The 57,671-nt window shown below is 67.8% G+C and carries 54 protein-coding genes and 1 pseudogene (1 of these 55 running past the window's edge); 14 read left to right on the plus strand and 41 right to left on the minus strand.

From position 1 onward, the window contains the following. The 7 genes from AU194_RS10525 to AU194_RS31750 form a co-directional block, all read right to left on the minus strand. Window positions 1-1,464: hypothetical protein (locus AU194_RS10525; protein WP_197417587.1), on the minus strand; the 1,464-nt coding region annotated here is incomplete at its 3' end. Continuing rightward, complete coding sequence (locus AU194_RS10530; protein WP_059089190.1) at window positions 1,464-4,010, minus strand: ATP-binding protein; 2,547 nt, start codon at window positions 4,008-4,010, stop codon at window positions 1,464-1,466. The genes AU194_RS10525 and AU194_RS10530, both read right to left, overlap by 1 nt. Before the next feature lie 2 nt (window positions 4,011-4,012). Further along, complete coding sequence (locus tag AU194_RS10535) at window positions 4,013-4,357, minus strand: hypothetical protein (protein WP_059089191.1); 345 nt, start codon at window positions 4,355-4,357, stop codon at window positions 4,013-4,015. A gap of 1 nt (window position 4,358) precedes the next feature. Then, entirely contained in the window at window positions 4,359-4,664 is a 306-nt protein-coding gene (locus AU194_RS10540; protein WP_059089278.1) for a hypothetical protein, read from the minus strand. Window positions 4,665-4,682: 18 nt separating this feature from the next. Then, window positions 4,683-5,591: a conjugal transfer protein gene (locus tag AU194_RS10545; protein ID WP_197417595.1), complete on the minus strand. Its 909-nt coding sequence runs from the start codon at window positions 5,589-5,591 to the stop codon at window positions 4,683-4,685. Between the two features lie 15 nt (window positions 5,592-5,606). Continuing rightward, entirely contained in the window at window positions 5,607-6,578 is a 972-nt protein-coding gene (locus AU194_RS10550; protein WP_059089193.1) for a hypothetical protein, read from the minus strand. Then, window positions 6,562-6,933 carry a hypothetical protein gene (locus AU194_RS31750; RefSeq protein ID WP_157575994.1) on the minus strand — a complete coding sequence of 124 codons (372 nt, stop codon included), beginning with the start codon at window positions 6,931-6,933 and terminating at the stop codon, window positions 6,562-6,564. Before AU194_RS31750 ends, AU194_RS10550 begins: the two co-directional genes overlap by 17 nt. 86 nt (window positions 6,934-7,019) lie before the next feature. Here AU194_RS31750 and AU194_RS10560 point away from each other — a divergent pair, with 86 nt between their 5' ends. Continuing rightward, window positions 7,020-7,499 (plus strand): hypothetical protein, encoded by a 480-nt coding sequence (locus tag AU194_RS10560; protein ID WP_059089195.1) that lies wholly within the window; start codon window positions 7,020-7,022, stop codon window positions 7,497-7,499. A gap of 14 nt (window positions 7,500-7,513) precedes the next feature. On the opposite strand, the gene AU194_RS10565 is transcribed toward AU194_RS10560, so the two are convergent. Then, the gene (locus tag AU194_RS10565) at window positions 7,514-8,170 is read right to left on the minus strand and encodes a hypothetical protein (RefSeq protein WP_059089196.1); all 657 of its coding nucleotides are present in this window, start codon (window positions 8,168-8,170) and stop codon (window positions 7,514-7,516) included. Between the two features lie 87 nt (window positions 8,171-8,257). On the opposite strand from AU194_RS10565, the gene AU194_RS10570 reads away from it, so the two are divergent. Both AU194_RS10570 and AU194_RS31115 read left to right on the plus strand, forming a co-directional pair. Further along, window positions 8,258-8,674, plus strand: coding sequence for a hypothetical protein (locus tag AU194_RS10570; RefSeq protein WP_059089197.1), 417 nt, complete (start codon window positions 8,258-8,260; stop codon window positions 8,672-8,674). A 145-nt stretch (window positions 8,675-8,819) separates the two neighbouring features. Further along, on the plus strand, window positions 8,820-10,487 hold the full coding sequence (locus tag AU194_RS31115) for a serine/threonine-protein kinase (protein WP_082698573.1): 1,668 nt from the start codon (window positions 8,820-8,822) through the stop codon (window positions 10,485-10,487). Between the two features lie 38 nt (window positions 10,488-10,525). Here the strand turns inward: AU194_RS31115 and AU194_RS10580 are convergent, their stop codons facing one another. Together AU194_RS10580 and AU194_RS31755 are read right to left on the minus strand one after the other, a co-directional pair. Next, window positions 10,526-11,893: a type IV secretory system conjugative DNA transfer family protein gene (locus tag AU194_RS10580; RefSeq protein WP_231743281.1), complete on the minus strand. Its 1,368-nt coding sequence runs from the start codon at window positions 11,891-11,893 to the stop codon at window positions 10,526-10,528. A 29-nt stretch (window positions 11,894-11,922) separates the two neighbouring features. Further along, window positions 11,923-12,138 (minus strand): hypothetical protein, encoded by a 216-nt coding sequence (locus AU194_RS31755; protein ID WP_157575995.1) that lies wholly within the window; start codon window positions 12,136-12,138, stop codon window positions 11,923-11,925. A 56-nt stretch (window positions 12,139-12,194) separates the two neighbouring features. Here AU194_RS31755 and AU194_RS10585 point away from each other — a divergent pair, with 56 nt between their 5' ends. The 3 genes from AU194_RS10585 (at window position 12,195) to AU194_RS10595 (ending at window position 13,790) form a co-directional block, all read left to right on the plus strand. Then, a complete protein-coding gene (locus AU194_RS10585) occupies window positions 12,195-12,596 on the plus strand; it encodes a Gp19/Gp15/Gp42 family protein (RefSeq protein WP_059089199.1) in 402 nt (133 codons plus the stop codon). Window position 12,597: 1 nt separating this feature from the next. Next, the gene (locus AU194_RS10590) at window positions 12,598-12,936 is read left to right on the plus strand and encodes a hypothetical protein (RefSeq protein ID WP_059089200.1); all 339 of its coding nucleotides are present in this window, start codon (window positions 12,598-12,600) and stop codon (window positions 12,934-12,936) included. A gap of 539 nt (window positions 12,937-13,475) precedes the next feature. Then, window positions 13,476-13,790 carry a hypothetical protein gene (locus AU194_RS10595; protein WP_059089201.1) on the plus strand — a complete coding sequence of 105 codons (315 nt, stop codon included), beginning with the start codon at window positions 13,476-13,478 and terminating at the stop codon, window positions 13,788-13,790. Window positions 13,791-14,164: 374 nt separating this feature from the next. Here AU194_RS10595 and AU194_RS10600 read toward each other — a convergent pair whose 3' ends face one another. Beyond that, window positions 14,165-14,509: a hypothetical protein gene (locus AU194_RS10600; RefSeq protein WP_059089279.1), complete on the minus strand. Its 345-nt coding sequence runs from the start codon at window positions 14,507-14,509 to the stop codon at window positions 14,165-14,167. 181 nt (window positions 14,510-14,690) lie between these two features. Between AU194_RS10600 and AU194_RS10605 the strand changes: the two genes are divergently transcribed. From AU194_RS10605 to AU194_RS32985, 6 genes are all read left to right on the plus strand, one after another. Next, window positions 14,691-15,005: a DUF2563 family protein gene (locus tag AU194_RS10605; protein WP_059089202.1), complete on the plus strand. Its 315-nt coding sequence runs from the start codon at window positions 14,691-14,693 to the stop codon at window positions 15,003-15,005. A gap of 3 nt (window positions 15,006-15,008) precedes the next feature. Further along, the gene (locus tag AU194_RS10610; protein ID WP_059089203.1) at window positions 15,009-16,538 is read left to right on the plus strand and encodes a hypothetical protein; all 1,530 of its coding nucleotides are present in this window, start codon (window positions 15,009-15,011) and stop codon (window positions 16,536-16,538) included. A gap of 53 nt (window positions 16,539-16,591) precedes the next feature. Next, a complete protein-coding gene (locus AU194_RS10615) occupies window positions 16,592-17,569 on the plus strand; it encodes an ATP-binding cassette domain-containing protein (RefSeq protein ID WP_197417588.1) in 978 nt (325 codons plus the stop codon). After that, complete coding sequence (locus tag AU194_RS32200; RefSeq protein ID WP_369804083.1) at window positions 17,542-17,901, plus strand: ATP-binding cassette domain-containing protein; 360 nt, start codon at window positions 17,542-17,544, stop codon at window positions 17,899-17,901. The genes AU194_RS10615 and AU194_RS32200 overlap by 28 nt, the downstream gene beginning before the upstream one ends. Window positions 17,902-18,215: 314 nt before the next feature. Further along, complete coding sequence (locus AU194_RS10625; RefSeq protein WP_059089206.1) at window positions 18,216-18,515, plus strand: hypothetical protein; 300 nt, start codon at window positions 18,216-18,218, stop codon at window positions 18,513-18,515. Between the two features lie 75 nt (window positions 18,516-18,590). Continuing rightward, window positions 18,591-18,905, plus strand: coding sequence for a helix-turn-helix domain-containing protein (locus AU194_RS32985; protein WP_369804084.1), 315 nt, complete (start codon window positions 18,591-18,593; stop codon window positions 18,903-18,905). Here the strand turns inward: AU194_RS32985 and AU194_RS10630 are convergent. Genes AU194_RS10630 through AU194_RS10640 form a run of 3 tightly spaced genes read right to left on the minus strand, consistent with a single transcriptional unit; the run spans window position 18,877 to window position 22,509 of the window. Next, a complete protein-coding gene (locus AU194_RS10630) occupies window positions 18,877-20,628 on the minus strand; it encodes a hypothetical protein (protein ID WP_059089207.1) in 1,752 nt (583 codons plus the stop codon). The two genes, AU194_RS32985 and AU194_RS10630, sit on opposite strands and share 29 nt — an antisense overlap. Before the next feature lie 2 nt (window positions 20,629-20,630). After that, a complete protein-coding gene (locus AU194_RS10635) occupies window positions 20,631-21,422 on the minus strand; it encodes a CbbQ/NirQ/NorQ/GpvN family protein (RefSeq protein ID WP_231743284.1) in 792 nt (263 codons plus the stop codon). A 43-nt stretch (window positions 21,423-21,465) separates the two neighbouring features. Then, the gene (locus tag AU194_RS10640) at window positions 21,466-22,509 is read right to left on the minus strand and encodes a spirocyclase AveC family protein (protein ID WP_059089209.1); all 1,044 of its coding nucleotides are present in this window, start codon (window positions 22,507-22,509) and stop codon (window positions 21,466-21,468) included. Between the two features lie 87 nt (window positions 22,510-22,596). On the opposite strand from AU194_RS10640, the gene AU194_RS10645 reads away from it, so the two are divergent. Beyond that, window positions 22,597-23,157 (plus strand): TetR/AcrR family transcriptional regulator, encoded by a 561-nt coding sequence (locus AU194_RS10645; RefSeq protein WP_082698575.1) that lies wholly within the window; start codon window positions 22,597-22,599, stop codon window positions 23,155-23,157. Window positions 23,158-23,196: 39 nt separating this feature from the next. Here AU194_RS10645 and AU194_RS31125 read toward each other — a convergent pair whose 3' ends face one another. The 3 genes from AU194_RS31125 to AU194_RS32990 all read right to left on the minus strand — a co-directional run bounded on the left by AU194_RS31125 (window position 23,197) and on the right by AU194_RS32990 (window position 24,243). Further along, window positions 23,197-23,451, minus strand: coding sequence for a helix-turn-helix domain-containing protein (locus tag AU194_RS31125; RefSeq protein WP_082698576.1), 255 nt, complete (start codon window positions 23,449-23,451; stop codon window positions 23,197-23,199). Then, window positions 23,375-23,929: a cyclic nucleotide-binding domain-containing protein gene (locus tag AU194_RS10650; RefSeq protein ID WP_059089211.1), complete on the minus strand. Its 555-nt coding sequence runs from the start codon at window positions 23,927-23,929 to the stop codon at window positions 23,375-23,377. Before AU194_RS10650 ends, AU194_RS31125 begins: the two co-directional genes overlap by 77 nt. Window positions 23,930-24,018: 89 nt before the next feature. Next, window positions 24,019-24,243, minus strand: a complete 225-nt coding sequence (locus tag AU194_RS32990; RefSeq protein WP_369804075.1) for an SDR family oxidoreductase — start codon at window positions 24,241-24,243, stop codon at window positions 24,019-24,021. 46 nt (window positions 24,244-24,289) lie between these two features. Between AU194_RS32990 and AU194_RS31130 the strand changes: the two are divergent. Further along, window positions 24,290-25,516 (plus strand): annotated as a pseudogene (locus AU194_RS31130) (IS3 family transposase). A 1,285-nt stretch (window positions 25,517-26,801) separates the two neighbouring features. On the opposite strand, the gene eccE reads toward AU194_RS31130, so the two are convergent. The 24 genes from eccE to AU194_RS32205 form a co-directional block, all read right to left on the minus strand. Beyond that, window positions 26,802-28,544: a type VII secretion protein EccE gene (gene eccE, locus AU194_RS10670; RefSeq protein WP_059089215.1), complete on the minus strand. Its 1,743-nt coding sequence runs from the start codon at window positions 28,542-28,544 to the stop codon at window positions 26,802-26,804. Next, the gene (gene mycP, locus AU194_RS10675; protein WP_059089216.1) at window positions 28,541-30,193 is read right to left on the minus strand and encodes a type VII secretion-associated serine protease mycosin; all 1,653 of its coding nucleotides are present in this window, start codon (window positions 30,191-30,193) and stop codon (window positions 28,541-28,543) included. The genes eccE and mycP overlap by 4 nt, the downstream gene beginning before the upstream one ends. After that, the gene (gene eccD, locus AU194_RS10680; protein ID WP_059089217.1) at window positions 30,193-31,710 is read right to left on the minus strand and encodes a type VII secretion integral membrane protein EccD; all 1,518 of its coding nucleotides are present in this window, start codon (window positions 31,708-31,710) and stop codon (window positions 30,193-30,195) included. Before eccD ends, mycP begins: the two co-directional genes overlap by 1 nt. Beyond that, on the minus strand, window positions 31,707-33,518 hold the full coding sequence (locus tag AU194_RS10685) for a chromosome partitioning protein (RefSeq protein WP_369804076.1): 1,812 nt from the start codon (window positions 33,516-33,518) through the stop codon (window positions 31,707-31,709). The genes eccD and AU194_RS10685 overlap by 4 nt, the downstream gene beginning before the upstream one ends. 64 nt (window positions 33,519-33,582) lie before the next feature. Continuing rightward, a complete protein-coding gene (gene eccB, locus AU194_RS10690; protein ID WP_059089218.1) occupies window positions 33,583-35,091 on the minus strand; it encodes a type VII secretion protein EccB in 1,509 nt (502 codons plus the stop codon). A gap of 89 nt (window positions 35,092-35,180) precedes the next feature. Beyond that, a complete protein-coding gene (locus tag AU194_RS10695) occupies window positions 35,181-36,050 on the minus strand; it encodes an ESX secretion-associated protein EspG (RefSeq protein WP_059089219.1) in 870 nt (289 codons plus the stop codon). 92 nt (window positions 36,051-36,142) lie between these two features. Next, on the minus strand, window positions 36,143-36,445 hold the full coding sequence (locus tag AU194_RS10700) for a hypothetical protein (RefSeq protein WP_059089220.1): 303 nt from the start codon (window positions 36,443-36,445) through the stop codon (window positions 36,143-36,145). 36 nt (window positions 36,446-36,481) lie between these two features. Then, window positions 36,482-36,802, minus strand: coding sequence for a hypothetical protein (locus AU194_RS10705; protein ID WP_059089221.1), 321 nt, complete (start codon window positions 36,800-36,802; stop codon window positions 36,482-36,484). Between the two features lie 82 nt (window positions 36,803-36,884). Further along, the gene (locus tag AU194_RS10710) at window positions 36,885-38,132 is read right to left on the minus strand and encodes a PPE family protein (protein WP_059089222.1); all 1,248 of its coding nucleotides are present in this window, start codon (window positions 38,130-38,132) and stop codon (window positions 36,885-36,887) included. A gap of 25 nt (window positions 38,133-38,157) precedes the next feature. Next, window positions 38,158-38,463 (minus strand): PE domain-containing protein, encoded by a 306-nt coding sequence (locus AU194_RS10715; protein ID WP_059089223.1) that lies wholly within the window; start codon window positions 38,461-38,463, stop codon window positions 38,158-38,160. A gap of 89 nt (window positions 38,464-38,552) precedes the next feature. Continuing rightward, complete coding sequence (gene eccCa, locus AU194_RS10720; protein WP_059089224.1) at window positions 38,553-42,725, minus strand: type VII secretion protein EccCa; 4,173 nt, start codon at window positions 42,723-42,725, stop codon at window positions 38,553-38,555. A gap of 777 nt (window positions 42,726-43,502) precedes the next feature. Then, window positions 43,503-44,258: a hypothetical protein gene (locus tag AU194_RS31765; RefSeq protein WP_157575996.1), complete on the minus strand. Its 756-nt coding sequence runs from the start codon at window positions 44,256-44,258 to the stop codon at window positions 43,503-43,505. A 368-nt stretch (window positions 44,259-44,626) separates the two neighbouring features. After that, on the minus strand, window positions 44,627-45,187 hold the full coding sequence (locus AU194_RS10725; protein WP_059089225.1) for a hypothetical protein: 561 nt from the start codon (window positions 45,185-45,187) through the stop codon (window positions 44,627-44,629). After that, complete coding sequence (locus tag AU194_RS10730; protein ID WP_059089226.1) at window positions 45,181-45,711, minus strand: hypothetical protein; 531 nt, start codon at window positions 45,709-45,711, stop codon at window positions 45,181-45,183. Before AU194_RS10730 ends, AU194_RS10725 begins: the two co-directional genes overlap by 7 nt. A 394-nt stretch (window positions 45,712-46,105) precedes the next feature. Further along, window positions 46,106-46,723 (minus strand): hypothetical protein, encoded by a 618-nt coding sequence (locus AU194_RS10735; RefSeq protein WP_059089227.1) that lies wholly within the window; start codon window positions 46,721-46,723, stop codon window positions 46,106-46,108. A gap of 8 nt (window positions 46,724-46,731) precedes the next feature. Further along, a complete protein-coding gene (locus AU194_RS32555) occupies window positions 46,732-47,607 on the minus strand; it encodes a hypothetical protein (RefSeq protein ID WP_059089228.1) in 876 nt (291 codons plus the stop codon). A 1,676-nt stretch (window positions 47,608-49,283) separates the two neighbouring features. Beyond that, entirely contained in the window at window positions 49,284-49,829 is a 546-nt protein-coding gene (locus AU194_RS10750; RefSeq protein WP_231743288.1) for a hypothetical protein, read from the minus strand. 419 nt (window positions 49,830-50,248) lie between these two features. After that, window positions 50,249-50,731, minus strand: coding sequence for a hypothetical protein (locus tag AU194_RS10755; RefSeq protein ID WP_059089231.1), 483 nt, complete (start codon window positions 50,729-50,731; stop codon window positions 50,249-50,251). Window positions 50,732-52,006: 1,275 nt separating this feature from the next. After that, window positions 52,007-52,342 (minus strand): hypothetical protein, encoded by a 336-nt coding sequence (locus AU194_RS10760; RefSeq protein ID WP_059089232.1) that lies wholly within the window; start codon window positions 52,340-52,342, stop codon window positions 52,007-52,009. Then, window positions 52,339-54,009 carry a PPE domain-containing protein gene (locus AU194_RS10765; RefSeq protein ID WP_059089233.1) on the minus strand — a complete coding sequence of 557 codons (1,671 nt, stop codon included), beginning with the start codon at window positions 54,007-54,009 and terminating at the stop codon, window positions 52,339-52,341. Before AU194_RS10765 ends, AU194_RS10760 begins: the two co-directional genes overlap by 4 nt. A 4-nt stretch (window positions 54,010-54,013) precedes the next feature. Beyond that, window positions 54,014-54,322, minus strand: a complete 309-nt coding sequence (locus AU194_RS10770; protein ID WP_059089234.1) for a DUF2694 family protein — start codon at window positions 54,320-54,322, stop codon at window positions 54,014-54,016. Then, window positions 54,319-54,618: a type VII secretion target gene (locus tag AU194_RS10775; RefSeq protein WP_059089235.1), complete on the minus strand. Its 300-nt coding sequence runs from the start codon at window positions 54,616-54,618 to the stop codon at window positions 54,319-54,321. Before AU194_RS10775 ends, AU194_RS10770 begins: the two co-directional genes overlap by 4 nt. A gap of 65 nt (window positions 54,619-54,683) precedes the next feature. Then, window positions 54,684-56,606, minus strand: coding sequence for a DUF4226 domain-containing protein (locus AU194_RS10780; RefSeq protein ID WP_082698578.1), 1,923 nt, complete (start codon window positions 56,604-56,606; stop codon window positions 54,684-54,686). Between the two features lie 246 nt (window positions 56,607-56,852). Then, a protein-coding gene (locus AU194_RS32205; protein WP_059089236.1) for a C40 family peptidase crosses the window boundary here: on the minus strand, window positions 56,853-57,671 show its 3' portion. Its footprint extends 240 nt past the window's final position; 819 of the gene's 1,059 nt are visible here — the last part of the coding sequence; the start codon falls outside the window, past its right edge; its stop codon occupies window positions 56,853-56,855.

Consider the following 57,671-nt stretch of genomic DNA (forward strand, 5'->3'; position numbering starts at 1 on the left):
CATCGACCTGGCCGACCCGCAGATGTCCATCGACCCGCTGCGCACCTTGCCCCAGACCGCCGACCCCGCCCCGCCGACGGCGGCGTGCAGGCCCATGCCGACGGCCACGTCGGTGGCTCGCCCGAACATGCCCCGCGTGGACGCCTGCCCGGTGAGGTCGGCGCGGATGTGGCGCAGCAGCAGCAACGCCGCGACCGACGCGCCGGCCATGACCAGCGTGTGGGCGAACGGGTTGGCGCCGCCGAGTTCGGCCGGAAGCGGTTGGGACACCAGCCGTTCCACCGCCAGCCCGATGACGCTGACGAACACGATGTAGACGAGCACCTCGACGCCGTGGCGGAAGAACTGCCACACCACGTCCAGGGCGCGGCGCTGCGGGGCGCCGGGCACCGCACCCAGCCACAGCGACGGCAGCAGGATGACGGTGGTCCACACCGCCTTGACCGACACCTTGAGCACCGCCCACCCGGAGGCGACCATGAACAGGCCGAGCAGGCCGGCGGCGGTGACGAACACCAGCCCGACCCACACGTTGGTGCCGTCGAGGTGCTGGGCGTAGGTGACCGCGGCGGTGTTGCCGCAGGCGGTCATGGCGTCGATGGGCCCGTCGGGCAGCCCGCGGGTGACCGCCGCCGACCACGCCGGCCCGCAGCCGGCGACATTGTCGACGACGTGCCCGAAATTCCACAGCTGCAACGGCTCTCGCACGGTGTGGGTGATGAGGCTGGCGGTCAGGGTGTCGACGTTGCCGTCGCCGAGGGTGCCGTTGTGGGTCGCCGCGGAGGCGACGCCGAACCCGATGCGGCGGGCGAAGGCCAATAGCCCGTCGGGCCCGTACATCAGCCCGGCGGGGTCGGCGAACACCGCCACCGACAGCGCGGGCAGCGCCACGGCGATCCCGATCATCGTCCAGCCCCGGCCGGTCTCGCCGCGCATCGCGGTCAGCGCCCCGCAGAACACCCCGATCGGCACGGCGATCAGCAGCACCCCGAGGGTGGTGGTGACCTGGACGACGGCGTGGGTGACCGCGCGGGCGATCTCGCCGATCACCGTGAGCCAGTAGGTGCTGACGGTGAGTTTCATCAGCCACAGCGCCAGCGCCACCAGCCCGACGAACAGGCCGGCCTCGGCGGTGAGGATGTGCATGGCGGTCAGGCGCACGGTCATCACGTCCAGGGCGTGCACCATCCACCGGGTCCAGGTGTCGGGGTTCCAGCCGACGTCGGGCCCGGCCTGGGTGAGCTGCTCGGGCAGCGCCGCCACCGCCAGGTAGTAATCCCCGATCGGCACCCCGTAGCTGTCCCGCAACCCGGTCCAGTTCAGCACCGACCCGTTGGTGGCCGCACTCGCGGTCGGCGCCGTGCACACCGCGACCGCCGACATCGCCTGCAGCGCACCCACAACCACCACCAGCCGACGTAGCCCGGGGCGCTCCAGCAGCCAACACTGCAGCCGCACCACCATCAGCGGCTCCCTCGCCGCGGGTTGGTGTCCAGGGCGGCGGCGAGGGCCGGGGTCGGCGCGGCGAACAGCGCGACCTTGCCGAACCCGCCGAACTCGTCGAGATACCAGGCCTCGCCCTCGCGGCCGGGGATGACGGTGCCGTGGCGGGCGTCGATGACGTCGTCGCCGTGGTCGACCAGCCGTACCGGGCTGGTGTTCTCCACGTAGTGGCGCAGCAGGTCGGGGTGGCGATCGAGGTCGCGGCCGCACCACCGCAGGGTCGCCTCGGCCAGCCCGGCGTCCTTGAACGCCAGACACAGCCGCTGGTCGATGAATTCGTCCTCCAGCACCGCGAAGTCCTTGATGGGGTGCTGGCTGATCCCGACGAACCCGGTCCAGGATTTGCGGCCCTGCCGGATGATGCGGTTGCAGCACTTCTGCCCGCCGGGCGAATTGGTCAGCGGTGCCGCCTCTTCCACCACCAACACGTCCGGGCGGTGCGGGCGGCTGAAGAAGATGGTCTGCGCGAGGTCGGCGGCCAGCCCGTAGATCGCCTGTCCCGCGCGTTGGCGCGGGGTGGTGCGCTGGTGCAGGTGGGCGACGTATTCCTCGTCGACGGTGGGCAGTTCGAGTCCGGCGGTGTTCCACACCACGACCGGGGCGCCGCTGAGGTCGGTGACGGGCAGCTGCTCGTCGAACAGCGCCCGCAGGTGGGGGTCGGTGCGCAGCCCGTCGAGGCCGACGAGCAGGTCGTCGTCGGCGTGGTCGCGGCCAACCCGCAAGTCGCGTAGATACTCGGAGAGCCGGGCCAGGGTGGTGATGCCGTGGCCGGTGCGGGTGTCGGGGGCGAGGTGGGTGCGTAGCCGGGCGGCCTGGCGGCTGAGCGCGCTGTAGCCGAGCAGCGGCAGCAGGTGGTCGACGGCGTGTTCGGCGGCGGCGTGGTGACTGAAGATGCGCAGCGGGTCGATGGACATCTGCGGGTCGGCCAGGTCGATGACGGCGAGGCCGTCGAGGTCGGCCAGCGCGCGTTGGTGCTCGCGAGGGGCGCTGGGGTCGAAGATGTGCATGCCCGCGCCGAGCGCGAGCCAGGACCGGATGAGCAGCTTGCTGATGTGGGATTTCCCGCGGCCCGGGGAGCCGCAGATGACGAGGTTGGCGGGGTTGTCGCGGCCGGGGGCGTTGAGCAGGTCGAGCAGCACGACATCGCGCAGGCCGGGGCTGGTGATGTTCATGCCCAGCGGGACGCCGGTGTTGTTACCCAGCGTGCCGGCCAGCAGCGGCACCAATTTGGCGAACCGTTCGGTGGTGCTGGGGTTGCGGAATTCGCCCAGCGCGGCGCGGGTTTCGGTGCCGGGGGTGAACGCGCGCCACAGGGTGGCCTGGCTGCCGGGCCGCCGCCGGGTGCCGATGTTCTGGCGGCGGTAGGTGCGGATCACCTTGGTGATCGCCGAATCAACGGTCGCCGCGTCCCCCGCCGCGGCCACCACCACGATCGCGGGGTTGACGCCCCGCTCGGCGGCGCCCCGCTTCAACTCCGACGTGAGTTCGCGGCCGGAGGCCAGCTTGCGGACCAGTTCGTCGTCGCTGGTGGCATGGCGGCCGCGCTGGCGGTACTGGTCGCGGATGTTGACGATGACGTTCTGCGCCGCGGACACGGCGGCCTCGGCGCTGGTGAACGTGGTGTTGATCGTCCAGTCCAGGACACAGTTGGGTTCGGTGAGGTCGTCGAGGACCTTGAACAGGGTCGCGCGCGGCCACGCGATGCCGGTGTCGGGGAAGGTCTCCAGCGCGATCAGCGCCTGATGGGAGTCGGCGACGCCGTCGGCGGGGTCGCGGGTGGTGCGCAGGTAGACGTCGGCGTCGCTGCGGGCGGCGCGCCACCGCCGCCCGCGCAGGTGCGCCGCGGACGGGTCGAAGTGCACCGGGGTGAATGCCGCGGCGGGCAGGGTGGCGTGCGGGTCGAACGGGGTTCCCGGCAGCGGGTGCGGCCACGTGCCGCGGCTGGCGGTGTAGTTCCAGTGCCACCAGATCTGTTCCGCACTGGCCGGTTTCGCGAAGAAGACCCCCGATATCCCCGCCACCCTCTCCTCCGCCAGCTGCCGGTAGTGGCTCAGCGACGCCGCGGTGTCGGGGTCGCGGCCCAACGCGGTGTCACGCAGGCGGCGCCACCGGCTGGCCCCGTCGCGGCCGTCGTCGAGCGGAAGGCTCAACCAGTAGACGCGCCGGCGCGCGCGGTGCCCGGCGATCGCGGTCTCCCAGGTGCGGCACTGCGCCACCCACTCGGTGGCCTCCGCCGCGTCGGTGCCGGTCTGCAGTCCGGGGTGGGCGTGCAGCATCCGGCGGATCACGGTGCGCGGCGCGACCGGGGTGGTGAGCCCGCTGATCGACGCCCCCGACGGCAGCGCCCGCCACAGCTCGGCGTGCTCGGCGGCGACGGTGTTCTGCCACGACTCGGATAGGAACACGAACGGCATCCCCGACAGCAGGTACTCGGCGTAAACCCCGGCCGCGGTGAGACGCAGGTTGCCGACCACCCGCAGCGGGGCCATCCCGATCGCGTCAGCCATAATCACTCGCGGGTTGGGTGCGATGAGGTAAGGCGCGGAACGGTGTTGGCCCACCACCACTGCACCCGGGTGGTCAGCGACGGCCGCGTCGACGGCAGTTTCCCGAGCAGCCACACCGCGGTCACGGTGAGCAACGCCCCGACGATGAGGATGAGCAGCGCGTGCCCGCTGGTGAGGTTGGCGGTGACCGCCGCCCCGGTGCCGAGGAAGCCGATGACCGCGGCCGCGGCGTCGGCGGGCCGCCACTTCTCCTTGAACGGCAACGTGAATCCGTCGCCGGAGTCCCCGAGGTAGACGGTGACGTCGCGCTGGTCGGAGTAGATCTTGGCGGGCGTGTCCTCGGGCATGTCAACGGCCCCAGGGACTGTCGACGGGGACGGGGTTGGTGATGCCGTGGCTGTTGGCCTCACGGGTAACCATGGCGGCGATGCCGACCGACAGCAGGATCAGCACCGAGAACACGATGGCGCCGATCTGGGCGGTGATCCCCGACCCCGCGCCTTCCTTGGCGTGCTTGCGGATCGCCGACATGGTGCCGACCACCAGCGCGATCGCGGCGAGGAACCCCAGGGTGGCGAACGCGAGGTCGGTGCCGGAGCTGAACAGGCCGGGCGCGGCGACGACAGTAAGGGTGTCGTGCGGGGGTGCGGTCATCGTGGTGCCCTCCACGGGTTAATTCGGCGCACCGCCAACAGGTTTCGGTTCACCGTCGGCGTTGATGCGTGGAACCAAGTCTATGGCCGCCACCATCCACGTCCCTCCGCTATTTTCGACCGTCAGCGGATACGTCAGGTTCACGGTGGCGAACTGCGACGTCTGCGCGCTGACCTGCGCGAGCACGTGCAGCTGAGCGCCCGGCGCGGACGCCTCGGCGGTGCGGCGGTCGGTGGCGGCGGTGGTGACGACCGCGCTGTGGTAGCCGCCGAGGGGGGTCAGCCCGCTGCCGGCGACCACATAGCGGTCCAGCCCAGTGGTCGCGGTCAGGTAGGTGCTGACGAAGCCCCGCACCACCGCGAAGACGGGATCCTCGCCGCTGAGCGGATGCCGGTAGGCAACGGCGAAGTCGGCGCCCGCCCCAGGCCCGTTGACCCGCGCGGGCAGCGCCAGCGCGCGGGGCTGATAGTGCCACAGCGACAACGGGATTCGGTAGAACGCACGGGTGGCCGCCGCCGAGTCGTAGGGCCGCTCGTTGACCGACACGGTGGCCGCATACAGTTCGGCGCCGCCGGCGTCCCCGGTGTGGATCACCGACACCGTCTGCGGGTTGGTCACCACCGCGGCCGGGGTGCTCGGCAGGGTCAGTGCCTCGTCGGGCACCGAGATGAAACGGCGCAGATTCTCCCGCTGCGCGGTCGTCGCCGTCAGCCACGTCACGACGAAGTCCGCCGCGAACGCGCCGACCTGCTCCTGCCGGTTGCCGACCTGCTGCGAGATCGACGGGACGTCGGGCCGATCCGGCGCCAGGAACACCTTGCAGCCGGCGGCGGCGCCGAGCACCGCCGCGGCCACCAGCGCGACCCGCCCGAGGCGTCGCCCCTGGGTGCGCCACGCCGTCAACCGGCGCTGCCAGGTGTTCGTCATCGGCACGGCGTCACCTCATTTCGGCGGATGACCGAAAAACGTCAACGCGCTCACCGCGAACGTGGCGTCCACCGGATCGGCGGCTTCGTCGCCGTACACCGACGGCGCCGAAGCGGCAGTCTCCCCGCCAGTCCCCACCGGTAGACCGCCCTCCCCCAGCACCGACTCCGGAAACCCACCGGCCGGCGACGCGACCGGCGGAGAGGCCGGCGGGCGGGCCGTGGCTAGCACCGTGACGGTCACCCGCGACGCCAACACCGGGTGCGGCAGCGGCGTGGTGACCGGCCCATGGGCATTGCCGGTGTCCTGGGTGAACACCGTGCGGTCATCGTCGTTGAACACATACTGCAGCCGGCTGACCACCCGGTGCTGCAGCCATTCGTCCTTGCCGCCGGGGGTTTTCGCCACCCAGCCCGGAGTCACCGACACCGCCGACAGCGCGTGGGTCCGGCCGAAGTCGATACGCAGCACCTGCCCGTCGACGCGGCCCTCGGTCGAACCGCGGACACACACCCACGCCGAATCGGTGGTGGTGTCGGTGAGCGCCTGCGCCGATGTGGATCCCGGTGGGCAGTCCGCGCTCGCGGTGTAGGACACGGCCTGGTCCTGGACCGGCGGCGGGGCGGTCGGCGCCGCCGCGGGCACTGCCGGGGCGGTCGGCGGATTGTGTTCGGCCGCCCCAGGAGGCGGGTCCTCTCCGGTGGCGATGAGCGCCGTCGTGATGACCACGACGGCCGCCACCACGCCAGCGGCGACCAGCGCTCCAACCTTTCTCGATCCGGCATTGACGTCCTCCGGTTCCGCCGGGTCATCCGGGGCGTCGAGATCAACGGGTTCCGCAGCGCTTGAGGCGGTTTCGCGTGAGACCATCACGTCATCGGTGCCCGACGTGTCGAGCCTCTCGACGACGGGCGCCACCGACGGTTCGGTGCCGTACAGCATGTCGGAAGTCCAGGCCGCCTCGTCGACCTCACCACGGACGGTCATGGGGCTCCTCTCGCAGGAAGACAGTGTCGATGCGGGGTGGCGAGGGCCGCCGCGTCGGCGGCACCCACACTGGAAGGAAGACCCACGCCCCAGTGGACGACGGGTGCGGCGGCCCGGGTACCGCCGCCACGCCGCCCGACGGCTCCCGCCACTGTGGCGACGGGGCGATCGTCGGCGGCATGGTCCGCGCGGTGGCCGGTCGTGATGGACTGTGGGACAGTGCGCGCAGCACCAGTGCGATGATCAGCCCGGTGAGGATGAGCGGAAGTGCCTGCGCCACAGCGTTGATGGCGGCGATGGCTACGACAACAATGAGGAGAAGGGATCCGGCGAACAGGGTGATGATGGCTTTCATGGCGTGAGCCTATCGGTGAACACTGACATGTCCGATCGCCGAAAAGTCGTGCATGAGCGGCGCATTGGCGGTCGTAAGGTGGGCATATGACGATGCCTTTGGATGGCGTGGCCCGCCTGATGTACTTCGTCGACGCCCGGCTGCAGCAGTTGGGTATCAGCAAGGAGGAGTCGGCCCGTCGTGGCTTCCCGAATCCGACCACCCTGGCCAAGGTCCGCGACCGCGACAGTCAGCACACCCCGCGGGTGCGTACGCTGCTGCGGATCGACCGCGCACTGGGCTGGCAGCCCGGATCGTCGGCTGTGGTGCTGCTGGGTGGGAATCCGCTGAGCCTCACCGCGCGGGTCACCAAGGGGGTGCGGGCCCGCGAGGCCGCCGCGAGGCCGGTGACCGCCGACGAGATCACCGGCCGGCTGCTCGATCAGCTGAACGGCGAGATCGACGGGCTGCGTGGAGATATGGCCGGATTGGATGCTCGTTTGCAGCGGCTGCACGCGGTGCATCGGCGATTGGCCGATGAGTTCCGGCTCGACGCCCGACTGCTCGAGGAGTACGCCGCCGAGTGACCCGGGACAAGCGTTCATGGCCGTGACCTCTCCCCCACCTCGTTGAGTGCCTGGGCGTCGATGACGCCGGGCCCGTTGATGTCGTAGCCGCCGAGGATCTGCGCAGCCTCCGCCGAGTTCAGCGGACGCTGCGCGGGCGTGAGCGGCCACCACTGGGTAGACCCCGGAACCGCGAGCCAACCGTCGGCGATGCCGTAGACGCCTGCGACCGCCGGGGTGGCCGCCAGTTGCGCACACAGCCACGCAGTCAGCGCCCCGTCGCGAAGCGACACAACCCAACAGGAGAGGACCACGATCGGCGCCCCAAGAACGACGCCGGACCACAGCATCGCCGGAATCGGGTAGGCGCGCAGCGTTCCCGGGATCTGGCGGGTCAGAGTCGCATGAAAGATTCGACCGGCGAGCCAGCCGAGCGGCAGCACAAGCGCGAGAGCCAGGACGCCGACGACTTCGAGCTGCGACGCCGGTGACTGGGCGGTCCGCAGCCACAGCGGCGGGAGCAGGGTGTCGTCGTGCGGGTCGGGGACCGCGGAGGCGATATGCCGTTGGCGCGCACGGACTCTGCGTCCGAGCTGCTCGGCACGACGACGCTGGATCGTCCACACCCCTTGGTGCGCGGCAATCCACGCTCGCCGCATCTCGTCATAACGATCGACGCGGCTGCCGGGCATGAATCGACCCTATGCCCGCCCGAGGGCGTCTCCGTGCACGAATTTCACCGGCCGATAGCGACGAGAATCTGGTGCGATTCTGGTGTCGTGAACGGTGCGAGGCTGAAGAGCGTGTACTCACCACAACCACCCCACCCCCACTTCCCTCCCGAGGGGACTACGTCGCAGAACGCTCAACTGAAGTTCTGGGCCGACGTCGCCCTGCGGGTGGTCGCCGGCACGGTCACCGCGGGGGCGGGGGCACTGTGGTTGTTCTGTGCCTATCTGGTGCTCTCATTCCGGTTCGCGCCCGGGGATCCGACCGATCCGGACAGCCCGGCATTCGACCCGCATGGGTTCGGCATCATCTTCGGAGCCGTGCTGTCACTCCCCATCGGGCTGGTGTGGGCGACAGCGTTGCCATTTGTCTTCCCCCGTGCCCTTCGGGGGCGTGTTGCCGCGTGGGCCACCCCGGCTCTGCTCGTCTTGTCGGCGGTGCTATTGCTTGCGTGGTGGACGGCGTGAACGTGTTGCTCCCCCGGCGAGCTGTCGCGCATGGCCACGGGCCGTAGTTGATACTCGTACGTATTACCGATAAGGGCTGGCCGACGTTGAGCAGTCGTATGCCCCGTTGACCTCCCCGACGGTCGTTGCCTGCCACACTCACCACGTGGACATCGCCGAGATCGCTGGCTACCGGATCATCCGCCAGCTCGGTGCGGGCGGCATGGGACAGGTCTTCCTGGTCCAGCATCCTCGACTGCCCCGCCGAGACGCACTGAAACTGCTCGACGCCGGGGTGTCGAGGAATGATGACTTTAAGGCGCGGTTCCAGCGCGAAGCTGACCTACTCGCACAGCTCTCGCACCCGAACATCGTCACGCTGCACGACCGTGGCGAATTTCAGGGGAGACTGTGGATCACCATGGAGTTCATCGACGGCACCGACGCCGCCGAGTTGCTCAAAGCGCAGGGTCCGCTCGACCCCGCTCTCGGCATCTACCTCGTCGCTGGTGCAGCCGCCGCGCTCGATCACGCTTGGCGCAAACAGCGCATCACCCACCGCGACGTCAAGCCCGCGAACATCCTCGTCGGCATCGACGACGCCGACGGTGGCCCAGTGATCGAATCGGTGAAGCTCGCGGACTTCGGCATCGCCAAAGCCGCCGGTGAGTCAACTTCCCTCACCTCGACCGGCATGACGGTCGGCACAATGCAGTACATCAGCCCGGAAGCCATCGAAGGCGAGGAAGTCGACCACCGCTCCGACATTTACTCCCTTGGGTGCACCGCGTTCCACCTGCTGACCGGACAACCGCCGTTCACCGGTACCTCAATCGCCTCGATGATGTCGGCCCACCTGACCAAGCCAGTGCCATCAATCAGCAAGGTCGCACCCTTCCTGCCGAGAGAGATGGACTTGGTCTTTCGGCGGGCACTAGCGAAGAAGCCGGATGATCGATATCAATCTTGTGCCAAGTTCGTAGCCGCACTGCAAGAGGCGAGAGACGCCGTCGTGGATCAGGCGTTCGCACCGACCATGGCAGCGGCGGCATCGGCCAACCACACAATGGTGGCGACAGCCCCGCCGATGAAGCGAAACAACGAACGATCCGCGCAGGCGGTGGCTCCCAAACCTCGCGCTCGGACCGCCGCAGCCGTGGCGGCCAGCGTCGCCGCTGTCACAATCGTCGCCGGATCACTGGGCGTCTACTTGCTGACTAAGGCCGACACCGCTATAGCCCCGCCAGCGAGCTCTACAGAGGTCACAACCCCGACCATCGCGACCACGAGTGCGGTGCCCACAACGACTCCGCCAGTAGCGATCACGACCTCACCTACCACGACCGCAGTGGTTCTTCCGGCGTATCCGCCTGCGAATTCGGGCTGCGCCGGCACAGTCCTCTCACACTATGATTTCGAGCACCCCGTGCTTGGACCGATGCGAATCTTCCTCCTTCTCGGAGAGAACAAGTTCAGGATGGACGCGGGCTGCGTTTCAGCTGTTATGCCATCAGGAGCTGCGCTCCCTCCGACTCCGCTCGATGCAGGCCTCGGGCTAGAATTCGCTGATCCCGCCACCGATGCCACAGGAAACCTGTTCATCGAGTTCCGCTCACTTTCAGCCCATTCACCGCCGCAGGTCCTCGTGCTGGTTCCTAACCCGTACGGATTCCGCGAACTGGGCAAGGACCTCATCAACATCGAACTCGTCGGTCCCGGCGCGGACGGCAAGTACGCACTCCAACACTCCATGAACGACTGCACACCCTCATGCGCCGAAGGAACCTGGACCGAAGAAACCCTGACCTGGGACGGCAGCGACTACATCGTGTGACATGCCCCCTCCGGCCGCTCCATACGTGCTGACCTCAGTCAAGTACCGACCTCAGAATTCCTCGGCGTCAAGGTCGCAGCCCTCAACTCGTCCAAATACTCCACAAATTCGGTCCACTCCATGAGATCCACCATCTGGCCCGGGGTGCCGCGCACCAACAGGCGCGCCTGCCCCATGTTGCGCGGGCTGAGTTCCTCGGGTTCGAAGGCGTTGCCGAAGTCGCGGTTTGTTGTTCGTTCGTCGTGGTTGTGTCCATAGGACTGTGTGCTGCGGGTCGTCTTGCCGCCCCAGAACGCTGCCGCCCGCATCAGTTCCTCCTCGTGGGCGCCGTACATGATGAGCGTGGCGGGTACGACGTCGCGAATCGCGCGGCCCTGCAGCGCACCGTAGATGACGTCGAGTTGCGAACTCGCCTGCGCGGCAGCGCAAATCGACACGCCAAGGCCTCGTGCTTCGGCGAAGTACTGCAGGATCTTCGGCAGCGGTGTGTTGGGGAGCTCGTCGAGGAATAAGCCCAGACGCGGGTACTGCTCCCATTGCGACACCTTTACGCGCTGCCGGTGGATCAGCTGTTCCATCAGCGTCACCGCAAGCGGTGCGACCGTGCCGTCGGCCGGGGACAGTACGTAGAGAGTGGTCCCGGGTTCGTCGAGCACCGTGGGGTCGAAGGGCGGCAGTCCCCGGTCGCGGATGGAGGTACGCAGCCATGCCGTGAGAGCCTTGGTTACCGTCATCTTGACCGAGTCGCGTTGCTTGTCAACCATATTGAGCACACCACGCACACGCGCCTCGAAGAGCGTGTTGCCACACCACAACGCGGCGGTGACCCAGGAGGGTTCGGTGCTGACCTGCTGGGGCCACTGCAGCGGCACGGTGACGTCTTCGGCGGCCTCGAGGACCCAGTGCATGCCCATCCCGGTGGCGCCGGGGCTCGCGGCGAACAGCAGGCAGGTCAGCGGCGCGAACGCCAAATTCTCCCACATGCCGTTGTCCACGGCCGGCGCCTGCGCGCCGGCGAAGCCGACCGACGACATGCTCAGCAGGGTTTCGACGGTGGCCTGAGCGTCCTCAAGCGTGCCGATAAGCTCGGTGGGGTCGTAGCGGCACCGGGTGAACTCACTCGGGTAATGCGGCGGCACAATAGGTCTCAAATCCAACAGCAGCGACCGGCCCCAGCGTCGGGACGCTACCATCTGCATCAGGTCGTCCTTACTCGAGGACACCACCGCTGGTCCCGGCCACAACACGGCACCGGGCGCGAGCCAACGTCGGGTCTTACCGGTGCCCGGCGGCGCCAGCCCTAGGATGTGCGGCGCGGTCTGGAGTGGAACCGGCCGGTCCAAGCGGTGATCAGTGACCCACCCGCCGAACGGAGTGAGTGGTGCACGGAAGTCGTCGACGCCCACCACCCAAACCTAAGGGCGCCGGTTGCATCTCATGTGCAGCAATCTTCAAAGGCCTCACGCGTCCACGTAGCACGCCGGTCATCTCCCCGTTCATCGCCGAGGCCCGCGTCCAGCGCGGTCTCCTGGCTCAGTTGCTCGGCCGGATGAACTTCGCGGACACCGATGACTAGGGCAGGCCGCAAGATCGAGCGATTGAAGCGGCAGCCGACTGCGTCGAGTTCGTCGGTGACGGTGATCGATCTCATCTACCGCCGCCTGACCGGCGATGCGACCGGCAAGGCACCAACTGGAAGGGCGAGCAATGACATACGCCAAGGCCGCTGACGTTCGGGCTGTCCTCGGTCGAGCGATGACCCCCGAGGAGACGGCGCTTGTCGAGCGCCGACTGGCTCAGGTGGAGCGGATGATCGTCCGCAGGATCCCAGACCTGGCCGATCAGATCGACTCCGGAGATCTGGACGAGGCCGACGTGATCGACATCGAGGCTGAGGCCGTGCTGAGGCTCCTCCGCAACCCCGAGGGCTACGCCTCGGAGTCGGACGGAACGTACTCGTATCAGTTCAACCGCGAGACGGCCCCCGGCCGGCTCGAGATCTTCGCGGAGGAGTGGGAACGGCTCGGCATCAAGCCGAGTCGGATGTTCTCGATCACGCCCAACATTATTGCGCCCAAGCGGTATACATCGATTCACACTGGAGGCTGACGTGTCGCTTCTCAACCGAGGGACCGAGACCGTCAAGGTCTTCCAAGAGGTCCAGACCCCGGATGCCGACTCAGACGGCAACAAGATCACCCGAGCGGCCAGGGTGGGCACGCTCGTCAGCGCCGTGGTTCAGCCGATCGGCGCTCCGACCGAGAACCAGGACGGCGGGTTCAACACCGAGAGCCGATACCGGCTCCGGTTGATCAACTACCCGAGCATCCTTGGGGCTCAGTCGCAGATCGAGTGGCGCGGCAAGCCGTACTCCATCGTCGGGGACGCGATGATCTACAGCGGGAGCCGCCGAACGGCTCACGTCGACCATGTCATGGCGCGGCGTTGAGTCCAGGTGTCCCGCACTGCAGCGTGTCACGCGCCCCGAGAATCGACGCGGTCGGCGAAGTCGCAACCCGCAAAAACCAGAAGGCCACGACATGTGTCGTGGCCTTCTGCCCCGCCGTACGGTTGCACCCAGTACGGCATTCACTTGGATGTCAACGCCCAAGGTTGAAGTTGGAGAGTTCGATCCTGGACGAGACGTTGTCCACGGTAGAAGCTTGCCCAGGCTGGGTCAAGCACAGACACAACCCTGGGACCAAGAAGTCAAATTGCTGTGTCAAGGGGATTGACGTATGCGTGGAGTTACATGCATCCTTTGACCAGGGAACAAACCCCTTGTTCCCCGTCTGAACCTCTGAGTATTCGCCGGTTGCACCCCGGTGTCAGTGGGGACGGCTCACTTGGAAAGGGCCCCTGGTGGGGCGTAGGAGAGTATCTAACTTCGCTCGCGGGGTCTCGGTGTCTCCACGATCGCAGGCTTCACGTCCGCCAGGGGCTTCTTCCTCCATCCGCGCGAGGCGCGGAGAAGGAGCGTGGCTCAGAATGACCACGATCGATTGCCCCGAAGTATTCGATTACCCCGACGGGTCCGATGACCAGAAGGTCTCCCGAACCAAGATCGCGTGGATGGCTACGGCCGTCTCGGTCACATTGACCGTCGCCGGCGGATTGGCTTTGCATGAGGGTCCGATTTTTGAAATCCACGAGTTGCACTTCTTCAGTGACAACGAGGTGATCGATCAGAACTTCGAGATCGATCCTGGAATCGTGACGAAGTCACTGCCGCCGCCGCCGGAAGTCTTACCGGAACCGGAACCGGTCGTAATTTTCCTCCCTCCAGAGTGCGGCTGCGCTTAATACTGATTGCAAAAGCCCCCAGGTCATCGAGACCTGGGGGCGTTTTTCATTCCACGGGATCTGCGATGTATTGCTACACGTTCGGATACACAGTTGGCACGATCGCGTCGACGAGCTGGTGCGGGCAAGGCCGCGCGCTCTTGGCGCGAACTGTCCTCTCGAAAGGCCCCACTGAAGTGTTAGGGCGCGCGGAGTGGCCGCAGCGAAGGGGAGAGCGCCTACGAGTGCGCCGTCGTGACTCAAGCCGTCAGTGAGCGCCGGCAGAGGTCCGTCAGCGGGACTCGGCGAGCTTCTGCACCCGCGGGTCGACCGGCCTGCCGGTCTTCTTGCTCGCCGCGACGGCGGCACGGGCCGCGGCCTTGCGCACAGCCAGGCTACGGACCGCCGGCTGGCGGCGTTCCGTGCTTGTCGTCGGTGTCTGCTGTGTCGCCACCGTCGCCCTCCTGCTCCGCTGAACCCAACGCTGCATGTTCCGCGATGACCTGCACGATGTCGGAGTCGTCGCTTGTGGCCAGTGTAGAGCGCTGCAGCGTCTCCAGCATCCGCCATCCGAGCTGGGCCTGCGCGTCGTCGGGGCTGAACGTGCGCTCGAAGGCCCAGGTCGTGCGGCGCCACCACTCGCTGCGTCGGTCGGCCCGGTTCTTCTGCTGCCAAGTCACGATGACACCGATCGCGGCCAGGCCGCCGACGATCAGAGTCACCCAGGCTTGAGCCGGCACGGTCGGAAGCATACCGGCGGGCAACCATGCGACAAGATCACCGGCCCGACGTTCAGACGATCCCTCGACGCGTCCAGGCCGAAGTCGCGCCCTCTTAGCCACCCGCGGAATTAGTGCACACGCCTCGCCGCCACCGCCGGTAGAGTCGTCGTTCAGCAAACCCGACGTGAGGAGTGTGACGATGACGTGGGTCGACCCCGACGTGCTCCATTCCGGTGCCGCCGGCTCCCAGGACGCGGGCGCCCACGTGGGCGCCGGCGCTGCGCGGCTGTCGTCTGCCGAGCCGCCGATGAAGATCTTCGGCGACTTCACCGACGCGCACATCTTCCACAGCCAGGTCCGGACCCACCGCAACATGCACGCCGACGTCATGCGCCAGCACGACCGCGTCCTCAACGACGTCGGCACCAAGGCACACGCCGCCGCGGACGGGTTCGTCGACGTGGATCGGGAGAACGCCGACCGGATCGGCTCGGTCCGCCCGCAGGCGCTGTAGGCGGTGGGGACGACACCAGGGCCGCCCGGACTGCTCTACCTCAGCTACGGGGACTTGGTCGCCGCGGCCGGCGGTGACCCGTGGGCGGTTAACAAAACGCTACAGGACGGCGACCCCGGCGAGATCGCCGAACTGGCCCGCGCGTTCTACCTCGCCGGAACCTGTACTCAGGAGACCTTCGACGCATTCAACAACGCGCAGAAGCGCTTCCAGGAGTCGTGGAACCGCGAGACCGGCGACCATCCGATCAACGACTCCGCCGAGGTGCAGCGCGCGCAAACCCAGCTGCACATCCAGAAGGATGAACTCGACAACATCGGTGTCGAGCTCATGGAGGTCTCCGCGTCGCTGGCCGCCGCACAGGTCGCCGCCGAGCCGTCGATCATGCAGCTCAACAACGCGCTGACCACCATCGACGCCCAGATCGGCACCGCCATCGCCAACAAATCCGACCAGGCCACTGTCGATCGGCTCGTCGAGAACGCACGCACCGTCACCCGCAACACGCTCGCCACCGTCACTGGCGTGCGCGACGACTACGCCAACGTCCTCAGCGGCGCCACCACCCGCATGCAAGGCATCGAAGGCTACAACCCCGACATCCTCGAAGGCGTCGCCGGCGACGGCACCAAGACGCAGTGGGAACAGTCCCAGGACGCCGCCGAGCAATACGGGCGGACCCAACGCGCGGCCGACCAGGCGCTGGTCGACTCCGGTGGTCCGATGACCCCGGAGAAGCAGGCGGCGCTCCATCGGCTCCAGGACTACGCCACCGTCACCGACCCCCAGGCCGACCCGACCGCGCGCTACTACGCCGGCGAACGGCTCGACGACTACCAGACCTCCCGCCAGCAGGGCCCATTCGCGCCGGACCCCATCCTCGGGATGACACCGCAGCAGCGCGCCCGGCAGCGCCTCGCGCTGCAGCAGCAACTCGAACGCGGCTGGCCCGAACTCGGTATCGCCGGCGTCAGCCGCGACCAGGCCACGTCACTGCTGGACATGGCCGAGGACCAGTCGAAGGCCCTAACGGTGCAGAAAGCCGTGGAGCTGCTGCAGCAGCAGGGCATGAGCCAGGGCGGCGCGATCGCCACCGTCGACGCGCTCTCCAAAGGCATGACGTGGGAAGAGTTGGGCCAGTACGGCAACAACATCCTCGGACACCCGGGCCAGGGCATCGAATGGGCCACCAAGCTCGAGGACATGGGCCGGCACAACCTCGTCGTCCAGAACGCCGACGACGTCGCCGCGCTGGGCCGCATCGGCAAGAACATGGGCATCGCCGGCGATGTGCTGCAAACCGCGCTCACCCTCGATGCCATCTACAACGACGGCGCGCCGGCTGGCCTCGAGCTCACCAAACTGGGCGGAAACCTCGGCGGTGGAACAGCTTTAGCCGCGGGCGGCGCCGTAGTCGGCGGGATCTTCTTCGGCCCGCCCGGCGCCCTGATCCTCGGCGCGATCGGCTCGTACGTCGGCGGCAAGTATGGCGAGCAGGGCGCTGAGGCGATGTACAACTGGGCGACCAAGTGACCCTTGCGCTCGAGGTCTCGCAGGTGGCGCCGCCGCCGGGCTGGTCGCGGATCGTGCTGCTGGCCGCGGTGGCGGTCTGGGCGGTGACCGTGGTGGCGTTGTTCCGTCTGGATGACGTTCGGATGGAGCGGCGCGTGTATTGGATCGGCATCCTGGGCGGCGGGGCGTTGGGTGTAATCGCGTTGCAGCACCGCGGGATTGGTACCTCCGTGGCGGCGTTCGCGGTCATTACGGCGATCGCGGTGTGGCGGGCGTACTACTCGACCGATTACCTGGTGATCGGCGGAAAGGTTCGGTCACTGACCCGCATACGGGGCGACCGTACCGTACGGCATGAGTCGTACGGCGGCATTTCCGCGGCCGCGTTCTGGTGGCTCATGGTCGTCCTCGCCGCCATCGCTGCCGCAAATGTGCTGCCGAATGGTTGGACGGCCAACGGCATTGCCGCGGTCAGCGCGGTTTCGGTCGTCTCCGCCGGGATTGGGTTTACGGACGGCCGAGAAAAGGCGCCACCGGTGCGGCGCCAGTACCTGCAGGCGGTGGTGTTCGCGGCGCTGGCGATCCCAGCGTGGGGTATCCCTGTCGCGGCGTACGTGTTGCTGTACGGACTGCGGGACTCATCGGTCGAACTCCGCGATGTCACCTTCCGCTATGCCACCGACGGTCCCGACGTGCTTCGTGGTGTCAGCGTTCGAGTCGAGCCCGGCACGGTCACCGCCGTGATCGGCACGTCAGGATCGGGCAAATCTACTCTCGTGCGCCTGATCTCCCGCTTCTTCGATGTCACCGGGGGCGCGGTGCTGGTCGGCGGCGTCGATGTCCGTTCGATATCCGAGCAGCGGCTGGCCGGACAGATCGGGCAGATCTTTCAGGACACCTACCTGTTCCAGGGAACCGTCGCCGACAACATCCGGATCGGCAAGCCGGACGCCACCGACGACGAAATCCTCGCCGTCGCGCAACGCGCGGGGTCACCGATATCATCGAACGGCTACCGGATGGCCTGGACACCGCGGTGGGCGAGGGCGTAGTCCGACTGTCCGGTGGTGAGCGCCAACGTATCTCGATTGCGCGTGGGTTGGCCGAAGATGCTCCGATCCTCCTGGTCGACGAAGCCAACGCGGCCCTGGACGTGGAGAACCAGGCGCTGATCGCCGAAACACTCGAGAGCCTGCGCGGACAACGGACCGTGATCGTCATCGCCCATCAACTCTCGACGATCCGGATGGCCGACCAGGTCATCGTCGTCGAGGATGGCCGGATTGTCGAGCGTGGGTCGCACGAGCAGTTGGAGCAGCTCGGTGGCCGCTACGCGCAGTTCATCGATCGGCGTTATGCGGCCAAGGGGTGGCGCATCGCCTGAACGTCGGGACGCCGCACCGCCAATACTCAAGCTACAATAGGTTAGTTAACCTAAGTTAGAGTGTTAAAGGGTGTCCTCGATGCTGGCGATGACGGAAGCCGACGTGTTGCCACTCGGAGCGAGTGCGTTCGCCGCCGAGAATCAGTTCCTGTCGCGCCCGGTCAGGCCGCACACACAGGAGTACGCCACATTGTCGGTGGTGCGCGACGGAGCCGGAGTCCAGGTATCCGGCGCAGGCGCCACCCGGATGGGCCCGGGGATGCTGATTGCGGTGCCGCCGGAAGGGTGGCACGCACTGTATCCGGGACGGCCACATGAGCTTCACGAACCTCTACTTGTCGAGGCAGCTGATCAACGATATGGCGTGGTTCGGAGCGTTACCGAGAATCGGGCCCCTGCTGGCGCACACCTCCACGACACCCGAACCCATCGTGACGTTACAGCTCGAGCAACGAGTTGTTGGTTCGGTGCTCGACATCCTCGATCGGCTCGCGTTGCTGCCGCCGACCCACACGCTGGCGCGGATGGCGCGGTTGTTCGACCTGTTCGCGGCGTTAATGTCCGCCCTGGCGGGTGTGGAGAATCCGAATCCGATTCTGGCAGAGCCGGTTTGACAGGCGCTCAACGGGATCGACATCGGATCGTACCGCCCTGTCGTCGAACGGGCGATCGGTCTGCTTCAGGCCGAGATCGACCATCCGTGGCGGCTGGGGACGCTCGCACAGCACGTGCTGCTTTCGCCATCGCAGCTGGCCCGCGTGTTCAAGGAAGACACCGGGTGGTCACCGATGGCCTATCTCCAACATCTCAGGGCCGAGCGGATGGCTCATCTGCTCCGCACCACGAATGCGACAGTGGCCGCTGCCGGCCGCGCGGTGGGCTGGAACGACCCGAGTTATGCGGCTCGGCGTTTCAAGACGCGCTGGATGGTGAGCCCCGACCGGTACCGCTCGCGGTTCTTCGAAACTCCCGGCGTCACCCGGAGCGCCTCAGCAGGCTGCTGACCAGGCCTCCGGGGTCGTGTGCGGAGGCAATCGACCGCTCGATGAGTTGCGGTAGCTGTCTTCTCAGTTGGGCGTGGCTCGGGGCGCTGCCCAACGCGAACGGTCTGTTGCCGAGATGATCTGCCAGTTCTGGCGCCATGTCGCCGTGGCACACCCACAAGACGGCCACCCTGGCTGCGGCGCACCCGTCCAACGCGTGCCTGACGTCGGTCACGGCGTGGCGGCCGATGTAGCCCGTGTCATAGGGAACACCATCGGATATCACGATGAGCAGCTTGTGCCTGGTCCCCGCGCCCTCGACCAGACGTGCGCAGCTGTGCCGGATCCCGGCTCCGATACGCGAGTATCCGGAGGGTTGCAGCGTGGCGAGGGCCTGCATCCCGCGCAACACACCGTGCTCGTTGAAGTCCTTCAACATCAAAGCACGGCACGATTCCCGGCCCATCGAGTGAAATGCCATGGCGGCCATCCGATCACCGATGTGGTGCAGCGCCGTCGCGAGAGTGGCGGCGGTTCTGATCTGTTCAGCCGCCACACTGGACGATTCCGCGGCGTGTGCCGCGCTCAGCTCCGCGGAGGATCCGGAGATGTCCACCAGAACCATGGCGCCGAGGTCCCGACGGCGGCGCCGGACCCCGATATAGGGCCGATAGTCGTGATGGGTGCCCGGGCCGTGGTCGCTGCTGGCCGTGAGCTGGTCGGTCGCCAGGTCGACCATCGCGTCGAGATCGATCTCGTCTCCCTGGTTCTGCCTACGCACCGGGCGATGAGTGAGCCCGATCGCGGCGACCCGGCGCTCGAGGTCGGTGTCACGGCGGAGATCCCGCCTGGCGACGTGATCGGACATGTTCGTGGTGGGGCGTACTTCGTGGACGTGACACCAATTGGGACGCAGTCGTCCCTGGGCGCTGTCCCATTCCGGGTAGGTCCACCGGGCGACGACCGTGGGGCTCTTGTCGCCGGGTGTGCTGGCCTCCACCTGGTAGCGCGAGGGCTTTCCCGATGTCGGTGCGCCACTGCCGGCGCGTGCCCCCGATACTGCGATCTCGGCGCCCGCACCGTCCTGGGCTGGCCCCCCCGACCGGGTGCCCAGAATCTTGCGAAACAGCTCGGAGACCGGATTCGAGGTGTCCAGCCCCGTGTTGTACCAGCTCAGTGCCGAGGGGATGTCCTGGCTGTGCGTCTCGTCGTCGGGCTCCGGGCCGGACTCCAGTTCGTGCGGCGTGCGGGTGAGATCGCGGCTGCCGACCCAACCCGGCGGACGCACACCGCCCCGGGCCAGAGCCCAACCGGGTCTCAGTTCACCGAGCCGCGGGTCCGTCGCCGGGGGAAGAGCCTTATCCCGCGACATGTCGAGAGATTCACGCGCACACGTGCTGTGCGCGGTGGCCGGCAGGGACAGTTCGGACCATGGCAGAAGTCGCCACGGTAGCCGCCCGGCGGTAGCGAAGCGGCTGACCTCGAGCAGCAGATACCGTCGCGCGCGGTCCGGCCGGCCGACCAGCGCCCGCAACATGTCCGGTGCCAGGCTGCCGGCAACCAATAGTGCGCTTTGGACGATCACCTCCAGACGGTGGTCTGATGCGCAACCGTCCGCTGACAGGTACAGCGTCGATCCGTCGGTGTGTGCCGAACGTCCGGCATCCGCGCTGCCGACGAGGATGCGTTGGCCGCACAACATCTCCGCCAGCGGCCCGTACCGGGTGTCCGGGTCGGCGTCCACCCTCACCCGACCGGTTCGGGCACGAAGAACGTGTCCACGATCTGCATGAGTGCCTCGACGGCCTCGTCATCGTCGGAAAGCACCTCGACGATGCTGTGTTTCAGGGCAATTCGGGTCTCCACCCCGGCCATCATCAAGTGCGCGGCCGCCACCAAAGTGCGGGTGCCCGCAACTTCGGCCAACCCGAGTTGATGCTGTCGGCGAATTGCGGTAGCGACGGCGACCAGCCGCTCGGCCGGTTCCCGTGGCAACCCGGTCTCCGTCGCGACCACCGAGGTCTCGGTTTCGTTGGGCAGGTAGTTCAGCCCGATCGCCACCATGCGTTGGCGCAGCGAGGGTTTGAGCTGTTTGAGCACGCTCTGGTAGCCAGGGTTATAGGACACCACCAGTCCGAATCCCGGTGCGGCCGACAGCTCTTCACCGGTGCGCTCGATGGTCAGCGCCCGCCGGTGATCGGTGAGTCCGTGGATCACGGTGAGGGTGTCGCTTCGGGCCTCGACCACCTCATCCAGATAGCAGATGGCCCCTTCCCGCACGGCACGTGTCAACGGACCATCCTGCCAGACGGTCGAACTGCCTTCGAGCAGGAATCTGCCGAGGAGATCGGCAGCGGAAAGATCGTCATGGCAGGCCACGCTGATCAGCGGACGTCCGACTGCGTGGGCCATGGCTTCCACAAATCGTGTCTTCCCGCATCCGGTGGGACCTTTCAGCAGGATCGGCAGGCCGGCGTCGTAAGCGGCGCGGAAGACTTCGTCCTCGCGTTCGGCAGGTACATAGAATGGCCGCGTCAAGATCGTGTGCTCCTCATGTCATGCGGTGGCGATGTGAACTGCGTCATCGTGTCGGTCCGGAGCCGGGCAATGGTATCGGCACATCCGGTGACGGGCAGGCGTAGTCGGTCCCGGCCCCGCATTGTTCGGCGACGAAGTAGCTGGGGATGTCGCTGGGCATCGGGCCGGCCTGGAACGTTGTCCAGATCATCGCCACGTTGTAGACGGCGTAAACGATGTTCATGAATGCCACAACCGCGAGAATCCGGATGACCGGCTGCCACGTCACGCTCTGTATGCGGTCGACACCGCGCTCGATGAAGGTGTGCCCCTTGTCATCCCGGAAGTAGAGCAGCATCCCCGCGGCGGCCCACACCGGCCCCCACAACAGTGACTCGTAGATGGGGAACTGCCAGCGTGTCCCGGCGAAAAGTGACCATGAGTGGATGGTCGTCGGGTACGCGTAGAGGCCGAACCGGATGAAGATGACCTCGACGATCAGATCGAGGACCATGGCGGCCCCGACGCCGGTTGCCACAAGTCCGGCCACCGGCATATCGGGAAAGCGTCTCTTGGTGCGCCGCATGACCGTCGCGACGAACAGGCCGGCCAGCAAGATGCCGTAGATATAGGCCGAACCCATGCACAGCAGTGGCTCTGGCAGTCTGGATGCGGTCGGGTTGATGGCACCGGGCAAGAAGCCGGTCCAGCTGCTCATGTTGACGAAGTGCGCATTGTAGAAGAAACCAGGTCTGCCCCAACTGATTCCGGGATCCTGCCACCACAGTGTGGCGAAGGCGATCATCAGGATCGCTTCCAACGACAGTCGGCCCTCGCGCCGGGACGACCTCCACGCGATGATGATCATCACGATCGCGAGGATGACTCCACCGATCTCCATGACCCGGATTGCGATCAGTGTGTGCGTCGGCACCGGGTCCGGTCCGACCGCGGCCGGACGGAACTCCGCGGAGGTGATCCAGCGAGTCAGCACCCACGCTTCCAGCAGCAGGAAAAGACCGCCGAGGACAGCCAGCCAGACGATCGGTCGGGGTGGTTTGGCGATGAAGCCTTTGCTCAACTCCTGGGGCGCAAGGGTGTTTGCCATGAGCGTCTCCTCGATCGGATGCCTGCAAACTGTACAGGGGTGTACAGTTTGTGGTCAATGGGTTCCAACCGCGATGCGAGGTGACCGATGGCGCGCAGGGGAGTGGCGTCCTATTACGACGCGGCGTTCGAAATACTGGATCGGCAGGGTACTTCCGGTCTCACGGCCTCCGCAGTGTGCGAACACATGGCCATCACCCGGGGCGCGTTCTACCACCATTTCGACAACTTCGACGAATTCGTCGACGGGCTGCTGTGTCACTGGGAGCTTCAGTACAGCCACGAACTGATCAACGAGAGTGTGCACATCGGTGATTTGCGGGTGATGCTGAAGCGCGAAGCGGAAATGGCGTCCACGCTGCGGCACGGCGCCGAGGTTGCGCTGCGTGCCTGGAGTGCAACCGATTCCCGGGTGGCGCGTGCCCAGCGGCGGGTCGACCGGATCCGCTATGACGGTCTGCGTTCGGCATTCGAGGGCCACGGCATCCCGGCGGGAAGATCGGCCACGTACGCCGATCTGGCACTTGCGACATTGATCGGGGCGCAGATGCGGCGTCTGTCGGGCGAGCGGATCAGAACGATTTTCGAGGAGTTCAGCGAACTGGTGCTCGGGGCGGCGCAACATCGTGATGCGGTCGAGACGGCGTAGGTGCGCACCGGTGCGTCCTCGGGTGCCACTCCGGCGTGGTCACTGGGGTGTGCCGACGGCGCGGGCAAGTTGCTCCGGATCAACCGGAACCGCGGTGCCCGAACGCACCTCGACCCAGTGGCGGCGCTGAAAGTCGTTCAGCGCGTCGATCACGACGGGTTCCGGGCTCCCTACCAGATCTGCCAGTTCGGCAGTACTCAGGTTCGGCACCGTCGCCCTACCGCCGACGTCCGTGCCGAATCGTGCGGCAAAATCGCACAATTGACGTGCCACCCGAACATGCACGTCGATCACCCGCTGGTCGGCGAACTGATCGTGCCGGCGCTTGAGTTGGCGTTAACTGCAGAAGCAGGTACGCGGCCGTCGGACGCTGGGCCATCCACCGGCGGATCGCCCCGCGGTCCAGCCATCCCGCGTCGACCTGACCGACAGCGGTGACGGTGCTCGTCCGGGGCCCGGGGTCGAAGACCGACAGTTCGCCGATGATATCGCCGGGCCCGGCAAAGGCCACCAGGTTGCTCCGGCCCCCGACACCGCGCTTGCTGACTTTGACCAGGCCGGTCTGACTCACGTAGACCCGGTCGCCGGGGAGCCGTTCGGTGAAGATCTGCTCACCGGGCCGGAACCGCTGCGGATGCAGCAGATCCAACAGCACCTCGGCCTCACCGAGCTCGTCGTCACCCACACTCGGCGGCCACCGGAACTGTCCGCGCCCGACGCCGGCCTTGTCCGAATCAGCTGCGGTCGAATGGATGTGATGATCGTCGGCCATCGGTTAACCTCGGCGTGGAGCGCCGCTTCGCATGATGACCCATCATCCCACGAACTGACGCCGCGGGAGGTAGATACGGGGTGGCCGATCTAGAGGTACTCGGAACCGCCGTCGACGTTGAACAGCACCCCGTTGACGTAGCCGGCGCGCTCGGAGACCAGGAATGTGATGGCATCGGCGATGTCATCCGGGCTGCCAGCCGGGTTCCCCAGGTGGCGTGGTGCCAGCCGGCGTTGGCATCGATGAAATAGTCCTCTTCGCTGCCACCGGTCTCGGCCATCCACCGCTGGGACTTGACCCCGTGTGTTGGACACGTTCAATCCCAGGAATGTCCTGGGGGAAGCGAGATGATCCAACCCGATGGCAAGGAAAAATTACCCCTATGAGTTCAAGCGTGACGCGGTCGCGCTGTACCGGGACACCGAGGGCGCGACGATCACGCAGATCGCTGCCGAGCTCGGTGTCAGCGAGGCGACGCTCTCGGCGTGGTGCAAGTCGGCCGGGGTGCCGATTCGGCACCGCCGCGGTGTCGTCGTGGCCGAGCCTGCGCTAGGGGCGGAGAGCCCTGAGCAGGAGCTGGCCCGCCTCCGCAGCGAGGTCAAGGCGTTGCGCGCCACCGAGGCTCGGTTGTCCACCGAGCGTGACATCTTGCGTTCGGCGGCGAAGTATTTCGCCGGGGAGACGAATTGGTGAGCCGCTTCCAGTTCGTCGCCGACCACACCTGCACGCCTTCGAGGTGAAGTGGCTCTGCGCCGTCGTCGAGGTTGCGCGTTCGTCGTTCTACGCCTGGTTGGCCGGTGCTGACGGTCGAGCGGCCCGCCAGGCCGCTGACGAGGCGCTGGGCGCCCGTATCCGCACCGTCCACGACGAGGACAACACCTACGGGGCGCCGCGGATTACCGCCGAGCTCAACGACGGTGTTCCCGACGGTGAGCGGGTCAACCACAAGCGGGTGGCCCGGGTGATGCGCAGCGCGGGGATCGCCGGCTATCGCCGCCGACGGCGGGTCCAGCCGACCGTGGCGGACCCGGCCAGCCAGAAGGTCCCCGACCTGCTCAAACGCGACTTCACCGCCGCGCAGATCAACACCCGCTACGTCGGTGACAACCTACTTGCCAGTGGCGACCGGCGGCAACCTGTACCTGGCCACGGTGATCGACTGCTGTTCACGGCGAGTCGCCGGGTGGGCGATCGCCGATCACATGCGCACCGAACTGGTCACCGATGCGCTCAAAGCCGCTGCTGCACTGCGGGGTTCACTAGCCGGTGCAATATTCCATGCAGATCATGGAATTCAGTACACCTCAAGGGATTTCGCGAACCTCTGCCGCGATCTGGGGGTCACCCAGTCGATGGGCGGGGTGGGGTCAAGTGCCGATAACGCGTTGGCCGAATCGTTCAACGCCGCCCTCAAACGCGAGATCCTGCAAAACCGTGACTGCTGGCCACACGGCGGCCTGCCGCCGCGAGGTCTTCCGGTGGCTGGCCCGCTACAACACCACACGACGGCACTCCTACTGCCGTCATTCCAGCCCCGCCACCTACGAAAGGAACCTGACGCCAGCTACGCTGCCCGAAGCCGCATAACCACAAATCCCGTGTCCACTACATGGGGGCAAGGCCCCCACGACCGTTCGCCGCCGCCATCGCCGCTGATCGTCCCCATCCGCGTAAGCGCAACGACGCATTCCACGTACATGGCGGTCTCACCGCGGGACACTAGGAAGTCCGGCTGTCGAGTGGTCGTTAACAGAGCGGGGTGGATGGCTACGTCGTAACCCAGTCGGCGAAAGAGAGTGTAAACGTACAGTTCCCACCACGCTCCATAATGCTGAGCGGCGTCTGAGTCGCGAAAGCGGCCTCGCAGATCAGTCTGAGAAGCCTCCGGGTAGTCGCGATACCAAGCGTCTACCAGCTCGCGAACCCGCTGCCATTCCGGCGTTGCCACACGATTCAGAAAGCTGAACGAGTCTTCGGTGTGCAGGGCCGGCGAACGGTCGCGTCGTTCGATGTCGTCGAATATCGTACTCATGAAGCGGGATTGAAGGGCCGCAGGTAATACGCGGTCACTTCGTCGTCGCGGGTGACCCTTTTCGCGGGCAGAACGGCTTCACTGAAGACAACGGTGATCTCGGTCGCGTCTAATATCCAGCCCGACACCGACTTGATGCGAGGGGCGTGCTTCTCGTGCGGGAGGTCAAACAAGTGCATATAGACATCGACGCCCTCAGAAATCAGGCCGTTGACCTGATCGAGCTCGTCGATTGTCAGGCGTTGAGCGATCAGGCGAGGGGTTAGGTCGCCAGGTTGGTCGCGGTCATGGGCGCATCATTGCACGGCATGGATCCCATCTGCTGCCTTAACTCAGACAAAGCGGTTGCGGTAGTGACAAGAACTCAGCTCCTACTTCTGTGGTGCTGACGAGCGATCCGCCCCACCTGGCGTCGAAGAGACGGCCCGCCGCCCTATAGGTGAGGAAGGCAGAGGCAGCGGGCCGGGCAATTGATTGGACGTGGGCTACTGCGGCTTCGTTCCCGGAGGCAGTTGTTGATCATCGAGGACCAGAATTGCATGCCTGCCAAGCCAGGTTCGGTGACCGCCGTTGCCATCGCTCTGACGGTCGGTTATCGGGCTCGTCGGCACCGTAACCGCAGCTCGCCACGCTTGACACTGACACATCGCGTACGACTTCACTATTGGTGGCGTCAGGTATTGTGGTCACCGGAAGCTGTCTTCCTAGGAATGTTTCCGCACCCGGACCTACTGCGCGTTTATTGCGCGGGAGCGACGAGGGGCGCCCTATTACCCATGCTTACTGCGGCCGCACACCCCTTCCGTTACCAGCTGATGCACACAGACTCGGAACACACACTCAACCCCCCGTCCAGCCCTGCTCCTGCCGGAACGCCACGATCGCGATGTCGAGGTTCCACAGCACCGTGCTGACCCGCACCGACGTCGGTGAGGTCTGCACGAACCGCAGATCCGGCGCCGGCCCGCGTTCGGCGCGCCCGAGGGTGATGACGGTGGACGCCAATCCGGCCGAGGGCGGGGTGCTGGCCCGGTCGTTGACGATGATGCTGGGCACGAAGTCCGGCGCGCGGCCGCGGTCCATCACCGCGATCATGGGCTGCGACAACGCTTCCCACCGCCGTGGCTGACTGGTGTAGATCGCGATCCGCTCCCCCACCGCCGCGGCCCGCACCAGCAACTGCCGGATGTAGAAGTCGCTGGTGTCCATCACGATCCGGGTGGCGCGCTGCGGATCGGTGAGCGACCACATGATGAGGTCGTCACGCTGGATCGGCGGTCGCGTGCGCGGATTGTCTTGCTGCGCAGCGCCGACCAGGATGCCGGTCGACCCGATCGGAATGGCCAGCTCCCCGGGATCATCCTCCAAGGCGCGTTCCGGGAGTCGCAGCCGCGGCCGGGCGGTCGGCGCGGCGCGCAGGGCGGCCGCGAACTGGTCCCCCGGCAGCGTGTTCAGGCACAGGGTGGGTGGCTGTTGCGGGCGCTGCGGCTCTTCGGTGCGCACCATCGCCGACACCATCACCGGCCCACTGCCATCGAGGTTGGCGCGCCGCTTCTTGCGCAGGCTGATCAGCTGCACCACGTGATCGCTGCGCAGTGACCACATGTGGTTGAGGTTGGCGGTGGTGATGTCCTCGGGCGAGTAGTAGTAGGTCGTCAGGTGCCCGGGATGGGCGTTGACGGTGTGCCATCCGACGTCCACGCGCCGCGCCGGACGACCCGCAGCGCCACCGGCAGTTCCCGTACCCCCGACAGCGGCGCCGGCCAGTGCCGGTGTCCGCACGCCGTCCTCGGCGTCCGGAGTCTCCGGCTCGTCGGCCTCCGGGGTGGGCGGCTCCGGCGCCTCGGCCAGCCCCGCGCCCAACTCGTCCAACGCGGCATCCAACTCAGCCGCGTTGAGCGCACTGGCGCGAATCCCGCGCTGCAGCAACGCATTGATGATGCGTTCGGTGGCGGCGGCCGCGGCCGCGCCGACCGACGTGCGGTACGCCAGCCCGGGCACGGAGTCGACGAGATCGACCCGCACGATGAGCCGCGTGGTGCGCTGCCCGGCGGCGGGCCGGTCGGCCAGCAGCGTCGAGTACAGCGGCGGATACCCGCTGGCGCGGCGCACCCGCTGCCCGGAGGACACCACGTCGATCCCGGCCAGCCGCAACACCCCGGGCTGATCGAGCAGATCAGTGAGCACCTGCAGCGGAAGCAGATTCGTCGTCAGCGACACCGTCGACCCCCGCAGGAAGGTCGGCTGGTACGCCCGCCCCGTCACCTCCACCATCGTGATTGCCTCGTAGGCGTCGGTGCGCACCCCGCACACCAGGTTGCCGTGCGGCACGTCGACCGCGGCCGCCGCCTCGACCGGCCGCGACCGCACCCGCCGCCAACGCCGCAGGGCAGCAACCCATTGCGGCAGGTTGCGGCGATGCACGGTGATCAGCATCAGCACCACCACGACCGCGGTGACCGCAGCCGGGATGTACCAGCCGGGCCACAGCCGCGGCAGCAGGCTGAACGCGGCCAGCGCCACGATCTCGCCGGTGATGACGACGGGCAGCGCCGCGCGCACCCCGACCGTGCGGGCCTTCACGACATCCTCCGGCGCACCGCCACGATCCCGAACACCACAGCGGCGGCGAGCAGGACCCCGCCCGCGCCGATCAGCGCGGTGTGCTGGGGCCGCATATCCGGCCCCGGCGGGGGCGGGGGCACGTAGAGGTCGGTGGTGAGCCGCTCGGTGGGCTTGGCCTCCCCGGGCGAGACGTCGAAGGTGAGCGCGGCGACCGGGTCCACGACCCCGAAGCCGACCTGGTTGTCCACCCCGCGGGCCGGGTTGTGCGCGGTCTCGGTGATGCGGCGCATCACCTGGCGGGCGGTCAGTTCGGGGAACTTGGCCCGCACCAGCGCGACGACCCCGGAGACATAGGCGGCCGAGAAGCTGGTGCCCCACAGCCCCGCCCCCATACCGGGATCCTTGTCGGGCAGCGCGTTGACCGCCGCGCCGTTGGTGTTGGACAGCCCCATGATCCGCCAGCCGGGCGCGGCGACCGACACCCACGGCCCGTTGATGCTGTCGGGCAGCGGCTGCCCGTCCGGCGTGACCGCCCCGACGGTGAGGACGTAGTCGGAGTACCAGGCGGGGGTGACGATGGTGCGCACCCCGGCCCAGTCGCGGGGATCGTTGGGGTTCAAGGCATTGAACGCCGGGTTCTGCCCGCAGTCGTTCTGCGATCCCGCCGCCGACCCGCCCTTGTTGCCGGCGGCGGCGACGATCACGACGTCCTTCTCGACCACCGCGTAGCGCACCGCAGCACCCAGAGCGTCCTGGTTGATCGGCGCCGCGGCGTTGATGCACGACGCCAACGACACGTTGATGACCTTCACGCCGAGGTCGGCGGCGTGCCGGATCGCCTTGGCCAGGCTGTTGACGTCGCCGGCCTTGCGGCGCTGCTCCATGTCCTGGGCGGTCGGCCGGGCTGGGCCGAACGCCACCGAGGACTGCCGGATCGAGATGAGGGTGGCGTCCGGGGCCACCCCGACGACCCCGTCCGGCCCGCCCGGCGGCGGGCCCGGCACCAGCGGCTGCGGCCCGGCCGCGTCGCCGGCGGCCGGCGGCGTGCCCGGCGGCGGCGGTGGCGGCGGCTCCTCAGGCGGCGGCGGAGGTGGAGGCGGTGCGGTCACAGTGACCGTCGACGGTTTCGGCGGCGGGGGCGGCGGGATCGTCGGCGCCGGGTTGGCGGGCACCTTCCCCGGCGGCGGCGGGGCTCCCACCCCGGCTGGCCGCGGCGTGGGCCGGTCGGCCGGATTCGACGGCGCCGCACCGATGATCGAGGCGACGATGGTGCCGTGGCTCTCGCAGTCGCTCAGCCCGCCGTCGGCGGCCCCCATGATGTAGTCGCCGCCGGCGAACAGCGCCGGGAACCGCGGGTTCGGGGTCACCCCGGTGTCGACGATCGCGACGCTGACCCCCGCCCCGGTCGAGTACTGCCACGCACCGGCGATGTTGAGCATCGCGTTGCCCGGCGGAGGCTGCGCCACGTCGGGGTCACCGACGACCACCGGTGACGCGCACACCCGGTTTTGCTTCATCTCCTCGGTGGGGCCGGGGGTTTCGTCCGGCGGCAGCGCGCCCGGGTCAATGACCGGCGGGGCCACCGCCAGCGCGGCGGGCGGGGCAGCCAGGTTGGCGGTGAACAGTGCGGCCGCGCCCAGGGCGGCCGCGACGGCGCGGGCCCGCATCAGTGGTACCTGACGTACTGCAGCAGCCCGATCGCCCAGGCGGCGAACGGCACCACCAGCACGATGAGGATGTACTCGAGGAACTCCACCACCTGACGCACCGGCGGGGAGAAGATGTGCGACGGCACCGTCGCGCCGACGACGAGCCCGGCCAGCGCGACGGCCAGTACCCCGGCGGCCGCGAACAGACCGGTGGCGGTGGCATCGGGTGCGGCCGCGAGCCCGTAGTGCGCGGGCACGCTGATCATCGCCAGCGACGCCGCGCACACCACGGTGATGGCGTGCTTGCGGTCCCGGAACGCCCTCGCCCGCAACACCAGGATGAGCGCGACCACCGCGACCACCGTCACCGGCGGCCACTGGCTGCCCGCACCCGGGGCGACGGCGAACCACGCGGACACCAACCCAACGGCGCCGGTGCCCAGCAGCACCCCGGTGAGCACCCGGTTGGAGCGGCGAGCCACCTCGGCGACCTGCTCGCCGCTCAACGTCACGTCGTGCGGCGCCGACTCCACCGGGGACACGGTGTCCTCGGGCTGTCCCGGCGCCCGGCTGAACAGGTCCCGGCCGGTGATCGACCCGAAGCTCTGCCGCGGCACCTTCGCCATCCACAGCCCCAGCGTGGGGGCGGCCCGCGCGGCGATGAGCACCGCGATCAGCATGACGATCGCGATCCGCTGACCCGGCACGTCGAAGAACATCCGCACCGTCGCCGTACCGAACCCGGCCGCCGCGACGGTGACGATCAACGCGGTCACCGTCTGGTAGCGGCCGGTGGCCCGGGCCAGGCCGAGCACCCCGATGACCGCGACCAGCGACGCCAGGAACGCATGCGGCGCACCAGGACTCGCGCCGTGCGGGCCGGTCCCGGCGGCCAGCACCGCCGCCGCCAGACCCGCCCAGGCGCTGCCGTCGACGATCACCCGCGGCGCGCTGGTCCGCGCGCACACCACCGCCGCCACGATCAACGCGACCGCCGTCGCGGCGAACACCACCGTGGGCACCCAATTGCCGTCGCTGGCCCAGCGCAGCCGCCACACCACGATCGACGCGACCGCCAGCGCGGTCGCGGTCAAACCGGCCGCGACCATGACGGCGTCGCGCGCCGACACGACCGGGAAGTGCTCGGACGCCCACCGGGCCAGCGCGGTGGAGACGTTCTCGATGTTGGGGCCGTAGCGTTCGGCGACCCGCACCGGCGCCAGCGCGAGGAGTTCACCGTCGTTGACGCCTTGGGCGGCCAACGACAGTTCCGGCGCCAACGCCGTCATCCCGGCCACCCGGGCGAATTCATAGGCCGCGCGGGGCAACTCGTCCTCACCGCGGGTCCGCAAGATCCGGTTGACGGTGTCGCGGGTGGCGTCGGCCAGCGCCGACAGCGGCACCGCCGCGGGCAGCACCAGGTCGATCTGGTGGGAGTCGCCGACGAGCACCGACACCCGGCACGACGACGGCACCAGCGGCGCCTCGGCGGGCAGCAGACCGGGCGCGGACTGGGCGGGGCGCAGTGCGGTCATCGGCGGTCCTGCGGGCCGTCGGTGGTGGTCGGGAAGTGTTCGGCGATCGCCGCGGCGATCTCGATGAACCTCCGCCGGGTGACCGCGTCGAGTTCGTTGTCCACGTCGATCACCCCGCCCGGGCGCAGGTGCGGATCGAACGGCACCTGCACCACGACTTGACCGCGGCTGCTGAACTGCTCGGCCAGATGCGCGCGCGTCTTCTTGTCGACGTGCCCGTCGGAGTCGTTGATCACCACCACCGTGCGGTGCAGCAGCGCGGTGAACCCCTTGTGCGCCAACCAGTCCATGGTCTGGCCCGCTGCGGCGGCGCCGTCCACCCACGGCGAGGTGACCACGATCAGCGCGTCGAGGTCGCGCAGCACCTCGGCGGTGACGGCGGTGTCCATCGCCGACCCGCAGTCGATGATCGACAGCGTGAAGTGGTTGTCCAGCCGCGCGGTCGCCGCCCGGTAGATGTTGGGGTCGATGACCCGTCGGCGGGCGGTGGCCATCTCCCCGGGCAGCACGAACAGCCCGGCGGCGTTGTTGCCCACCCGCGAGCGCACATCGGAGAACGTGTGCAGGTGCTGATCGGCGGCCAACTCCCAGTAGGAACCGGCGGCGTTGGGGTCGATGCGGCTGCCCAGCTTGCCGAACGCGATGTCGGCGTCGACGGCCACGACCCGGTCATCCTGGCGCAGTTGCGCGAAGATCGAGCCGACACACGCGGCGACGGTGGTTTTCCCGGCGCCGCCCTTGCCGACCACACCGATCTTGTAGTGCCCACGCAGCAGCGACCGGATCTTGGTCTCCAGTTCGGCCAGGCGCCGTTCGTCGGGGGAACGGCCGAGGTTGATCAGCTTGAAGGACCCGCGGTACACCACCCGGCGCCAGCCGCGCCCCGGCGGGATCTTGCGGGTGGGCACCAGTTCGCTGGGCCGGATCTGCTCGACATACGACCAGCTGCCCGCCCCCGGTGCGGTCATCGGAGGTTCGGCGTAGGGCTGCGGCTGGCCGGGCTGCCCGGGCGGGTACGGCGGCGCGGTGGGCGGGCGCTGTTGCTGTTGGACCTCGGCGCCCCACGGCGCCGGCCGATGCCCGGGGTTGACGAGATACGAGGGACGGGAGGGGATTCCGGGCGGCGCGGGCTGGGTTGCCGAGCGCGGCGTGAAGGTGGTCGCCTCGTCGGCCTGGGGCCGCCCCACCCCGGGGGGGCGGGGGGTAAAGGTGGTCGCCTCGTCGCCGGGCCGCGGCGTGAATGTGGTGGGCCCGTCGGCGGGCCGCGGCTGCGGCGGCACCGCGCGCCGGTCGAACGCCTCGGTCGCAGCGGTGCGTTCGGCGGGCTGCGAGGCGTGCATGGGTGGCGTGGCGATGGTGCTGCGGTCGAAAATGTCGGTGTCCGACGTCTTCCCGGCCTCTTCCTCGGGCGCGGGTGGCGCCGACGCCTCGACCGCGCGACCCTGACCGGGCACGCCAGCCGATAGCGCGTCGACCCCAGAACCCTCTGGCACCAATTCTGACGGCCGCCGGCCACTCACCGACCCCCCACCCGGCGTCGTGATCGGCGGCGCCACAGCGTCGGTGCGCTCGGCGGACTCAGCCGCCTCGGGCGCCTCGGGCGCCTCGGGTGACCCGTCGCGCGTCGGCGCGCCCGCCTCGTACTGGCGGCTGAGGTACTCGAGGACCGAGGGTGGGCGGGCCGGCCCGGCGTCAGGACCGGTCGGGATGTCCGGCGGCACCGGCGCCCCGGTCGGCGGCGTCGGCTCGCCGCGGTGTGCGCCGGCCTCCGGGGCCGCGGTGAGGTCGCTGTTGTTCTTCTCGGTCACAATCCACTTCCTATCGCGAGCGTGTCGTCGTTCTCGCCGTCGTGCGGAAAAGTCAGAGGAGGCATTACGATCCGCCCTGCACGGGTAGCGCTTCGGCGCCCACCACCGGCGCCAGCGAGTCGTGCTGGGTCAGTGCGTCCTGCCGGCTCAGTGCCGGTCCGGGAGCGAACACCCGGATCAGCGGCCACGGGGCCTGTGCCGCGTTGGCCGGCGCGACGCCGAGGGCTTTGAGCGACTCGTCGTTGAGTTCGAGCCCGTAGCGCACCCCCTGGTCGGAGAGCCACCACAGGGATTCGCGGCTCCCCGCGGTCGGGGCGGCGCTGGTCACGGTGACCAGGTTGGTGGCGCCCCTGCCGATGTACACCTGGTCGGCTTCCACCGCGTTGGGGTCGCGCACATCCTTGATCAGCCGCAGCACCTGGTTGTCGGCGCCGACCGGGATCGGCAGGCCCTGGCCGGACAGCACGGCGATGTCGGCGGACCGGTCGGTGGCGCCCTTGGCCCACGTCAGGCACGTGGTGCCCTCGACGGTGGTGTCGACGAGCTGCAGCCGGGTGCTCGGATAGAACGACACCGGCAGGCTGTCGACCACCGGCAGCGGCGCGAGCTTGTCGGGTGCGACCGCGATGGGTGCGACGTCGCCGTACGAGTTCGCCGACCGCAGCAGCGTCGCCACGAACGGCGAGATCCGTTGGATCCCGTTCGGCAACACCACATACAGCGTGGTGCCGCCCTGCTGCTGCAGGTCGCGCGCCTCGAGCACCGAGCCGATCACCGCGCCCGGTGCGATGTTCCACGGGGCGGGTTCCCCGGCGCGCGGCACCGCGGGGATCACCAGCGGATCGGTCGCCGGGATCGCGTCGAACAGCGCCTTGGACAACGGGATCGGTTGCGGGGACGCTGAATCGACACCAAGGGCCAGCGCGACAGCCTTGTTGCCGAGGTCGATCTCGGAGCGGTGCCCGTCCCAGATGACGTAGGACTTCCCGTTGTAAGTGGCCAGGATGGCGCGCGGCATCGCCAACGGCGCCGAGCGCTGTCCCACGGTGAGCGGCCCCGCGATCGCCGTGACGACCGGCGTGGTCCCGGCCGACTTGGTCGGGGTCGCTACCGGCGCGGTGTCACACACCGTCCACTGCGAGGCGCCGCCGCCGCGGATGGGCATCGCCGCGGGGGCGCCGACGATCCCGACTGTGGGGCCCTGCGGGTACTTTGCCAGCTCATTCGCCTTGACGAAGGTCGGGTTGTTGGCCTGCCCGGCGACGAGGCGGGCGCTGGTCAGGTTGAGCGCCGGGTGCAGCCGCCCGTCCACCAGCACATAGATTGCGCCGGTGTCGCGGTCGGCGAGGATGTCGGACTTGCCGACTTGCCCTGCTGGTTTGAACCATGACAGTAGGAACATCAACGCGACCGCCAGCAGGGTGAAGGTGAACCCCAAAATCAGTGCGGCACTGCGGCGTTGCTCGGGATCGTATTCCAGGCGCACCCCGTGGTGGCTGAGCGCGGCGGCGTTGCGACGGTTCCAGAAGTAGTGGGCCGTCACTTGCAGCCGCGACGTGAGGTTCAGCGCCATGGAGCAAACCCTACCGGCACTCCGGTACCCAAATCCGCACTAATTTTCACACCCCCGACATTCGTGATTGAGCAGGTCAGGCGCGCCCGTTACGCCGCCCGCGGCGTGGCCAGCAGATCCGCCAGATCGGTTTGCAGCGCATCGCGGTGGGTCGGCCAGATGCTCATCCATTTCTTGCCGTCGGCCGACGCCGTCGTGCTCAAGCTGACCCGGCCGTACTCGGTGTCGGCGACGGTCAGTACCCGGTCGTGCACCGTATAGCTGATGCCGTGGTCGATGACCGACACCACCGCCATCGCCGATTCGTCGGGACGCGCTGCCGCGGCGACGATCTCGGCCTGGGCGGGTTGCAGGCCCAGTCGGCCCATGGCGGCGATCACGGCTTGGCGGCCGTGCCCGGCGCAGCGCTCCATCGTGGTCTGCAGCAGCTCGGCCGGGATGTTGATGCCGTCGATGTCGGCAGGCGGGGCATCGCCGAACGCCGCGAGAATCGGCTGGCTCATCAATGCCATTTGTGTTGCAGGGTCGTCGGATTCGCCCACGGCGTCGATGACCATCTCGTGGCCGTCACGGGCGATCATCGCCATCCAGCGTTTGTGTCGGCACACCACCAGCACTCGCTCGTGCACGGTCGGGGTACGGCTGCCGTCGGCGTTGGTGAGTTCGCCGTCCGGGCGCCGCACCACCAGCATGACCTGCCGATCGGCACGCCCGATCACCGTCATCCAGTCACGGACGACGTCGTCGACACGCCCGCGGTCGTCGATGACGCCGGCGTGGGCCAGGCTCAGGTACTCCGCGGTCTGCTGCAGGGGCACCGGGCCGGCGGTGGTCTCGACCACCAGGTCTTGATGCACTGAGGGAATGAAGGGCTTGAGCCGCAACGCCGTTGGCATCGACTCGATACCCAGCAACGCCTGCAGCGCCCACACGCCCTCGACGGTTGTCGTCAACGGCATCAGGTCACCTCCTCCGAGGGGTGGTCACGGCGAAGTGGGGGCCAACCGGGCGGCTGACCCCCACTCGGGGACGGCGTGAAGCCGCAAGTGCTCTAGATGGCGCCGAATGAGTTGCCGGCCGAGATGTCGCGGGCGGTGAATTCCTCCGAGGAGGTGTTGACCGCGTCGCCGTGGCGGAAGATGACCTCTTTGCCCTGCTGGATGCCCTCGTTGATCATCTGCTGCACCTGGGCGTAGGACACCGACGCGTTGTCGGTGGAGAAGTACTCGCTGATCCCGCCGAGGATGTTCATCGCCTGCTGGGCGATGTCGTCGAGCTCGCTGCTGTAGGTGCTCAGCCCGTGGGTGTAATCGGCGAGGCCGGCCTTGTCGTACTTGATCATCGGATCAGACATGAAAGTTCTCTTTTCGTGTGAGGGGTGGACGGGTGGTTAGGTGAAGCGCAGATCGCTGGCGACGCTGGCGATGTTCGAGGCGTTCTGCGAGTCCTGGTCGACGAAGCCGGACGTGCTCTCGCGCAGCACCTGGATGACCTGATCCCAGCGGTCGGAGATCTTGTCCTGCGCGTTCTTGATCTCTTCGGCGGTCACGACGTTGGTGCCGCCCGCGCTGCCCTGCAGGACGCCGCTGGAATGCACATCGGTGCTGTGGTTCATGTAGCGGTTGAGCGTGTCGATGGCGCGGAACTTCAGCTCGTCGAGCCGGTTGGCCGTGTCGTAGAGTTCGGATTCTCCAACGCGGTTCTGTGTCATGGTGTGGTCCTTCAGTCGTGGTGATGAATGGCTGTCTTCGACTCTAGGGGCACCGAAAGGGGCCCTCGTGCACCAATTTTGGCTACCTGTCCCCCCTGTCGATCCCCGGTCGTGCGGTGAGCTGCATGGTCCGGTTCGGCCGCTGCTCGGCGTTGCCTCCGCCGTCGCGGTTGGCCATGGCGGCGGGCGCGCCGTAGAGGCCGCCGCCGGCGCCGCCGGAGCCGTGGGTGCTGCCGGCGGTGAATTCCGCGGCCGGTGCGGCCCCGGTGAACTCGGCGGGCAGCTTGGGCGAGGAGGGTGTCGCGAAGCTGCTGACCGGGCGGGTGTAGCTGCTCGTCGGCATCGCTCCCCCACCGCCGGCGCCGAGGCCTCCGCCACCGCCGCCTCCGGCCCCGCCGATTCCGGCGGCCGCCATCCCCGGTGCGAGTGCGCCCTGCTGGAGCGCGGCTTTCTCGGCCGCGTCGGTGCCGCCCAGGCCCGAAGCGCTCGACAGCTGGCCCAGCATGCCCATGGGCATCTGCATCGCCTGACTGAGCATCTGCGGTGCCTGCCCCAGCATCTGCGGGGCCTGACCGAACATCTGACCGAACTGTCCGGCCATCTGCATCGGCATCCCCATCATCGACGACATCGACGACATGCCCTCGGTGGCGGTCCCGGCGGTGGTCTGCGCTGCTGGGGCGGACGCGTTGGCGGTCTCGCTCATGCCCTGGAAGCCGCTCTGCAGCGAGTTGGCGCCCGCGCTGACGCCGGCCTCCGCCGCGCTGGAGAGGGCTGCGGCCGCCGGGTTGGCGGTCGGCGGCGCGAACGGCGGCGGAATCGCCAGTGCGGCAAGGACTGCGGTGACGACCGCTTGGTAGGCGGCCATCACTGTCGCGTTCTGGGTCCAGTGCTCGCCGTAAGCGATGTCGAGGCTGGTGATGGCCGGCTGGTTCATCCCGAGGAAGTTCGTCGCCACCAGCCCGGCCTGGGTGGTGCGGTTGGTGGTGCACACCGGTCCGGGGATCATGCCCTGCGATGCGGTCTGATAGGCCTGCACGAGTTCGGCGGCCTGCAGCGAGCCTTGCTGCAGCCACGCCACCGCCATTCCCATGATCTGCGCGAGCTGCGCCGCCGACAGCGTCATCGCCGTACCGCCGACCCCCTGCCAGCCCACCGTCGCGGTCATCGTGGCGTTGCTGCTGAGCTGCGCCATTTCGGTGGCCAGGATGTCGGCGAGTGCCTGGCCGACCGCGGGCGCCGCCGCGGCCGAGGCGGCGTGGTCGCCCGTCATGAGCGTCCAGTAGTTCACCTCGGGCGGATTGGCGGCCGAATCCCCGTATCCCGGCATTTACTGTCCTCGCGTAGCCGTGTGGTTAGAGCGCCAGCGTGGCCTGGTTGATGGCGTCCTGCGCGGCATAGCTGACCCCGTTGACGCCGATGGTGCTGGCAAAGAGCGAGCGAACGGTCGCCAGTTCGGTCATCATGGCCAGCGCCGCCGCGCCGCGGGCGTTGAGGCCGGCGGCAGCTGCGGCAGACGCCATGTCGCCACCGGGCGGGAGCACGGCTGCCACGGTCGGAGCCGCGCCGGCGGCCGCGCCGCCCATTACCCCGGAACCCGCCGCCTCGATCGCCGCGGCCAATCCGAGCAAAGGCGAGTCGACGCCGATGATTCCACTCATGTTATTTGCCTTCCCAGGGTGTGGTTCGTGTTGAAGTTAGTGTAAGCACGTTCGGCGCGGGGTTGCTGCACCAAATTTTCACAGCAGAGTTATGTCGGCGGGCGCGACGACGGCGCGGCGGCCGAAGCGATCGGCCGCGGCGGGGGCGACCACCCCACCAGCACGCCCTCGGTGCCCGACGGTGTCGCATAGATCGCTTTGCCCGGTCGCTGCGGTTCGGCGAACACACCGCTGATGATCTGCCCGTTGTCGCGGCGGCCGTCGAGGATGACCACCGGGGACAGCGACCCCACGATGCGGCCCAGCACGCCCGGGCCGGTGGACTGGAAGCTCCAGTTGCGGATGTCGGCGGCGGCGACGATGTGCAGCCCGAGTTGGTCGGCCTGTTCGACGAACGGCGCCAGTTTGGTCAGCGGATTGTCCATGGTGTTCCAGGACGTGATGTCGTCGACGACGAGGAAGAACTCCCGCCCACTCCAGAACTTGCGGGTCAGCATCTCCTGCTGACTCGCGTCCGGCGGCGGTTGGCGCTGGGCCAGCACCCCGCACAAACTGTCGATGACCCCCTTGATGTCGCCGACGGCGTAGGTGTAGCGCGACAACCACTCGTCGGGCACCACGCCGACCGAGCGCCGGCGCGGATCGACCAGGATGATCGTGGCCTCCTCGGGCGAGTAGCGCGCCATGATCGAGCGCATCATCACCCGCACGAAATTGGTGCGGCCCGACTGTGCCCGCCCGACCGCCACGATGTGCGGGCTCTCGGCGAAGTTGGTGTAGGCCGGGCCCATCGTCGTCTCCGACAGCCCGAACGGCACCAAGTGCCGCGGCAGCGTCGGATCCACCAGCGCCATGACGTCCTCCATGGCCACCGATTCGGGTAGCCGCAGCACCTCGGCGACCTTGCCCACCCCGGCGACACGGCGCACGACGCCGGCGATGCCGCGGACCTCGACGCGGCCGCCGGGCTGCTCGGCCAGCTCCGGCACCCCGATCATCAGGTGGAAGCCGGCCGGGCTGAGGCCGCGGCCGGGTTCGTCGGGCACCTCGCGCGCCTTATTGACGTTGTCCACACGCGGCACCTCGGTCTCGCGCGGATCGGTCAGGCGCAACTCGAGCTTCTGCGTCGTCTCCGCGCGGATGTTGGTGCGCATGCCCGACAGGTGACTGGTGTGGGTGAGCACCACCCGCACCCCGTAGTTGCGGGCGCGCAACAGCTTGGCGACCGTGTCGACGTGTTTGGGATGGGCCTCGGCGAAGTTCGCCCACCCGTCGATCACCACGACGATGTCGCCGCCCTCTACGCCGATGTCCTGGGGGCGCGGCCCGAACTTGGCCTGGCGGACCATCATCATGTCCAAACCGCGGGCGGCGAAGAGACGTTCGCGGTCGTCGACGATCTTGCCGACCGTGGCCAACACCCGGTTGACGCCTTCGGCGTCGAAGTGCGGCACCACCGACGCCACGTGCGGCAGGTCGGCCACCCCGGCGAGCTGCGGGCCGCTGGCCGCGATGCAGTAGAACTGCACCCGTTCCGGGCGGTACATCAGGGCGCCGGTGGTGATCAGCGTCATCATCGCGGTGGTGGCGCCGCGCTTGGGCGCGGCGATGACCATCGCGTTGTCGCTGAGCAGATCCAGGCAGAAGACGTCCTGGCGGTGCTCGCGGGGCCGGTCCTCCAGGGCGATGGGAAACACCAGTCCCGGGTTGTCGCCGTAGTCGACGTCCCACGGCTTGCCGCGCAGCCGCGCCACGAGGTCGTCGGCGGGCGGCGGCACGCCCAGCGGCGGCAGCCACAGCTGCCGCGGCGGCCCGACCCCGGTGGACTGCAGTGCCTCGATGACCGCGTCGACGACGAGCGGGTTCTTCGGACCCGACCCGGCAGGCGCCGCGGGAAGCGGTGCGGGAAGAGCGTCCTCGGTCTTCTTGTTGGGTTCGGCGAGCATGCCGTCGACGTCGACGGCCTCATCCACGGTGAAGGGGCGCGGCGCGAACCAGGTGCCCGCCCGCACCGGTTCGCCGCTACCGCCGCCGTCCTCGCTGGGGACGAACTGCTCCGAGGAGTAGAAGAACCGGAACTCGCGGGGCTGGCGTTGGGCGACCCGAAGAAACGCGGTGCCCTCAGCGCCCTTCTCGGGCAGGTGCGCGGCCACGGTGCTGCCGATCGCCTCGCGGGAGTCCTCTTCGCGGCCGGTGCGCGCAGCGATGGTGAAGCCCAACAACTTTCGGGTGTCCCGCAGCTTCTGGGTGTCCACGGTCTGACCCACCAGCTGCAGGAACATGTGGTAGGCGCGGCCCAGGCGCACGATACGCCAGAACAGCTTCTGGAACTTCGGTCCCCACTCCGGATCGCCCAGCATCTCCTGGTACTCGTCGCAGATGATGAACAACGCCGGCACCGGCGGCAGCGACGGATCGGTCAACCGCCGCTGGTTGTAGACGGTGAGATCGGGGACGCCGTCGAGCGAGGCACACAGGGTGCCGCGGCGGTCCAGTTCTCCGTCGAGCGCGTCGTACATGCGCCCCACCAGGTGCCGTTCGTCGGCGAGGTTGCTCACGCTGGCGACCACGTGCGGGAACCGCTCGAGCGTGCCGGCCGCCGACTTGAGCTTGAAGTCCGAGAACACCACGTTCACCGTTTCCGGCGAGTGGGTCAGCGCCAGCGAGGTGACCTCGGTGATGATGCCCTCGGACTTGCCGGCGCCGGTGGTGCCGATGAACAGCGAGTGCATGTTCATGCCCTGCTGGCTGCCCTCTTTGAGGTCGAGGTCGACGACCTGGCCGGCGTCGTCGATGCCCACGGGGAAGCGCATCCACTCCCGGCCCTGGGTGCGCCGCGGCGCCCACAGCCGGTCCACGTCGAGGGTGCGCGGGTCGCGAACCCCGACCACGTCGAGCAGGGTGCGGTGCATGCCGACCTCGCTGGTCGTGACCGCGGCTGCCGTGTTGGGGGCGCGGTAGCGCGCCAGGGAACGCGCGAACCGCTCCGCGTCGGCGGTGCTCATCTGGTCGGCGGTGGCGTAGAAAGCCTCCTCGAGCTCGTCGGAGCTGCGCGGCACCCCGCCGTAGAGGGCGGGGTCGTCGGCGGGCAACCGCTTGCGCAGCTTGCCGTCCGTGAGCCGATAGCTGGTCGACGGGTCGAAGCCCACCCAATTGCGGGCGCCGAAGCTCACCGGCGGAGGCGCCGGCAACGACGACGACAGCCGGATGAAGCAGGTCCCCGCATAGCCGGCGCTGCCGGTCAGCCCCGCCCAGTCCTCCGGGGTGCCGCAGCCGTCGTCGATGATGACCCGCAGCGGCAGCACCGAACCCATGTCGCCGCCGTGCAGTCCGCTCGCGGGCGGTGTCCACGGCGGCCGCTCGTTCTCGGCCTCGTCGAGGAAGCTCTCCAGTTTCGCCGGCGACGAGAACAACAGCCGGCGTTCCCCGCACCCGTCACGTTGGGACTGGTGTTGCAGGTGCGGTAGCCACTTCGCCCATTCCCATTCGGTCGGGGCGGCGGTGGCGATGATGATCTGCATGTCGGCGGGGCTGTGGAAGGCCGCCAGCTGGCAGAGCATCGAGCGGGCGAGTGCCCGCACTTGGTCCATCTCCCCCACCAAGGACAAGCCGGGGAAGCGTTGCAGCCAAATCACTTTGGCGATGTTGTCGATGTACTCCTGCTCGATGAGGAATTTGCGCAGCGCGTGCCCGGTCGCCGGCTCGATCTGGGAGGCCTCGGGAATCTTGGGTTTTTCGATGGTCATCGCCAGCGCGACGCGTCCGACGCCGACCCGCACCACGGCGAACTCGTCGCTGCCGGGGGTGCGTTCCCACATGCGCGCCGAGCCGGTGACACCGAGCAGTTCGGCGGGCTCGCAATGGAAGTGGTGGCGGTGCTTCCACTGCTGGCGGCGCTGCACCTCGACTTCGTCGCGGATCTCGTCGAGGCGGGAGAACCAGGTGCGGCGGAACAGAGTGAGCTCACCCCAGGACATCCGCTGGGCGGCGCCACGGCCGCGGAACAGCATGCCGATCATGCCGACGAGCATCATGATGCCGAACAGCCCGAAGCCGGTGGCGAAGCTGCGCATGCCGGAGACGTACATGGCGACGATGAACCCGACGACGCCGACGACCAGCGTGATCGGCAGGACGATCGCCCAGATACTGCGCGGTGGCGGGGTCGGGGCGGCGATCGGCGGTTCGACGGCGATCTTGCCGCCCGCGGTGGCCGGCGGGCGCACCGGTTCGCCGGGACGCACGAAGGGCTGAGTCGTCACCGGGCCACCCTAACGCCGTTCCGAAGGGGGTGAGAGCACCAATTTTCAGCACCGGTGATTTGCTACGTGTGAGGCGCCGCAGCCAGTGGTCCCGCACGGCTGCCGAAACAGACACTGAATACATGTTATTGACCGAGTGACCTGCAGTGACAAACCATCGATAGGAATTGCCGTAAGTGTAGATTTGGCTAGGGCGGAGCATGTTGGAGAGAGGGACTTCTGCTGCGCCTTCGGCGAGCGTGTGGGAGTTGCTAGATTGTGTGAGCCCGGTTGGCGTGCCGACCGCCCAGTTCTTCGGCACGCGAGCCGGGCTTGTTCGTTCCTATTGCGCGCAGGCACTCTAGCCGTCGCTAGCGCGCAGCTGCTAGCAGCCAGTCCGCCGTGACGTTGGAGCTTCCGAAGGGCACGCGCCCTCGCACCGGTGCGGGCCGGACAACGCGGGAGCGCCGTCGACCTGCGGTTGTCCCAGCAGCGGAAGACCAGCACTCATCAGGTCGGCTCTGCGGAGCGGGCGACGGGAATCGAACCCGCGTAGCTAGTTTGGACGCCTTCTTCGGGGCGCACACCGATTCGTAGAACCTGCTGGTACGCGTTGCGACGTGAATTGGATACGCGACTGATAAGGCCTATTAGGCCCGTGAGGCGTAGGCCGACGAGGCTTGTACGTGCGTAGGAGTATTCGGGGGCACGGGGTATATCCGGGTAACGACGCGAGCATTGGCGAAGACGCAGAGGGGCGAAGAAGTTGTGGTCTGCGGCAGGTGGGCGAGCGCCCTTTTAGTCGAACATTTCTGACAGCGTCTTATTCGTCCATGTGTCGTCATCCGAGATTGCCTCTCGTTTCAAGACGTCTTTGGTCGGGATGATTTTGACTTTGTGCGTTTGATCATCGAGGTATTTTGTCCATTCCTGATCGGAGGACAAGACGTACACCGTGCCGGTTCGTTCGTTTCCAATTGACAAACGCTCGCGTGGTAGCCAAACCCCAACCTGTGCTATCACTACATAAACTCCCGCAATCAGCACGAACGCCGCTACTAAGGCTCCGATGGTTTGAAAGAAAGTTCTGAACTTTCTGCCGCGCCAGGATCCGACGTAGAAGATAACTAGCAGTGCGCTGAGCACCCCTGCGAAGACGGCGTACTTCATTGGCATGGCGAACCAACAGACCGCTATCACCGGGGGGCCGAAGACTAACGCATAGGCGACAACTGCAGCACTCGGATGAGTTCGTCTCTCACCCGGTGCTGCTGCTTCATTCTTCGTCCTGGCTTTATCTGCGGCCGAAATGAGTAGAAGAACGAACAATAGCCAAATCACTGTCGTTACGAGAGGCAGTATCGTCGCGAGCACAATCGCAGTGACGTTCAAATTCTGCACAAGTGCACGGAATATGTCCGAATCCCCCCGTGCAACTATCAAAATGCGTATAGCCACGAAGCCAATCGCTGCGATGGTGAGCCACAGCGCGAGGTGCTCCGAGCTACGCTTCCCGCTCTGTTCGTTGTCAGAACCTTCGGACTGTGCCGTCACGAGCCCGATCGTCTCACCGCGCACCGACACCCTTGGGCTTGCCGCGCCGTCCAGGCGGTGCCACACCAGCGTTCGGGGGGTTCAGCGGGCGGGAAACTGATTTGGCGCACCCTGGCGACCGAGCGATAAGACCTGCCTTAGGGGCATGGTGACGGCTTCGTGAGGACCGCTATTCGCCACCGCGCCACGGGACGCGGACTGGACACCAGGCGAGCGACAACCCGGCGCGAAAGGCCACATAGATGAGTCGCTAGGTGGGCGAGGCTTCCCGGACCGACGCGGCGCGATGCGGACGCCTCCGACATGGCTGCTCTCGGCGGGATGGCGGCCGCGCCGAGCTACGGCGCGAATGCGCTGCCATTCGGGCGTTAGGTCACACGAGCTGGAATCGGCGGGCTGACGGAGTAGCCGAAGCACACCTTGTCATCGCTGGTGCCGTTTCGCTGGTACGGGCTCTCATTCGCTATATGGACCCAGACGTCAAGTTGCTCGCCAACCTCTTCCTCCCGCACGGTCCACACGAACGTCCCGTCGTGGCCGAGAGCAACACCGAGCTCACCCGCCTTCGACAGACCTTTGTTGTAGGTGCGGAAGGTCCACTCGATCTCGCGGTCGTGAGGGTCGGTCGCCGAGAATTCGAACTCGACCTTCTGTCCAATCCTGAGTCGCTTCCTGACTTGGCCATGCCCGACCCCAGCGCGACGCCCTTCATCTCCGAAGGAATCGCGCACAGAGTTGATACTCGCGTAGTAAGCATCAGCTGTCTCAGATCCGCTGCGGAAAACTGAGATGAGGTTCTGGACCTGCCCTGCGATTCCGGCAAGCAGCTGTCGCTCATGCGGTACAACCGGACGGGCATGGGCGACGGTGTTGCGGACGTCGAGCATGAGGTTCAAGTAGACCTCCGCGCGCTTCTTGTCCTTCAGCACCGAGCCGGTCTTATCCCAGTGTTGAGAATTGGCGGTTCGAGCTGGTACGCCTCGGTGTAGTCGAGAAGGTCTTGGCTTACTGATACCCCGTCGCGGCGTTTGTCTTCGGCATCGCGTTTCTCGCGGAGTGCGTCGATCTTCTCCGGGGACAGCTGCTCGGCCCAGGCGTCTCCAATGGTGGACCGAACGATCTCTCGAAAAGCGGTTTCGGCGGCGACGAGCTCTGCACAGGTGTCAATCGCGGAAGCGCTGGGGATGCCAGTCGCCGGAACGTCAGTAGGGTGATCGCTCCTGATTGGAATCGAAAGTTTGAAGAAGTCTGCAAGTTCGATGAGGTCTGACTCCTCGCCTCCCAGGAGGTCCTCAAGCCACGTGCCCTCATGTTCCGCCGGGTCGAACCCGAATCGTCGAAGAAGCACCATTCGGAACTGAGTGGAAACCTGCGCCTCGAGGGCTTCGGCAACAGCAAGCGCGAGGGTAAAGTGCTCGCCTCGACTGAGGTTGCGCGGAGGGTCGGCGGTCACAGGTGACAATTGTTGCATTTCGCCCGGACAGCCCCCGGGACGACACGCGCCCGGCCCGCTCCCCGGGGGGTGCGCGGGGGTACGAGCCGCGTCCGCTCAATGGCGTTCGACCCGCGAGAACGGCCCTACCAGGACGTTCGGTGGCGCGGGCGACGGGGATCGAAGCCGCGTAGCCAATCTGGCATCGTCGAGCAGTCGCGGCGCACGAGCATCTCGCTGGGCACCCGGCCGAAGGTGAGCCACTTGCGAGCACGATCAGTTCTGCTCGAGCAGGCTCATGCCGTCGTCGAAGAAGTCGTCGCGGTAGCTGACCGGCAAGCGATCTGCCTCACCCTGCCTAAGTGGGCGCACGGGATTCAAGACTGGAGAGGGTCGCGATCGGCGATAGGGTCCCTCAGATCGGCGCCCGAGGACCCACGTTCGGTCCGGGACCGGCCCCGCCGGGGTCGATCGTTGTCGGCCACACCGGCATCGGCGCACCCCACTCATCGAGCTCCCACTCCATGTCACCGGGATCGGTCCGATGGCTGATCGGTGCCAATCCGCCAACCACATTGGGGCCAGGACCGGCCCCGGCGGGGCCTGAGGGTAGTTCGACGACGGGGTCGCGGTCGAACTTGTCGTAGTCGTCGCCGAGGTTGGGGTCGATCCAGCCCGGTCCGCTCGTCGCCTGCACCGCGGAGGCGCCGCCCGTGGGACTTTCCGCACGCTGCAGATCGGCGGGTACCGCCCGGATGCGTTCGGCGTTCGCCTCGTCCTGGGCCTTCAGCTGCGCAAGCGCGGTCTGCGCCTTGGCCAGGCCGTCGGGTCCGCGCGGGGCCAGCTGCGCCGACGACGATGCAATGTTGGCTTCGACAGCGCCGGCGACGGCGGCCGCTGCGGCATCGATAGGTGACGTGCCGGTGGCGATGGGTGCCTGACCCGGCTGCGCGGCCTGGGTGATCGACGCCGCGACCGATTGCGCGGTAGACAAGATCTGTTCTTGGTTCAGTGTGATCTCGGCCTTGGCCATGATGTCCCCTAATCGGTCGCTGTCGGCCACAGATGTGCTTCGGTGGCGATTTGTTGTGCCAAGTAGGCGATTTCGGCGTGTTGCGGTTCGTTGGTGCGCCACAGCTGCAGGAGTTCGGCGGTACGCGCGAGGTTGTGGAAGGCGCGGGCATACGGCGTAGGACCGTCACTGGCCATCAGGTGCCCGGGCCGCTGACTGGCGCTGTCGAGGGTGGCGTTGAGGCGTGCCAGTTCGAGCGCGTTCCAGTCTTCTTCACTCACTCCTTGGCCGTTGCCCAATGCCGAGGCGACCTGCCTGATCACCGGAGGCATGGAGAAGCCCATCAGGGCCGACGCTCGGGAAAGGACTGTCCGGACGGCGCTTTCGGTCATCGTCCACGCCTCGGATCGGCCCGGTTTCCCGTGCCCGGTCATCCCGGTGAGCTCGGCGTACGCGGCGCGATCGATGGTCTCTAGCCGGTGCATCCGGGTCTCGTCGAGTGTCGGCGCCGGCGCGTCGGGCTTGATGGGCGAGGTCAGCAGCGAGCAGTCCTCGTAGTGGCGGATGCCGGCGTCGCGCGCACACGCCGCCGAGCCACCGTGATCGGTGGACACGGCGATCGCGTGCAACTCGATGTTCGGGTCATACTCGGCGCATGAGGCCGCGAAGGCCAGCATCGTCTGCGCGGGGTTCACCCACGCGAACCACCGGGCTCGGAATTCCGCACTCAGGCCGGCATCGGAGAACAGCATGCGCGCCGACCTCGGCACGAACACGCCCGCGGGAATGTAGCCGGCACCTTCGCTGCTCACGACCACCGTCTGCGCGCCCGACGGAGTTTTGAAGACACCGACACACCAGTCGATGCACGCGTACACCCGAGAGGCGTGCATCAGCTCGTACACGAGGGCAGAGGCGCTCTGCAACAGCGGATCCGGTGCTGCGGACTTCAACCCCGCACCGGTCCCCGCCGCGGCCGCTCCTACCCCGGAAGTGACGACTCCGGGCGGCAAGGGCGCGGGTCCACCGGCGGCGGCAGACGGCGGAGGGGCGGCCGGTGGCGCCGCGGGTGCACCGGACGCCGGAGCGACGGCGGCCTGCCGCCCGGCGATGTCGTGGTTGAACGGTGGGAGAGGTCCACCGCCCCCTCCTCCACCGCCCGGCGGCGCCATCATCGGAGCACCCATACCACCCATCGGCGCGCCCCCGGAGGAGGCCGGTGGTGCCGTGGGCGATGACGGGGCACCTCCACCGGATGCGGCCGAGACCGGTGCCGGTCCACTGGACGCGATGCCCGCCACGGGTGCGCCACTGCCCGTAGTCATTCCGGATGGCGGCGGTGCCGAGGCTGGCGGAGGAAGCAACGGAGCCGCTGAAGCGCCACCACCGCCGGCTCCAAGGCCGGCGCTCAAGCCGCGAGTGAAGTCATTGGACAGAGGTGTCTGCGGCAGTCCCGAGCTGGGTGTAGGTGTCGACGGAGGCGTCAGGCTTGAGGCCGCAGAGGTGGGCAGTGACGAACTCGGGGGCGAGAATGATCCCAACCCACCCGTACTGGGCATACCGCCGCCGGACCCGCCGGAACCCAACGACGGCATGCTCATGCCGCCGCCGCTCATCGGCATGGTTGCTGCGCCGCTGGAAGGTGAGAAGGCCGACGCGATTTGGCCCTCTCCACCACTATCGGCGGCAGCGCTTCCCAAATCCGTGTGTTCGGGTTGAGTCGTGCCCAAGGACGATTCCGGAGAAGGGCTGAGATTCGTCGCGCGCTCCTCGGCGAGGTCTTGACCGGATGCGGGCGTCTGCGGCTTGTCACCGTTGGTAGTGCCGATAGTGTCACCAGGGGCCGCGTCATCTAGTGGTTGCGTAGTTCCCGTACTGTCCGCAGGTGAGAGCGGCTCGTCCGACCCCGTTCCCTGAGGTAAGGGACTCCCGAAGCCCTGCGAGAACCCATCCCTTGGCGAGCCGCCGGCGCCACCGAACCCTCGCTCCTGGAGCTCCCGCAACTCGTCGATTGACGACTTCGCTCCTCTGCCGGTCGTATGAGACTGATTTGAAGTGAGCCCAATCCGTTGACCCTGCGAGAGGATTGCGGCAGCTGCGCTGGCGCTGACCTCTTCAGCGCGGGCGCGGGCGCGGGCGACGACTTGCGCAATCTGACTCACCAACGCGCTCAGTGCCAACGCTCCGCCGATACCACCGCTGGCAGCAGATTTGAGGCGTTCAATTTCCTCATTGGCCTCCAGGTCGATGGCATCCAAACGTGAGCGTGCATGCTGAATGAGCTGCGCAGTCTCGTCGACCACTGCACCCATGGTCTCGTAAAGCTCGGATTGGTCCATGATCGTGAGCACATCGCGCCGATACATGTCCGACATTCCGTCGATCATTGATCCAGAGTTATCGGTATGGAGGCCATCGGCCCTGCTTCGGATCGAGCATGCGGTCTCGTAGTCAGCGTCGGCTTTGCTTCGTAGTCCGGTTGCGACATCCGACCATCCGCCGGGCGATGTTGTCGGCCACAGACCGCCAAGAATCGAGACGGAATAAGGTCTTGTCGGCGGCGCCGAGCTAGTGCCTACTGCTACCACCACTTGACTCCGTATTTCGGACACTCCGCGAACGCACCGCCGTAGGCCACTACGCGTTCGGACCAGGCAGCGCGGTCGAATTCGCTTTCAGGACCCGGGCGAATGCTGGCGGCATAAAGTCGGGTGTCGTCTACGTAGTCCTGCAACGTCCGAGTCAGGAAGCGAGGCGGCACGGCATGTTCGTCGAGAATCGGCTGGATGCGCTCGGCCCAATCTTCGACCTCTTCGCGGAAGCTCGGTATGCCAGCGTCTCGCTCGGGTGTTCCGGTGCGGCCCAGGTTCACGAAGCGTTTACCGATTTCTACGCTTTCCTCCATCAACGGTGCGATGTCCTCGCACAACGCCTTATCGGCCGCCGCAGTAGCGCCGGTCGTCGCAGTCGGAGATGAAGTGCCCGGCGTATCCGGCAAAGCGGCTTCTTCGCTGCCCCTCGTGAGAGACACGATCAAGGCAGCCGAAGCTAAGGCGATCGCCAAGGCGACACCGACCGCTGTAAGTACGCTTTTCTTCGCGGAGCTCCGATGCTCCGGCGGCGTCACGGGATGAGGGGTATGACGTGGCGGGTACGAGGCAGATTGCTGCCCGTACCCGGAGTGCGATGAGAAGCCGTCATCTGGCGAACTAGGCACCGGTGGTCTACCCGTCGTCATTCACTCAGCCTAAACGCATTCTGGATCCACAGACAGCGCGAATCTGGGTAGTCAGCAAGTGCGCCCCACGAAACCAGCACCAGTGCGTGAACATTGCTTCAGGCCTCTGTGCAACGCCGGGTAAGGGCTGACAGGACGTCACGGCCCATCACATGCACGAGATCAGAACGGCAATCCGCATACGCGCAGGCGGCCCATGAGAAGCCCAACTGACATGAGATTTAGCGGGTGAAGATTAGCGCTCCGCTGTCGCTGCTACCTCACACTGGCTTCGAGAAGAAAGCGCTTCGGGGGGAGCTGTTCGACGGTCACCACAACTCGACGCCTAAGTCTCCACAAACTTCGAAGGGCCCGCTGAGCGCTACCAGGCTGTCGGTCCATGCGGCGGTGTCCGCATCAGCGGCCGGTCCGGGGCGGAGGCTCGCAGCGTAGAGGCGCATGTCGTCGATGTAGCGCTGAAGTGTGCGGGTGAGATACCGGGGCGGCTCGGAATGATCGTCCAGCACATCCTGAGACCTGCCTACCCAGTCTTTGGTCTGGCTCGCGAACTCCGCAATCCCTGCATCTCTTTCAGGTGTGCCGGTTCGGCCAAGCGCCACAAACGCGTTCTTTTGAGCTGAACTCTCCTTGATGAGTGGTTCGATGGCTTCGCACAAGCTTCTGTCGGCTTCTATCAAGTTTGGCGTTACGGCAGCTGCACCAGGCGCCGCTGCGTCACCCTTTGTGAGCGAGACGACAAGGGCGGCGGCGGCCAAAATGATCGCCGCCGCGACGCCGAGATCCGTCAGCACTCCGCGCGCGCCCCTGCTCTGTTGCGGCTGCGGCGGTGGCCCAGGCGGCGTCTGCTGGTAGGACGCAGGCTGCTTCCCTTCCGCCGGGGGCCCAAAGCCTCCACCCGGCGAACTCGGCTTCGGCGGCCCACCCGGCGTCATGCAATCAGGCTAAACGCTGTAACGATCTGCGTTTAGCGCCAATTCGAGACGTCCTCGCGTAGAGGGCGGTCCGCACGAGGTCGAGCGGCAAACCGCCTCGGCTCAACAGTTGGTCGCGGTGAAACTAACGCCACCGTGGTTCTCGAACTGTCCCGCAACCTCTACCACTCGACACCCAACCGTCGGCACATCTCAAGTGGACCGCCGTAGTTGACGACTCGGTTGTTCCAGGCCGCGGTGTCGTAATACGTAGCTGGCCCGGGCCGAATTTTGGTGGCGTAAAGCTGCGTGTAGTCGACGTACGACTGCAGTGTGCGTGTGAGGTAGCGGGAAGGACCGGTATCGGAATCGAGAATCGGCTGGATCCGCTGGGCCCAGCCTTCGACCTCGTCCCGATAGCCCGCGATCGCGGTGTCCCTCGCCGGCGTACCGGTGTGGCCGAGATTCAGCGAACCGCTTGCCGGAGTCGGCGCTCTCCCGCAGAAGAGGCCCCACCGCCTCGCGGAGAGCGCGGTCCACTTCGGCGGTCTCGCCGATGGCCGCTCGTATAGTGGCGGTCTCCCCGTCCGCTGACGACCCGTTCCCCCTCAGCAGCGAAACGATCAGACCCGAGGCACCGAGAATGATCGCCACCGCAACGCCGAGTCCCATCAGTAGTCCACGCCTGCGATGGCTGGCTGGGCTCAGAGAGCCCGGCGCAGGCCAAGGAGGGGACGAAAACTGCTGGTAAGGCATCGGTTGCTGGTCGCGTTCCGGACGAGGAGAGGAGCCGCCGCCCGGCGAACCCGGCATGTAAGGTCCATCCATCGACATGAATCCAGGCTGAATGCAGTAACCGGTTGAGGTCAACTCATATTGAGGTCACACAGCGGTCGGCCCGTCGCCGCAACGGCAAACGCTCAACGCAAGTCAACCGCTGAGAACGGCGAGGTAGCCACACGCCGGATCTTGAGATCGCACAGGCCCGCCTGCCGGACACGAAATTTGTGCACGGCGTGCGCTGGCGCGGCGATAGTGTAGGTCTGTCACGAGGTCCCCCCCTCGAGACGGCGAAGGGGCCCGGCCAACTCCCAGCATGCTGGGCCCCTTCATTCTTCACCGACGTCAGTAAACGCGGAGGGGCACCGCCGAGGTCTACTGTTCCCCGACCTCGCCCACGTTGTCCCAGAACTCCCTGCGCGACAATCGCATTGCGTCGTTGCCTGCCTGGAACAGGTCGTTGAGCTTCTTCTCCAGCCCGAGGTGGGTCAGGGAGGTGCGCACCGCGTCATGAACGAACAGCGACAGCAGCCGCCCGTCATCGCCCAACGTGAACCGCACCAGGCCGTCCGGATCCTCGACCTCGGTACGCAACGCCCCGAGTTGGGCGATCATCTCGTCGAGCCGATTGAGGGTCGCCGCGACCTCGGCTTCGACGTAGGTGACCTTCTGAGCGTCGTCGAGGTCGTCGAAGTTCGACTCCCCGCTCATTCATCGTCTTTCGGTCGGACCGTGGTGATGCGCCGCACCACCGGCGCCGGGGAGCGCGGCGCGGGCGGACCCGCAGAACCGGGGTCGTCGTTGTCGGGTGCGGTCACCGACCGCGCGATGCGGTCGTTACTCACCTTGCCGGTCACCGACTCGGTGTGCGGTTCGGCCGGCACCACAACCTTTTTCGAGCGCACCGCCTGCTCCTGACCACCCGCACCACCACCGGCGCCCGCACCCCCCATCATGCCGCCGAGCGGCATGCCCATCGGCATCATCCCGCCCCCACCGCGAGCTCCACCCACGGCGGGCTCGGCCGGAGGCGGCAACCCACCGGCTGGTGTGGTGGGCAGGCTGGGCGCCGGTCCGGTCGAGGGCGTCACGGCGGGCGGCAACGTGGCCGATCCTCCCGACGCCGGTAGGGTCGCCCCACCGCCACCCGCGCCCGCACCGCCGCCCGCGGCGAGGGCCTCGTCGTCGAGTCCGCTGTCGAAGGGCTTCAGCCCGGGAGTACGCGTCGACAACCCGTCAGTGCCAGCCGTTTTCATCAGACCCTGAAGACTTTGCGTCGCCGAGCCGGCGGCTTGCATCAATCCCTGCGGCAGCTGTCCCACTGAGGAGAAGGCGCCCCCGAGCATTCCGCCCGCCGCACCGAGCACCGTCGAGATCATCTGCGGCAGCATGGACGCCATCTGCCCGGCCTTCTCGGGGGTCATCTTCTCGGCGCCCTCTTGACCCGGTCCGGCCTCGTGGCCGTCGGGATTAGCCCCGGGCGCGCCCGTTGGGTCGCCGGGCTGCGGGGCGCCGTCGGTGCCCGGCTCGCCGGCGGTCGTCACGTCGGTCTCGGCGTGGTAGGACCCGTAACTCGTGACCGCCTGGGTGTCCATGGACGTCTTCTCGGTCTGCAACTGCGACAGCGGGATCGCGTACGCGCCGCCGGTGCGGACGTTGGCCGCCGACACCTGTTGGATCTGCTGGCGCAGCGCCGAGAACTGCTGCGGTGTCGGGATATCCGAGCGGGCCTGCACTGTCTGCTCAACGTGCTGGGTGGCCTGCTGCGCCAGGATCCGCGCGCGTGACGCCGATGCGCTCAGCGCGTGCGAGTAGCCCTGCAGGTGGCTGCGCACCGTCTCGGTCGACACCGGGCTGTCCCACACCTCCGGCAACTGCTCGGCGGTCAACGCGACCGTGTCGGCGGCCTCCAACGCGGTCTGCGACAGCCGCGTCCAGGCGGCGATGAACGCCTCTCCGGCGTTGACGTCCCCCGAGTGCACCGCGCTCGAGATCATCTCCGCCGGGAGCGGGGGCGCCGGCGCGAGCGGCGGCCGCACATCGGGTGGCATCACCGGTGCCGGCGGTGCCCACCCGGTCACCGCGGCGTCCGCACCGCCCTCCCCCAGGCTGGCGATCCGTACGGCGTTGGCGTGATCCTGGCCGACGAACGCCGTTGTCACGGTGGACAGCTGAGCCGCAGTCGCGGCCAGTCCCAGCGCCTGTTCGGCGAGCGCGGCGACCAACCCCGCACCCGCCGCCGACAACCGCCCGGCAGCACCTGTGGCGGCTGGGTCGGCGGCCAACGGCGGATGCACGGGATCGCCGCCGGTCACCTCCGCGAGGACGTCGGCGATCCGCGCTGCGACCGAGGCCAGCCCAGCCGGATCGACCTTCATCGCGCTACAACCCCCTCAGCCGTTCCTGCGCCGCCGCCAGCTCGTGCTCGGTGGGCATGCCAGCGAAGCTCGACGCGTCGATGCCCGTTTGCTCCCACTGTCGGCGGACCGCTACTTGACCCTGAAGATACGCGACGTCCGCGCACGCCATGATTCGCTCGGCGAGCTCGTGGCCGGCGTGGCGCATTGCCGCGGGTTCCAGTTGAACCCCCAGCACATGGCCGCGCACCGCCACCCGCACGAACACCGACCCGTCGGGCGTCGACGCCGTGAAGGAGCGTTCGCTCAGCGGCAGCGCGGTGTCGTCGCTCAAAGTTGCAGCCGCTCGGCGTTGATCGCGTCCTGATCCTCGTAGTTGGTGGCTTCGCGGCGCAGCGCGTCCGCGGCGCTGCGGTGGATCTGGTCGTGTTCGAGTAGGGCCGCCTCGCGTTGCGCGAGGACGTCGGACACCGCCGACTTCACCTGGTGCATGATCGGCCCGTAGGTGGCGACCGCGGCGTGGATGTCGTCGTTGGCGCTGCGCGCCTGGGCGATCCGGTCGGCGACGTCGTCGTGGTGATTGGCGACCACGCGCATCGCCTGCGGGTTGACGTGGATGGGGTCGGTCATCGGTGCGGCTCCTTCGAACGAGGCAATTGTCCAAGATCTGATGGCTGTCCGTCGTGGGTTGTGCTTTAGCCGGGTAGTGCAGGGGTTGGCACCGGCGGTGCCGGCGTGCCGGCGGCCCGCGCCGAGGGGTCCATCCAGCCCAGGAAGCCGGGGCCGGAGGCGACCGCCGACAGCGGCACCACGTCGCCGTCCTGCAGCGCTTTGGCCGAGCTGAGCGCCACCACGTAACGGTCCTCGAACATCCCGATGCTGCCGCACGACAGGGCGGTCGGGTCGATCGGGTTGGTCACCGGGGTGCCCGGCGGCGGCAGTTCCAGGCCCGCCTGCCGGTAGGACTCCTCGACCGGGGTGCCGCCCAAGTGGGACCGAACGGCCTCCGCCAGCGCCGCCGTCTTCGCGTTCGCCGTCGATCCGTCCGGCAACTGCACCGTGGTGGGCGGCAGCGGCGCCGTCACCGCAGCCGGCGGCGCCTCGGGGGTGTCGGCGGGCGTGGTGTCGGCCGCCGGCGGCGCTGCAGCCGTCGGGTCCGGTGCCGGCTCGGTGTCGCTGTCCTCGGTCGTCGCGCCGGACTTCTCGTCGTCGTCTTCCGAAGCGTCCTCGTCGGTGGTGTCGGCGGGCTCCGCCGAGGCGACGGGGTCGGACGGGGGCGGCGTCTGCGGCTGGGAGGCCAGCCCCGCCAGCGGGCCGGCCAGCCCGCCGAGCGCCGACAGTGGGTCCGCGCCGAACCCCGCCGCGGGGGGAACCGCCCCCATTGCCGCGGGCAGTGCCGAGGTCAGCGACGCCAGCGGGTCGGCCGGCGGCGCCGCCGCACCTAACCCGTCGAGCCCGAGATCCGACAGGCTCGCATCGGGCAGCGGCTCCATCGGACCGAGCCCCAGATCGACCGGTTCCCCGGTGGCCGCCGGCGGTGCGGCGGCGGCGACGCCACCGAGACCGTCTGTGCCACCGGCGGATTCGGGCGCCGCATCGGATGCATCGGCGCCGCGCTGATCGACCGCGTACAGGTCGGTCAGCGCCTCCACCGCTCGGGACTGGTCCTCGGCGCTCAACGCGCCGGAGGTGACGATGTCGCCGATGGCCGACACCTGCTCGCGCAGCAGTTTGAGGAACGCCTGCTCACCGGCCGGGGTGTCGAGTGCCAGCGCCGGGTTGTCGATCGCGGCGACGATCTTCTCCTGCACCGCTTGCAGCTTGCGCTGTCCCTCGGCGGTGGTGGCGCGGGCGGTGAGCAGCACCTCCGACAGTTGCCCCTCGGCGTCGCTGATGTCGCTGTAGCGGTTCTTGAGCTCTTCGTGGAGCTTCTTGACCGCCTCGGCGGCCCGCCCGGATTGCTGTTCGTCGGTGTCCAACGGTGCGCCGTCTCCCTCCTGGCCGGGTGCTGTGGTGCCCCGCCGGTACTGCTCCTCGCCGATCGGTTGGCCGGCGGCGTCGAAGTAGGTGCGGCTGCCGCCCTCGTCGACGTAGTAGTCGCCGCGCGCGTTCTTCGGCGTGAGGACACCGTGGTGGTCGTGGTAGTCGGTCAGCGGTCGCGGCATGCGGTCCAGCAGCGGTGCTATCTGCTGGCCGTGCGCGTCGACCGGTGCGTACTTCGCGTCGTCGGTGGCGCGCCAGCCGGCGGGCCAGAGCGGCTGCTGCGCTTGCCCATTCGCATCGACCGGGGACACCGAGCCGTCGGTGTTGAGCAGGTAGGTGCGGTCGTTCGCGGCGTCGCGGTAGGCCAACGACCCGTCGGCGGGCACCGGCGTGCCGTCCCCGAACACCAGGGAACGGTCGCGGTCGGGGTTGCCGGTGTCGAAACGCATGTTGGGATCGCCGTAGGCGGCCCGGGCCTTGTCGAGCACCATCCCCCAGTACGGGTCCGAGCGGGCGATGTTGTCGGCCAACGTTCCGCCGGTGGCGCGCCAGCCCGGGTCCCAGCCCTGGGCGAACCCGACGCGCTGGATGTGATGCCAGCGGACGAGTTCGTCGAATGCGCGGGTTTCGGTCATCGCGACGCCGGGACTCAGTAGGGGCCGCGACCGAGGTCGCGTTCCAGATCGGTTGGCGCCGAGAAAGCAGGCGGGTCAGCCGGCGGCCTCGCCCCACCAAACACGTGCCGCGCCCGGTCAAGCAAGTCCAACACGTTGCTGGCCTGACGTGCGAGTACTGGGTCCACGGCCCGTCCTTTCCTGAAGTCGGTTCGAGCCTAACGCCGCCCGCCGACCCCACCGTGCACGAATTTCAGCGGTTACGCCTCAGGAATCCGGCACCGGTCGGCGCGCGACGTACGCCGACGGCATCGGCGCGATGCGCACGACATCGCCGGTCTGCGGCGCATGCACCACCTCGGTTGGCGAAATCGCAAGCTGCACATGGCCGGGACCGCGACTGTCCCAGGACGCCTTTGGGAAGATGAGGTCTCCAGCGCGCACGTCTTCCCGGGCGATCGGCACCCCTTGGCCGACCTGGGTGTAGGTGTCGGGTCCGAGCTGCACCCCGGCCTGCGCCCAGGCCCACCGCGTGAGCCCGGAACAGTCGAAATTGTTCGGGCCTTTGGCGCCCCACACGTACGGGACGCCTTGTTTGCTCAGCGCGGCCCGCACGGCGTCGGCGGCCGGACCGGCGGGCACCCGTCCCGCGCGCCGGTCGACCTGGGCTGCCAGAGCCGCCCGTTCTTCCGTCACGTGACGGCTCAACGGCCCTCTCGGGCCCGGTGGCGGCGCGGGAACCAGTGACCCGCCACCCCCGCTGAGCGGAGCCGCCCCTACGGGGCCGCCCAGGGCGGCTATCGGCGTGCCTGCTCCCCCACCGCCGGAGCGGGCGTAGGCCATCGATCGCAGCAGCACGGCCATGCGGGCGTCGCGCACCTTGTATGCGGCGACGACTCGTTGTTGTTGGGCGATGCGGTTGCGCATCGCCACCAGCAGAGCGCGTTGACCCGCGGGGGTGTTCGACAGCGGCGACAGGCCGGCGCTGTCGGTGGCGGCGCCGGTGATGACGGTGCCCGAGGAGGTGCGTCCGGTGCGGTCGCTGCCGGCGGCGTCGCGCAGCCGCTCCCCCAGCCGGGAATCGTT

The sequence above is a fragment of the Mycobacterium sp. GA-2829 genome (assembly GCF_001499965.1).
Classification (GTDB): domain Bacteria; phylum Actinomycetota; class Actinomycetes; order Mycobacteriales; family Mycobacteriaceae; genus Mycobacterium.

What these genes read in the sequence shown, in the direction of transcription:
- AU194_RS10530 (WP_059089190.1), bottom strand. Translation starts at nt 4,010, where the DNA reads ATGGCTGACGCGATCGGGATGGCCCCGCTGCGGGTGGTCGGCAACCTG.
- AU194_RS10535 (WP_059089191.1), bottom strand. Translation starts at nt 4,357, where the DNA reads ATGCCCGAGGACACGCCCGCCAAGATCTACTCCGACCAGCGCGACGTC.
- AU194_RS10540 (WP_059089278.1), bottom strand. Translation starts at nt 4,664, where the DNA reads ATGACCGCACCCCCGCACGACACCCTTACTGTCGTCGCCGCGCCCGGC.
- AU194_RS10545 (WP_197417595.1), bottom strand. Translation starts at nt 5,591, where the DNA reads ATGACGAACACCTGGCAGCGCCGGTTGACGGCGTGGCGCACCCAGGGG.
- AU194_RS10550 (WP_059089193.1), bottom strand. Translation starts at nt 6,578, where the DNA reads ATGACCGTCCGTGGTGAGGTCGACGAGGCGGCCTGGACTTCCGACATG.
- AU194_RS31750 (WP_157575994.1), bottom strand. Translation starts at nt 6,933, where the DNA reads ATGAAAGCCATCATCACCCTGTTCGCCGGATCCCTTCTCCTCATTGTT.
- AU194_RS10560 (WP_059089195.1), top strand. Translation starts at nt 7,020, where the DNA reads ATGACGATGCCTTTGGATGGCGTGGCCCGCCTGATGTACTTCGTCGAC.
- AU194_RS10565 (WP_059089196.1), bottom strand. Translation starts at nt 8,170, where the DNA reads ATGCCCGGCAGCCGCGTCGATCGTTATGACGAGATGCGGCGAGCGTGG.
- AU194_RS31755 (WP_157575995.1), bottom strand. Translation starts at nt 12,138, where the DNA reads ATGAGATCGATCACCGTCACCGACGAACTCGACGCAGTCGGCTGCCGC.
- AU194_RS10585 (WP_059089199.1), top strand. Translation starts at nt 12,195, where the DNA reads ATGACATACGCCAAGGCCGCTGACGTTCGGGCTGTCCTCGGTCGAGCG.
- AU194_RS10595 (WP_059089201.1), top strand. Translation starts at nt 13,476, where the DNA reads ATGACCACGATCGATTGCCCCGAAGTATTCGATTACCCCGACGGGTCC.
- AU194_RS10605 (WP_059089202.1), top strand. Translation starts at nt 14,691, where the DNA reads ATGACGTGGGTCGACCCCGACGTGCTCCATTCCGGTGCCGCCGGCTCC.
- AU194_RS10625 (WP_059089206.1), top strand. Translation starts at nt 18,216, where the DNA reads ATGAGCTTCACGAACCTCTACTTGTCGAGGCAGCTGATCAACGATATG.
- AU194_RS10640 (WP_059089209.1), bottom strand. Translation starts at nt 22,509, where the DNA reads ATGGCAAACACCCTTGCGCCCCAGGAGTTGAGCAAAGGCTTCATCGCC.
- AU194_RS10645 (WP_082698575.1), top strand. Translation starts at nt 22,597, where the DNA reads ATGGCGCGCAGGGGAGTGGCGTCCTATTACGACGCGGCGTTCGAAATA.
- AU194_RS10650 (WP_059089211.1), bottom strand. Translation starts at nt 23,929, where the DNA reads ATGGCCGACGATCATCACATCCATTCGACCGCAGCTGATTCGGACAAG.
- mycP (WP_059089216.1), bottom strand. Translation starts at nt 30,193, where the DNA reads ATGCGGGCCCGCGCCGTCGCGGCCGCCCTGGGCGCGGCCGCACTGTTC.
- eccD (WP_059089217.1), bottom strand. Translation starts at nt 31,710, where the DNA reads ATGACCGCACTGCGCCCCGCCCAGTCCGCGCCCGGTCTGCTGCCCGCC.
- eccB (WP_059089218.1), bottom strand. Translation starts at nt 35,091, where the DNA reads ATGGCGCTGAACCTCACGTCGCGGCTGCAAGTGACGGCCCACTACTTC.
- AU194_RS10695 (WP_059089219.1), bottom strand. Translation starts at nt 36,050, where the DNA reads ATGCCGTTGACGACAACCGTCGAGGGCGTGTGGGCGCTGCAGGCGTTG.
- AU194_RS10700 (WP_059089220.1), bottom strand. Translation starts at nt 36,445, where the DNA reads ATGTCTGATCCGATGATCAAGTACGACAAGGCCGGCCTCGCCGATTAC.
- AU194_RS10705 (WP_059089221.1), bottom strand. Translation starts at nt 36,802, where the DNA reads ATGACACAGAACCGCGTTGGAGAATCCGAACTCTACGACACGGCCAAC.
- AU194_RS10710 (WP_059089222.1), bottom strand. Translation starts at nt 38,132, where the DNA reads ATGCCGGGATACGGGGATTCGGCCGCCAATCCGCCCGAGGTGAACTAC.
- AU194_RS10715 (WP_059089223.1), bottom strand. Translation starts at nt 38,463, where the DNA reads ATGAGTGGAATCATCGGCGTCGACTCGCCTTTGCTCGGATTGGCCGCG.
- AU194_RS10735 (WP_059089227.1), bottom strand. Translation starts at nt 46,723, where the DNA reads ATGGCCAAGGCCGAGATCACACTGAACCAAGAACAGATCTTGTCTACC.
- AU194_RS10760 (WP_059089232.1), bottom strand. Translation starts at nt 52,342, where the DNA reads ATGAGCGGGGAGTCGAACTTCGACGACCTCGACGACGCTCAGAAGGTC.
- AU194_RS10765 (WP_059089233.1), bottom strand. Translation starts at nt 54,009, where the DNA reads ATGAAGGTCGATCCGGCTGGGCTGGCCTCGGTCGCAGCGCGGATCGCC.
- AU194_RS10775 (WP_059089235.1), bottom strand. Translation starts at nt 54,618, where the DNA reads ATGACCGACCCCATCCACGTCAACCCGCAGGCGATGCGCGTGGTCGCC.
- AU194_RS10780 (WP_082698578.1), bottom strand. Translation starts at nt 56,606, where the DNA reads ATGACCGAAACCCGCGCATTCGACGAACTCGTCCGCTGGCATCACATC.